At 70.2% G+C, this 55684-nt stretch carries 55 protein-coding genes and 1 pseudogene (1 of these 56 cut by a window edge); 22 read left to right on the forward strand and 34 right to left on the reverse strand.

The window, feature by feature from the left end; translation table 11 throughout:
* Positions 1-265 (forward strand): annotated as a pseudogene (locus ABGB12_RS32405) (IS3 family transposase); the annotation flags it as partial.
* A gap of 48 nt (positions 266-313) precedes the next feature.
* Positions 314-838, forward strand: a complete 525-nt coding sequence (locus ABGB12_RS32410; RefSeq protein ID WP_347683901.1) for a hypothetical protein — start codon at positions 314-316, stop codon at positions 836-838.
* 144 nt (positions 839-982) lie between these two features.
* On the opposite strand, the gene ABGB12_RS32415 is transcribed toward ABGB12_RS32410, so the two are convergent.
* The 5 genes from ABGB12_RS32415 to ABGB12_RS32435 all read right to left on the reverse strand — a co-directional run bounded on the left by ABGB12_RS32415 (position 983) and on the right by ABGB12_RS32435 (position 8470).
* On the reverse strand, positions 983-2650 hold the full coding sequence (locus ABGB12_RS32415) for a protein kinase (protein WP_347683903.1): 1668 nt from the start codon (positions 2648-2650) through the stop codon (positions 983-985).
* A 149-nt stretch (positions 2651-2799) separates the two neighbouring features.
* The gene (locus tag ABGB12_RS32420; RefSeq protein ID WP_347683905.1) at positions 2800-4026 is read right to left on the reverse strand and encodes an acyl-CoA dehydrogenase family protein; all 1227 of its coding nucleotides are present in this window, start codon (positions 4024-4026) and stop codon (positions 2800-2802) included.
* A 262-nt stretch (positions 4027-4288) separates the two neighbouring features.
* Positions 4289-5254, reverse strand: a complete 966-nt coding sequence (locus tag ABGB12_RS32425) for a glucosyl-3-phosphoglycerate synthase (RefSeq protein WP_347683907.1) — start codon at positions 5252-5254, stop codon at positions 4289-4291.
* A gap of 778 nt (positions 5255-6032) precedes the next feature.
* Positions 6033-7001 (reverse strand): glucosyl-3-phosphoglycerate synthase, encoded by a 969-nt coding sequence (locus ABGB12_RS32430; RefSeq protein ID WP_347683909.1) that lies wholly within the window; start codon positions 6999-7001, stop codon positions 6033-6035.
* A gap of 32 nt (positions 7002-7033) precedes the next feature.
* Positions 7034-8470, reverse strand: a complete 1437-nt coding sequence (locus ABGB12_RS32435; RefSeq protein ID WP_347683911.1) for a helix-turn-helix domain-containing protein — start codon at positions 8468-8470, stop codon at positions 7034-7036.
* A 153-nt stretch (positions 8471-8623) separates the two neighbouring features.
* Between ABGB12_RS32435 and aceA the strand changes: the two genes are divergently transcribed.
* The 4 genes from aceA (at position 8624) to ABGB12_RS32455 (ending at position 12601) form a co-directional block, all read left to right on the forward strand.
* Entirely contained in the window at positions 8624-9910 is a 1287-nt protein-coding gene (gene aceA, locus ABGB12_RS32440) for an isocitrate lyase (protein ID WP_347683913.1), read from the forward strand.
* 147 nt (positions 9911-10057) lie between these two features.
* The gene (locus ABGB12_RS32445) at positions 10058-10843 is read left to right on the forward strand and encodes an ABC-2 family transporter protein (RefSeq protein WP_347683915.1); all 786 of its coding nucleotides are present in this window, start codon (positions 10058-10060) and stop codon (positions 10841-10843) included.
* Positions 10836-11639: an ABC-2 family transporter protein gene (locus tag ABGB12_RS32450; protein ID WP_347683917.1), complete on the forward strand. Its 804-nt coding sequence runs from the start codon at positions 10836-10838 to the stop codon at positions 11637-11639. Before ABGB12_RS32445 ends, ABGB12_RS32450 begins: the two co-directional genes overlap by 8 nt.
* 5 nt (positions 11640-11644) lie before the next feature.
* Positions 11645-12601, forward strand: coding sequence for an ATP-binding cassette domain-containing protein (locus tag ABGB12_RS32455; protein WP_347683919.1), 957 nt, complete (start codon positions 11645-11647; stop codon positions 12599-12601).
* A 3-nt stretch (positions 12602-12604) separates the two neighbouring features.
* On the opposite strand, the gene ABGB12_RS32460 is transcribed toward ABGB12_RS32455, so the two are convergent.
* From ABGB12_RS32460 to ABGB12_RS32475, 4 genes are all read right to left on the reverse strand, one after another.
* Positions 12605-13078: a hypothetical protein gene (locus ABGB12_RS32460; protein ID WP_347683921.1), complete on the reverse strand. Its 474-nt coding sequence runs from the start codon at positions 13076-13078 to the stop codon at positions 12605-12607.
* A gap of 135 nt (positions 13079-13213) precedes the next feature.
* Positions 13214-13426: a DUF3099 domain-containing protein gene (locus ABGB12_RS32465; RefSeq protein WP_347683923.1), complete on the reverse strand. Its 213-nt coding sequence runs from the start codon at positions 13424-13426 to the stop codon at positions 13214-13216.
* Between the two features lie 16 nt (positions 13427-13442).
* Positions 13443-13844, reverse strand: coding sequence for an MscL family protein (locus tag ABGB12_RS32470; protein ID WP_347683925.1), 402 nt, complete (start codon positions 13842-13844; stop codon positions 13443-13445).
* 160 nt (positions 13845-14004) lie between these two features.
* On the reverse strand, positions 14005-14148 hold the full coding sequence (locus tag ABGB12_RS32475; protein ID WP_347683927.1) for a hypothetical protein: 144 nt from the start codon (positions 14146-14148) through the stop codon (positions 14005-14007).
* A 183-nt stretch (positions 14149-14331) separates the two neighbouring features.
* Here ABGB12_RS32475 and ABGB12_RS32480 point away from each other — a divergent pair, with 183 nt between their 5' ends.
* The 4 genes from ABGB12_RS32480 to ABGB12_RS32495 all read left to right on the forward strand — a co-directional run bounded on the left by ABGB12_RS32480 (position 14332) and on the right by ABGB12_RS32495 (position 17148).
* Positions 14332-14490: a hypothetical protein gene (locus ABGB12_RS32480; protein WP_347683929.1), complete on the forward strand. Its 159-nt coding sequence runs from the start codon at positions 14332-14334 to the stop codon at positions 14488-14490.
* An 80-nt stretch (positions 14491-14570) separates the two neighbouring features.
* Positions 14571-15977 carry an aldehyde dehydrogenase family protein gene (locus tag ABGB12_RS32485; RefSeq protein WP_347683931.1) on the forward strand — a complete coding sequence of 469 codons (1407 nt, stop codon included), beginning with the start codon at positions 14571-14573 and terminating at the stop codon, positions 15975-15977.
* A gap of 23 nt (positions 15978-16000) precedes the next feature.
* The gene (locus ABGB12_RS32490; protein ID WP_347683933.1) at positions 16001-16711 is read left to right on the forward strand and encodes a hypothetical protein; all 711 of its coding nucleotides are present in this window, start codon (positions 16001-16003) and stop codon (positions 16709-16711) included.
* Positions 16712-16770: 59 nt separating this feature from the next.
* Entirely contained in the window at positions 16771-17148 is a 378-nt protein-coding gene (locus tag ABGB12_RS32495) for a VOC family protein (RefSeq protein WP_347683935.1), read from the forward strand.
* On the opposite strand, the gene ABGB12_RS32500 is transcribed toward ABGB12_RS32495, so the two are convergent.
* Both ABGB12_RS32500 and ABGB12_RS32505 read right to left on the reverse strand, forming a co-directional pair.
* A complete protein-coding gene (locus ABGB12_RS32500; protein WP_347683937.1) occupies positions 17145-18017 on the reverse strand; it encodes an LLM class flavin-dependent oxidoreductase in 873 nt (290 codons plus the stop codon). The genes ABGB12_RS32495 and ABGB12_RS32500 overlap by 4 nt on opposite strands.
* Positions 18014-19069 (reverse strand): helix-turn-helix domain-containing protein, encoded by a 1056-nt coding sequence (locus tag ABGB12_RS32505; RefSeq protein ID WP_347683938.1) that lies wholly within the window; start codon positions 19067-19069, stop codon positions 18014-18016. The genes ABGB12_RS32500 and ABGB12_RS32505 overlap by 4 nt, the downstream gene beginning before the upstream one ends.
* Before the next feature lie 129 nt (positions 19070-19198).
* Here ABGB12_RS32505 and ABGB12_RS32510 point away from each other — a divergent pair, with 129 nt between their 5' ends.
* Positions 19199-19993, forward strand: a complete 795-nt coding sequence (locus ABGB12_RS32510; protein ID WP_347683940.1) for a class II aldolase/adducin family protein — start codon at positions 19199-19201, stop codon at positions 19991-19993.
* Positions 19994-20040: 47 nt separating this feature from the next.
* Here ABGB12_RS32510 and ABGB12_RS32515 read toward each other — a convergent pair whose 3' ends face one another.
* From ABGB12_RS32515 to ABGB12_RS32565, 11 genes are all read right to left on the reverse strand, one after another.
* Positions 20041-20481 (reverse strand): HNH endonuclease, encoded by a 441-nt coding sequence (locus ABGB12_RS32515; RefSeq protein WP_347683942.1) that lies wholly within the window; start codon positions 20479-20481, stop codon positions 20041-20043.
* 70 nt (positions 20482-20551) lie between these two features.
* Positions 20552-21760 carry an ROK family transcriptional regulator gene (locus ABGB12_RS32520; RefSeq protein ID WP_347683944.1) on the reverse strand — a complete coding sequence of 403 codons (1209 nt, stop codon included), beginning with the start codon at positions 21758-21760 and terminating at the stop codon, positions 20552-20554.
* Positions 21761-21774: 14 nt separating this feature from the next.
* Positions 21775-23022, reverse strand: a complete 1248-nt coding sequence (locus ABGB12_RS32525) for an ABC transporter permease (RefSeq protein WP_347683946.1) — start codon at positions 23020-23022, stop codon at positions 21775-21777.
* The gene (locus ABGB12_RS32530) at positions 23019-23828 is read right to left on the reverse strand and encodes an ATP-binding cassette domain-containing protein (protein WP_347683948.1); all 810 of its coding nucleotides are present in this window, start codon (positions 23826-23828) and stop codon (positions 23019-23021) included. The genes ABGB12_RS32525 and ABGB12_RS32530 overlap by 4 nt, the downstream gene beginning before the upstream one ends.
* 62 nt (positions 23829-23890) lie before the next feature.
* Positions 23891-24976: a substrate-binding domain-containing protein gene (locus ABGB12_RS32535; protein ID WP_347683950.1), complete on the reverse strand. Its 1086-nt coding sequence runs from the start codon at positions 24974-24976 to the stop codon at positions 23891-23893.
* Positions 24977-25238: 262 nt separating this feature from the next.
* Entirely contained in the window at positions 25239-28535 is a 3297-nt protein-coding gene (locus tag ABGB12_RS32540; protein WP_347683952.1) for a PDZ domain-containing protein, read from the reverse strand.
* Positions 28536-28580: 45 nt separating this feature from the next.
* Entirely contained in the window at positions 28581-29534 is a 954-nt protein-coding gene (locus ABGB12_RS32545) for a GNAT family N-acetyltransferase (protein WP_347683954.1), read from the reverse strand.
* A 70-nt stretch (positions 29535-29604) separates the two neighbouring features.
* Positions 29605-30903, reverse strand: a complete 1299-nt coding sequence (locus ABGB12_RS32550; protein WP_347683956.1) for an Ig-like domain-containing protein — start codon at positions 30901-30903, stop codon at positions 29605-29607.
* On the reverse strand, positions 30900-32183 hold the full coding sequence (locus ABGB12_RS32555) for an Ig-like domain-containing protein (RefSeq protein ID WP_347683958.1): 1284 nt from the start codon (positions 32181-32183) through the stop codon (positions 30900-30902). The genes ABGB12_RS32550 and ABGB12_RS32555 overlap by 4 nt, the downstream gene beginning before the upstream one ends.
* A 168-nt stretch (positions 32184-32351) precedes the next feature.
* Positions 32352-33002 (reverse strand): VC0807 family protein, encoded by a 651-nt coding sequence (locus tag ABGB12_RS32560; protein WP_347683960.1) that lies wholly within the window; start codon positions 33000-33002, stop codon positions 32352-32354.
* Between the two features lie 194 nt (positions 33003-33196).
* Positions 33197-33478: a GlsB/YeaQ/YmgE family stress response membrane protein gene (locus tag ABGB12_RS32565; protein ID WP_347683962.1), complete on the reverse strand. Its 282-nt coding sequence runs from the start codon at positions 33476-33478 to the stop codon at positions 33197-33199.
* 200 nt (positions 33479-33678) lie between these two features.
* On the opposite strand from ABGB12_RS32565, the gene ABGB12_RS32570 reads away from it, so the two are divergent.
* Positions 33679-34185 (forward strand): DM13 domain-containing protein, encoded by a 507-nt coding sequence (locus tag ABGB12_RS32570; RefSeq protein ID WP_347683964.1) that lies wholly within the window; start codon positions 33679-33681, stop codon positions 34183-34185.
* 73 nt (positions 34186-34258) lie between these two features.
* Here ABGB12_RS32570 and ABGB12_RS32575 read toward each other — a convergent pair whose 3' ends face one another.
* Positions 34259-36091 (reverse strand): long-chain fatty acid--CoA ligase, encoded by a 1833-nt coding sequence (locus ABGB12_RS32575; protein ID WP_347683966.1) that lies wholly within the window; start codon positions 36089-36091, stop codon positions 34259-34261.
* Between the two features lie 398 nt (positions 36092-36489).
* Here ABGB12_RS32575 and ABGB12_RS32580 point away from each other — a divergent pair, with 398 nt between their 5' ends.
* Positions 36490-37398, forward strand: a complete 909-nt coding sequence (locus ABGB12_RS32580; RefSeq protein WP_347683968.1) for a metal-dependent hydrolase — start codon at positions 36490-36492, stop codon at positions 37396-37398.
* 47 nt (positions 37399-37445) lie between these two features.
* Here ABGB12_RS32580 and ABGB12_RS32585 read toward each other — a convergent pair whose 3' ends face one another.
* Together ABGB12_RS32585 and ABGB12_RS32590 are read right to left on the reverse strand one after the other, a co-directional pair.
* A complete protein-coding gene (locus ABGB12_RS32585; protein WP_347683970.1) occupies positions 37446-37874 on the reverse strand; it encodes a CBS domain-containing protein in 429 nt (142 codons plus the stop codon).
* 91 nt (positions 37875-37965) lie between these two features.
* Positions 37966-38859, reverse strand: coding sequence for a hypothetical protein (locus tag ABGB12_RS32590; protein WP_347683972.1), 894 nt, complete (start codon positions 38857-38859; stop codon positions 37966-37968).
* A gap of 133 nt (positions 38860-38992) precedes the next feature.
* On the opposite strand from ABGB12_RS32590, the gene ABGB12_RS32595 reads away from it, so the two are divergent.
* Entirely contained in the window at positions 38993-39958 is a 966-nt protein-coding gene (locus ABGB12_RS32595) for a sulfotransferase (RefSeq protein ID WP_347683974.1), read from the forward strand.
* Here ABGB12_RS32595 and ABGB12_RS32600 read toward each other — a convergent pair.
* From ABGB12_RS32600 to ABGB12_RS32625, 6 genes are all read right to left on the reverse strand, one after another.
* Positions 39934-40056 (reverse strand): hypothetical protein, encoded by a 123-nt coding sequence (locus ABGB12_RS32600; RefSeq protein ID WP_347683976.1) that lies wholly within the window; start codon positions 40054-40056, stop codon positions 39934-39936. The two genes, ABGB12_RS32595 and ABGB12_RS32600, sit on opposite strands and share 25 nt — an antisense overlap.
* A gap of 183 nt (positions 40057-40239) precedes the next feature.
* Complete coding sequence (locus ABGB12_RS32605) at positions 40240-40683, reverse strand: hypothetical protein (protein WP_347683978.1); 444 nt, start codon at positions 40681-40683, stop codon at positions 40240-40242.
* Between the two features lie 46 nt (positions 40684-40729).
* Complete coding sequence (locus ABGB12_RS32610) at positions 40730-42625, reverse strand: ABC transporter ATP-binding protein (protein ID WP_347684156.1); 1896 nt, start codon at positions 42623-42625, stop codon at positions 40730-40732.
* 82 nt (positions 42626-42707) lie between these two features.
* The gene (locus tag ABGB12_RS32615; RefSeq protein ID WP_347683980.1) at positions 42708-43478 is read right to left on the reverse strand and encodes an enoyl-CoA hydratase/isomerase family protein; all 771 of its coding nucleotides are present in this window, start codon (positions 43476-43478) and stop codon (positions 42708-42710) included.
* Positions 43479-43655: 177 nt separating this feature from the next.
* Entirely contained in the window at positions 43656-43874 is a 219-nt protein-coding gene (locus ABGB12_RS32620) for a helix-turn-helix domain-containing protein (RefSeq protein ID WP_347683982.1), read from the reverse strand.
* A gap of 115 nt (positions 43875-43989) precedes the next feature.
* The gene (locus ABGB12_RS32625; protein ID WP_347683984.1) at positions 43990-45588 is read right to left on the reverse strand and encodes an ABC-F family ATP-binding cassette domain-containing protein; all 1599 of its coding nucleotides are present in this window, start codon (positions 45586-45588) and stop codon (positions 43990-43992) included.
* 175 nt (positions 45589-45763) lie between these two features.
* Between ABGB12_RS32625 and ABGB12_RS32630 the strand changes: the two genes are divergently transcribed.
* A complete protein-coding gene (locus tag ABGB12_RS32630) occupies positions 45764-46543 on the forward strand; it encodes a VOC family protein (protein ID WP_347683986.1) in 780 nt (259 codons plus the stop codon).
* A gap of 10 nt (positions 46544-46553) precedes the next feature.
* Here the strand turns inward: ABGB12_RS32630 and ABGB12_RS32635 are convergent, their stop codons facing one another.
* Together ABGB12_RS32635 and ABGB12_RS32640 are read right to left on the reverse strand one after the other, a co-directional pair.
* The gene (locus tag ABGB12_RS32635) at positions 46554-47690 is read right to left on the reverse strand and encodes an EAL domain-containing protein (protein ID WP_347683988.1); all 1137 of its coding nucleotides are present in this window, start codon (positions 47688-47690) and stop codon (positions 46554-46556) included.
* Between the two features lie 82 nt (positions 47691-47772).
* Entirely contained in the window at positions 47773-48123 is a 351-nt protein-coding gene (locus tag ABGB12_RS32640) for an ABC transporter permease (RefSeq protein ID WP_347683990.1), read from the reverse strand.
* 260 nt (positions 48124-48383) lie between these two features.
* Between ABGB12_RS32640 and ABGB12_RS32645 the strand changes: the two genes are divergently transcribed.
* The 4 genes from ABGB12_RS32645 (at position 48384) to ABGB12_RS32660 (ending at position 51365) form a co-directional block, all read left to right on the forward strand.
* Entirely contained in the window at positions 48384-49028 is a 645-nt protein-coding gene (locus tag ABGB12_RS32645; protein ID WP_347683992.1) for an AIM24 family protein, read from the forward strand.
* Complete coding sequence (locus ABGB12_RS32650) at positions 49028-49678, forward strand: AIM24 family protein (RefSeq protein WP_347683993.1); 651 nt, start codon at positions 49028-49030, stop codon at positions 49676-49678. Before ABGB12_RS32645 ends, ABGB12_RS32650 begins: the two co-directional genes overlap by 1 nt.
* A gap of 1 nt (position 49679) precedes the next feature.
* Entirely contained in the window at positions 49680-50621 is a 942-nt protein-coding gene (locus tag ABGB12_RS32655; RefSeq protein ID WP_347683995.1) for an AIM24 family protein, read from the forward strand.
* 99 nt (positions 50622-50720) lie between these two features.
* A complete protein-coding gene (locus ABGB12_RS32660) occupies positions 50721-51365 on the forward strand; it encodes a DoxX family protein (protein WP_347683997.1) in 645 nt (214 codons plus the stop codon).
* Positions 51366-51375: 10 nt separating this feature from the next.
* Here ABGB12_RS32660 and ABGB12_RS32665 read toward each other — a convergent pair whose 3' ends face one another.
* Complete coding sequence (locus ABGB12_RS32665) at positions 51376-52230, reverse strand: NAD(P)-dependent oxidoreductase (protein ID WP_347683999.1); 855 nt, start codon at positions 52228-52230, stop codon at positions 51376-51378.
* A 273-nt stretch (positions 52231-52503) separates the two neighbouring features.
* Here ABGB12_RS32665 and nhaA point away from each other — a divergent pair, with 273 nt between their 5' ends.
* The 3 genes from nhaA to ABGB12_RS32680 form a co-directional block, all read left to right on the forward strand.
* A complete protein-coding gene (nhaA, locus tag ABGB12_RS32670) occupies positions 52504-53715 on the forward strand; it encodes a Na+/H+ antiporter NhaA (RefSeq protein WP_347684001.1) in 1212 nt (403 codons plus the stop codon).
* Between the two features lie 136 nt (positions 53716-53851).
* A complete protein-coding gene (locus ABGB12_RS32675) occupies positions 53852-55183 on the forward strand; it encodes a potassium transporter TrkG (protein WP_347684003.1) in 1332 nt (443 codons plus the stop codon).
* Positions 55176-55684 carry the 5' portion of a TrkA family potassium uptake protein gene (locus ABGB12_RS32680; protein ID WP_347684005.1) on the forward strand. It continues 151 nt past the right edge of the window, so only the first 509 of its 660 coding nucleotides appear in the window; the start codon lies at positions 55176-55178; the stop codon falls past the right edge of the window. The genes ABGB12_RS32675 and ABGB12_RS32680 overlap by 8 nt, the downstream gene beginning before the upstream one ends.

The raw sequence follows: 55684 nt of genomic DNA on the forward strand, positions 1-55684 counted from the left end.
TTGCGCCCAGTTCTTCGACTACTACAACAACGAACACCGCCATTCCGGCATCGGAATGCACACCCCCGCATCCGTCCACGACGGAACCGCAGCGAAGATCCACACCGCGCGGGTAGCCACGCTGAACAAGGCCTTCCTCGCCCGCCCCGAACGATTCCACGGACGCCGCCCCCGACCGCCGGAGCTGCCGGCCAACGCGTGGATCAACAAGCCACCCACCACCCACCGAACCAACACACCACCACAAACCACTCAAGCAAGCTGATGTCTCATTCGGTTTGACAGGTTCCGCCGAGAAGTGCGAGAGGTATCCATGAGTGCCGAATCGATCACAGCGGTCTGCGCGACCGTGATCGCTGTGCTCTCCCTGATGATCTCGCTGCAAGAATCTCACGCAGTGAGGCAACACAATAGACAGTCGATCAGACCCGCCCTGCAACTGTCGCATATCCGACGCCGAGGTGGTATAACCGGTATCGGACTCACCAACTGCGGCATCGGCCCTGCCGTCATCACTCAAACCATACTGAAGTTGGACGGCGTTCTCCTCGGGGCCTGGGATGAGTCCACAGTAAATACGTTCCGCGAACGGCTTCGGCCGGTACCCGGCGCTAGAACGTTCCTGCCCGGCCATACCCTTGCGGTGGGCTACAACGAACTTCTCCTATACCTGAACGAGTTCGATGTTGAACAGCACATGGATTTCTGGAACCTGATCAGGCATCAACTCGAACTCGAGATTCATTACGAATCACTCTATGGAGGAGAAAATTTCGTGGCCTTCCTTCCCAAGGGGCCGGGCAGAGAACTTTCAACGGAGGCACTCGGGCCTAGGTGAACTCGGCTTTCCACCGAGTAGGAGGCCGCGAGGCCCGCTTCGAACTCGGCCGATCCCGGCCCTTTCCCCGCCACGCTCCCGAGGTCTTCCCGTTCGCCGTCGTCCCGCGCTGCGACAGAGAGACCGGCCGGTCGATCGCCTGGGTCACCAGGATCCGAGGGCCTTGATCTCGCCGGGGGTCAGGGCGCGGCGGTAGACGGCGGCCTTGTCCAGAGCGCCGGGCCAGTGCCCGCCTTCCAGGCCCGCCCACAGATGCGCGCCCAGATGAAGGGGCTTCGTGGATTTCCAGGCCGTGACGTGTTGGGCGGCGGCTTGGAGCCTGCCGTCGACATAGAGGCTGATCCGCTTGGCGGCGGGATCGTGGACGCCGGCGACGAAATACCAGCGGCCCGGTTTGGGCGCGATGGTGGAGGCCACAGCGTCCACCGGCGGCTCGGGCGTGTCGGCGCGGGGCATGGTGAAGCGCCAGCCGTTGGCTCCCCAGGTGGACTTGTACTGGAGGAAGAAGGCCGAGCTGTTCTTGCCGGGGATGCTGGCGAGCGTGATGTCACGTCGCCGGGCGTCTCCGTAGCCGGAGAAGCGGGCCCAAACGGCGATGGTGAAGGCCTTTGTGGGGTCCAGGGCGGGGACTTCGGCCGTGACGTGGCCGGAAAGACCGTCCAGGGTGAGGATGCCGTCGCGTTCGGCGTCGGCCCCCAGCGTCGCGTTGCCCACGAGGTCGGGGGCGAGGGCATCGGTGGTGTTGAACTGCCACCAGGCCGCCGTGTCGGGTACGGGCGGCGGCGCGCTGGTGGCGGTGGTCGTCGTAGAGGCGGAGGCGGGGGCCGTCGCTGTGGAGGTGGAGGTCGAGATCGGAGCTGCCTGCGGCTGCTGAGATGTCTGGTTGCCGTCCGCGTCGGGGAGGACCCAGACGGTGATGGCGGCGACCGCGGCCAGGGTCATGACGCCCGCGATGAGCATCAGACGCTTGCGCCCTGAAGGCTTGGACGGTGCCGGCTGCGTGGAGGGAAGGGTGGCGGAGTCCTGGTCGGCCGCTTGGGCCATGGAGACGGCGTCGGGCCAGCGGTCGGCGGGGGCCTTGGCCAGGGCTCGCCCGACCAGGGAGGCCGCGGTCGCGGAAAAGCTCGAGGGGAGTTGCGGCGGCTCTTCGGTGAGGTGCTTGGAGACGACGGCCATCGGGGTCGGGCCGTCGAAGGGAGGGCGGCCTGTGAGGCATTCGTAGGCCACGACGCCGAGGGCGTAGAGGTCCGTGGCGGGAGTGATGGGACCGCCGTTGGCCTGTTCGGGCGCGAGATAGGACGGGGTGCCGACGAGCGCGCCCGACTGGGTGAGCTTGGGTCCGTCCTGGGCCACGGCGATGCCGAAGTCGACCAGGATGACGGTGCCGTCGGGGTTGAGCATGATGTTGGCCGGCTTCACGTCCCGGTGGACGATGCCGGCGGCGTGGACGGCGCTGAGGGATCGGGCTATCGAGGCGACCAGGGTGAGGGTTTCGGGTTCTGTCAGAGGTCCGGTGGCCAGTTTGCCGGCGAGGGTCAGGCCGGCCACGTATTCCATGACCATGAAGACGGTGCCGTCAGAGGCGGTACCGAAGTCGAGGACGCGGACTACGCCCGGGGATCGGACGGCGGCCAGGGTACGGGCTTCGCGGAGGAAGCGGGCGGAGGCACGGGGAGTCTCACCATGGAGGGTTTTGACCGCTACGAGGCGGCCCAGGAGGATGTCCAGGCCCAGCCAGACGGCTCCCATGCCGCCCTGTCCGAGCATCGAGTCCAAGCGGTACCGGTCGTTGAGGACTTGGCCAACGGCCACTCTTGCCTCCGCGCGCCTTTGGAATCAGCCGAAGGCATCATGTCAGACAAGAGGCGATGATCATGCTGAGAACCCGTCCCCTAAGACCAGCGAACAAGAGTGCCCCTGCCGTGGGGGGAGCGGCAGGGGCACGTTTCAGCTGGTCAGGACTACCGGACGGGGAGGCCCGTCACGGAGCGGCCGATCACCAGGCGCTGGATCTCCGAGGTGCCCTCGAAGATGGTGAAGATCTTGCTGTCGCGGTGCATGCGCTCGACCGGGTACTCGCGGGTGTAGCCGTTGCCGCCGAGGATCTGGATGGCCTCCTCCGTCACGCGGACGGCGGTCTCGGAGGCGTGGAGCTTGGCCATGGAGCCCTCGGCGTTCTCGAAGGGCTTGCCCTGGCGGGCCATCCACGAGGCGCGCCAGATGAGAAGGCGGCTGGCGTCGACGCGCATCTTCATGTCGGCGAGCTTGAAGGCGATGGCCTGGAAGTTGCCGATCTTCTGGCCGAACTGCTCGCGCTCGCGGGAGTACTCGAGGGCGTAGTCGTAGGCGGCGCGGGCGACGCCGAGGGCCATCGCGCCCACGGTCGGGCGGGTGGTCTCGAAGGTCTTCATCGCGGCCTGGCCGGCCGCCTTCTTGCCCTCGCGGACGCGGGCGATGCGTGCGTCGAACCGCTCCTTGCCGCCGATGAGCAGGCTGCCGGGGATGCGCACGTTGTCGAGGATGACCTCGGCGGTGTGCGAGGCGCGGATGCCGTGCTTCTTGAACTTCTGGCCCTGGGAGAAGCCCGGGGTGTTCGGCGGGATGATGAACGACGCCTGGCCGCGCGAGCCGAGGTCGGGGTGGACCGAGGCGACGACGATGTGGACGTTGGCGATGCCGCCGTTGGTCACCCAGGTCTTGGTGCCGTTGAGCACCCACTCGTCCTTGGCCTCGTCGTAGACGGCGCGGCAGCGGATCGAGCCGACGTCGGAGCCGGCGCCGGGCTCGGAGGCGCAGAACGCGCCGAGCTTGACGTCGTCGGCGGTGCCGAACATCTGCGGCGCCCACTCGGCGATCTGCTCGGGGGTGCCGGTGGCGGCGAGGGACGCGGCGGCCAGGCCGGTGCCGGTGATGGCCAGCGCGATGCCGGCGTCACCCCAGTACAGCTCCTCGAAGGTGACCGGGATGCCGAGGCCGGTGTCCTCCAGCGACTGGGTGGCGAAGAAGTCAAGCGAGTACAGGCCGATCTTGGCGGCCTCCTGGATGATCGGCCAGGGGGTCTCCTCCCGCTCGTCCCACTCCTCGGCCGCAGGCCGGATCACGTCCCGGGCGAACTCGCGGCACCAGGCCTGGGCTTCCCGAAGATCCTCCGTGAGCTCCAGCGAGAAGCTCTTGGCTGCGTCGGACATGGTGTGTAGACCCCTTACCGAATTTCCATCAAATAACGTGTTACCCACGGTAGCACCAGGAGGTTACCGGAGAGTAGCCCCTCGAGCGGGTGATCCAGATGCCGTGAGGAGTATCACAGTTTGCCCCTCCACCCGGTCTACTGTGCATACCCAAACAGATACCCGCAAAGCGCTCACTTACTTGAGTGGTCTTCCAGCTCGGCAACGCCGCGCGGCGGCCGGCGGCCTCAGGACCGCACCGGCCGCCGCGACGGGGACGGCTTCAGGGGCGGAGGGTCAGGGCGTACTCGGGGATCTCGATCATGGGGGGGCGCTCGTCGACGACGGCCTCACGATCGACGGGGACGTACCCGGACGGGCTCCGCTGGAACTGGGTCAGCTGGGGCGACGGGGAGGACAGGGGCATCATCAGCCCATGGCGGTCCATCCGGGACCAGGCGGTCTGCAGGATCTGGGAGGCCATGGCGGCCAGCGCCTCGGTGGACTGGTGGGAGTGCTCCCGCTCCCCCAGGTCCACCTGGGCCAGCCCGTTCAGGCCCACCACTTCCAGCGCGTCGAGGAGCAGGCCCATCTCGACGCCGTAACCGGTCATGAACGGGAGGCGTTCCAGCAGCGAACGGCGTCCGGCGTACTCGCCGCCCAGCGGCTGGACGATTCCGGCGAGCTGCGGCCAGTGCAGGTTGAGCAGGGGGCGGGCCACCAGTTCGGTGACACGGCCCCCTCCGGCGAAGGCCGCCTCCGTGCCGTTGTAGGGGCGGTCATAACAGGCCTTCACGTAGGAAACGTCCGGGCACGACAGCAGCGGGCCCATCAGCCCCGTCACGAAGGAGGACGAGAAGTTCACCAGGTCGGCGTCCACGAACACCACGATGTCCCCGGACGTCACCGCCAGGGATTTCCACAGCGCCTCCCCCTTGCCCGACAGGCAGGGCAGGCGCGGCAGGATCGCGTCCTGGGCGAACACCTTCGCTCCCGCCGCGGCGGCGACGGCCGCGGTCTCGTCCACCGAGCGCGAGTCGATCACGACGATCTCGTCCACCAGGGGCGTGCGTTCGACCAGTTCTCGTCTGATCGTCGAGACGATGCCCCCGATGGTGTCCTGTTCGTCCCGTGCGGGCAGCACGACGCTCACCCGGGTGGCGCCCTTCAGTCCCAGCAGCAGCTCGGCCGGCCAGTCCGCGGCGGAGCTGGACCGGCTGCGGAGCCAGTCCGCGGCTTCAGCGAGCACAGCACCCTCCTCTCCCAGAAAGGAACATCGCGGACATCCCCGATCATTCACCTACCTATACGAAGGCGGGCATACCGACCCAGGAACTTAACCGGACGTAACACCCCGTTCACATGCACATTCCAAGGGATCAAGCCGTCCATGGGGGACATATGGCGTCAAATAACGCGCGCCATGGAGCGATCTGGAGAGATTTATCGTAACGAGACTCTCTAAACCGGTGAAACGGCGTCGAATCATCACGATCAACGCCGGTTCTTGAGAGAATCCCCTTCGAAAGAATCTCCACGCAAGGACCCCGCCCATGATCCTCATCATTCTGGCAGCCGTCGCGGCCCTGGTGATCGCGCTCACCTACTGGTACTTCTCCAGGAACACCGACGACTGACCCCGGCCCGTAACGGCAAGCGGACGAGCGGTGCGGGATCCGCACCGCTCGCCTCCCGGAGAAAACGAAGCGGTCAGCGGGAAGCCTTCCGGCCCGCCACCTGGCGGCCGACGCGGGGGATCACTCGGCGAAGCCCTTCGCGTCGGTGACGAGCCGGAACTGCATCAGATAGTGCTCCACCCCGCGAACGTATCGATTCCGGCCTCGAATTCCGGGGATTCGGTGTCCAGACCCCGGGCCCACAGATCCTTCTCGGCCGTCTGGACGCGAGTTCTTCCCCGTTCCAGGCGCACTCCGGTCAGGAAGAGGTCGGAGGCGACGTGGACCAGGAATCCGGACTCCCCGGCGGACGGCCGGCCCTCACCCGGGACTCGGCCGCCGGAAGGACGCTCAGCGGCGGGAGGACGGGGCGTACTCGGGGACGCCGAACATCGGAGGGCGCTCGCCCAGCGAGGTGTCCCGGACGACCGGCACGTGGCCCGACCCGCCCCGGTGGAACTGGGTGAGCTCCACCCTGGGGGACGACAGGGGCATCATCAGCCCCTGGCGGTCCAGCCGGGACCAGGCGGTCCGCATGATCTGGGAGGCCATCACCGCCAGGGCCTCGGTGGACTGGTGGGTGTGCTCGCGCACCCCCAGGTCGACCTGCGCCATGCCGTCCAGCCCGGCCAGTTCCAGGGCGTCCACCAGCAGGGCCAGTTCGACGCCGTAGCCGGTGACGAAGGGCAGGCGCTCCAGCAGGGAGCGGCGTCCGGCGTACTCTCCGCCGAGCGGCTGGACGATTCCGGCGAGCAGGGGCCAGTGCATGTTGATCAGGGGGCGTGCCACCAGTTCGGTGACACGGCCTCCGCCGGCGGAGGCGCTCTCCTCGTCACCGGTGTAGGGGCGGTCGTAGCAGCCCTTGACATAGGCGACGTCCGGGTGCGCCAGAAGCGGTCCGAGCAGCCCCGTCACGAAAGAAGGGGAGAAGTTCACCAGGTCGGCGTCGATGAAGACCAGGAGGTCGCCGGTGGTGACGGCCAGGGACTTCCACAAGGCCTCGCCCTTGCCGGACAGGCAGGGCAGGCGCGGCAGGATCGAGTCCTGGGCGAAGACCTTGGCCCCCGCGGCGGCGGCCACGGCCGCGGTGTCGTCAGCGGAGCGGGAGTCGATCACGACGATCTCGTCGACCAGCGGGATCCGTTCGACCAGTTCCCGCCGGACGGCCGAGACGATCGTCCCGACCGTCTTCTCCTCGTTCCGCGCGGGCAGCACGACGCTCACCCGCGTCGCGCCCTTCAGCGACGCGAGGGTCTCGGCCGGCCAGTCCGCGGCGGCGCTGGACCGGCGGCGCAGCCAGTCCGAGACCTCAGCGAGCACGGCACCTTCCCTCTCCCTGAAGAAGACTACGGCTACTCCGCGCTGTGCTTGTCCAGGAAGGTGTAGACGTCTGCTTCGTCCACGCCGGGGAAGGCGCCGGGCGGCAGGACCGAGAGCACATGCGAATGCGCCCGCGCCGACGGCCAGGACTGGCCCTCCCAGCGGGCGGCGAGCTCGGCCGGGGGCAGCTGGCAGCAGTCGCCGTCGGGGCAGGCCGACTTCACCCGGTTGGCGGTCTCCCGGCCCCGGAACCATCGGGAGTCCTCGAACCGCACGCCCAGCGTGATCGCGAAGTCCCGCTCGTGGCTGGGGTCGATGTGCGACAGGCACCAGTACGTGCCCTTGGGGGTGTCGGTGTACTGGTAGAAGACCGAGAAGCGGTCGTTGCTGTTGAACACCCGGCGCCCGGCCCACTGCCGGCACATCCGCTGGCCCTCGATCGCGCCGTCCTCGTCGGCGGGGAAGACGAGCCCGTCGTTGGCGTACGCCTTGTAGATCGTGCCGCTCTCGTCGTTCTTGGAGAAGTGGCAGCGCAGGTCGAGGTGGTGGGTCGCGATGTTGGTGAAGCGGTGCGCGGCCATCTCGTAGGAGACGGAGAAGACGTCCGCGAGGTCCTCCACCGACAGTTCCCGGTTGGCCTTGGCCTCGCGCAGGTAGGGCACGACCGCGGCCTCGGGGATCAGCGTCGCCGCCGCGAAGTAGTTGGCCTCCACCCGCTGGCGCAGGAAGTCGGCGAAGTCGCGGGGCACCGAGTGGCCCAGCGCGATGTGGCCGAGGGTCTGCAGCAGGATCGTGCGGGGCGTGTGCATGCCGAGCTGCTCGCGCTCCAGGTAGATCCGGCGGTTGCGCTGGTCGGTGATCGACCGGACGGAGCGGGGCAGGTCCTGGACGTAGCGCAGGGTGTAGCCGAAGTGGTTCACCAGCGCCATGAGCATGCCCTGGGACAGCGCGCCGGCCTTGTAGCCGACGTTGTCGAGGGTCTTGCGGGCCACCTGCTCGATCTCGCCGAAGTGGTTGCCCCGGTCGTGCATCTTGCGCCGCAGCTCGGCGTTGGCGAGGCGGGCCTCCTCCGGGGAGGCGGTGGGCTTGGTCCGGGAGCGCTTGAGCTCGTCGTAGAGCCCGAGCAGGTGTTCGAGGACGTCGTTGGGCAGCCGTTTGGAGGCCTTCAGGTAGGGCAGCCCGAGGGTCCGGTAGATCGGGTCGCGCTGGGCCTCTTCCAGGGCGATCTCCAGTTGCGCGCGCCGCGAGGGCGCCTCTCTTTGCAGAAGTTCCTCGACGGGCACCGCGAGGGCGTTCGCCAGGGACTGCAGCAGTGAAAGCTTCGGTTCTCGTTTGCCGTTCTCCAGCAGGGAGAGCTGCGAGGGTGCCCTGCCGACACGTTCTCCCAGCTCAGAGAGGGTAAGACCACGTTGACGCCGAAGATGCCGAAGGCGCTGGCCGAAGACGGAAAGGTCTACACCACTCGACAAGTTCAGCGGTTCTTCACTTCGCAAGGTCGCCACGGGTTGATAGTAGCGCAAAAACAGCAGAAGTTTCTGTTACTCCCTGGTAGAACCTTGACGTCAAGAGATGCAGACTCATAGGCAAGCACCCAGGGGACGACATAACGAGGGAGCAAGACAATGACTGAGGGTCGCCTCAAGGGCGCAGCCGAAGCGCTGCAGAACGAGTGGAACACCAACCCGCGCTGGAAGGGCATCGAGCGGACCTACACGGCCGAGGATGTCATCAAGCTGCGCGGCTCGGTCCAGGTGGAGCACACCCTGGCCCGCCTCGGCGCCGAGCGCCTGTGGAACCTGGTGAACACCGAGGACTACGTCCACGCCCTCGGCGCGCTGACCGGCAACCAGGCCGTCCAGCAGGTCAAGGCCGGCCTCAAGGCCATCTACCTGTCCGGCTGGCAGGTCGCCGGTGACGCCAACCTCGCGGGCCAGACCTACCCCGACCAGTCGATCTACCCGGCCAACTCGGTCCCGGCCGTGGTCAAGCGCATCAACAACGCGCTGATCCGCGCCGACCAGATCACCTGGTCCGAAGGCCAGGAGGACGCTCCGCACTGGCTCGCGCCGATCGTCGCGGACGCCGAGGCCGGCTTCGGCGGCGTGCTCAACGCCTACGAGCTGATGAAGGGCATGATCGAGGCCGGCGCCGCGGGCGTGCACTGGGAGGACCAGCTGGCCTCCGAGAAGAAGTGCGGCCACCTGGGCGGCAAGGTCCTCATCCCGACCGGCCAGCACATCAAGACCCTGAACGCCGCCCGCCTCGCGGCCGACGTCTCCAACGTCCCGACCCTGGTGATCGCGCGGACCGACGCCGAGGCCGCGACCCTCATCACCACCGACGTGGACGAGCGCGACCGCCCGTTCATCACCGGTGAGCGCACCGCCGAGGGCTTCTACCGGGTCCGCAACGGCGTCGAGCCCTGCATCGCCCGCGCCCTGGCCTACGCGCCGTACTCCGACCTCATCTGGATGGAGACCGGCACCCCGGACCTGGAGCTGGCCCGCAAGTTCGCCGAGGCCGTCAAGGCCGAGTACCCGGACCAGATGCTGGCCTACAACTGCTCGCCTTCCTTCAATTGGAAGAAGCACCTGGACGACGCGACCATCGCCAAGTTCCAGCGCGAGCTCGGCCACATGGGCTTCAAGTTCCAGTTCATCACGCTGGCCGGCTTCCACGCCCTGAACTACTCCATGTTCGACCTGGCCTACGGCTACGCCCGCGAGGGCATGACCGCCTACGTCGACCTGCAGGAGCGCGAGTTCGCCAGCGAGGCCCGCGGCTACACCGCCACCAAGCACCAGCGCGAGGTCGGCACCGGCTACTTCGACGCCGTCTCCACCGCGATCAACCCGAACTCCTCGACCACCGCCTACAAGGGCTCCACCGAGGACGAGCAGTTCCACTAGGAACGGTCTGCTCCACTGAGAACCGATCGGCGCGGTGACCCCCCTCACACCGTGCGGTCCCCTTGAGAAAGACCCTCCCGGCCACTGCGGCCGGGAGGGTCTTTCGCCTAAGCTGGGTGATCTTGCCGTCTCGCGGGCGGGAGGTCCATGGCTTACGCACTGGTCTACTGGTTCTCGTTCCGACGCCACTCCACCTACCGGCTGGCCGCGCTCGGCGAGGCCGTCTCCAACACGATGTTCGGGTTCCTGCGGGCCTACGTCCTGATCGCCCTGTGGCAGAGCAGGCCGGGGCTCGGCGACTACACCGTCCTCGACGCGATCACCTTCTCCTTCCTCACCCAGGCGCTCATCGGCCCCGTCCAGATCTTCGGCGGGATGGACCTGACCGAGCGGGTGCGCACCGGAGACGTCTCCATCGACCTGCACCGGCCCGCCGACCTCCAGCTGTGGTGGCTGGCCGACGACCTCGGCAGGGCCTCCTTCACCCTGCTGGCCCGGGGATTCGTGCCGATGGCCGCGGGCTGGCTGGCGTTCGGGATCCTGATCCCCTCCCCCGGCCGCTGGGCTGCGTTCCTGCCGGCGCTCCTACTCGCCGTCGCCGTCAGCTTCGCGCTGCGCTACCTGGTGGCGCTCGCGGTGTTCTGGATCCACGACTCGCGCGGCGTGGAGGCGGTGATGATGGTCTGCTCGCTGTTCTTCTCCGGAATGATCCTGCCGCTGGTGGCCTTCCCCGGGCCGCTCGGCACGGTCGCGAACGCGCTTCCCTGGTCGGCGCTCGTCCAGATCCCGGCGGACGTCTACCTGGGCAAGCGGCAGGGCTGGGAACTGCTGGGCGCCTACGGGTTCCAGGCGGCCTGGGCGCTGGCCCTGATCCTCGCCGGCCGGCTCCTCACCCGGGCCGCCCACCGGAAGCTGGTGATCCAGGGTGGCTGAGGCCTCCGTGGTCAGAACGTGGCTGCTGCTCGCCCGGACGTGGACCCGCGCCGCCGCGCAGTATCCGATGGGGCTGACGATGATGACGGTCGGAGCGATGTTCAGCACCTCGCTGGACCTGCTGGGGATCATCGTCATCTTCACCCACGTCCCGGTCCTCGGCGGGTTCGGCCCGGCCGAGGCGGGCTTCCTGTACGGGGCCGCCCAGCTCTCGTTCGCGATCAGCGACCTGGCGATCGGCGCGGCCGACCGGCTCGGCCGGCACATCAAGGCGGGCACCCTCGACACGATGCTGATCCGGCCGGTGAGCCCGCTGGTTCAGCTGGCGACCGAGGACTTCACACCGCGCAAGGCGGGCCGGATCGTCCCGGCCGGGGCGGTGCTGGCTTGGAGCATGTCCCGGCTGTCGCTGAGCCCGGCCGACGTGGCGCTGACCGTCCTGATGATCGCCAACGGGGCGGTGCTGTTCTCCGCCCTGTGGGTGCTGAGCGCCTCCGCCCAGTTCGTGCTGGTGCACGGGCACGAGGCGACCAAGGCCGTCACCTGGGGCGGGGTGTTCATGACCCAGTACCCGATGTCTCTGTACGGCAGGGACTTCGTCCGGGCGGTGACGTTCGCGGTGCCGCTGGCCTTCGTGAACTGGCAGCCGTCCCTGTACATCCTGGGGAAGCCGGACCCGCTCGGGCTGCCGGTCTTCGTCCGGTTCCTCGGCCCCGTGCTGACCGCGCTGCTGTGCCTCGTCGCCGCGCTGGCCTGGCGGACGGGGCTTCGCCACTACCGATCGACGGGGAGTTGACGGCGATGATCCGACTGTCCCGGGTGACCAAGACCTTCCCGGTGTACCGCAAGGCCGGACCGCTGCGCCGGACCCGTTCGCTGGTCACGGCCGTGTCCGAGATGACCTTCGAGGTGCAGCGGGGGGAGTTCGTCGGTTATCTCGGCCCGAACGGGGCGGGGAAGTCGACGACGATCAAGATGCTGACGGGGATCCTGACCGCCTCGAGCGGCGAGATCCGGGTGGCCGGGCTCGACCCGTCCCGCAGGCGGACGGAGCTGGCCCGCCGGATCGGCGTGGTGTTCGGCCAGCGGACCACCCTGTGGTGGGATCTGCCGCTGCGCGACAGTTTCACACTGATCCGGCACCTTTACAAAGTAGATCACAGGCGGTTCACCTCCAGGCTGGACGAGCTGACCGAGCTGCTGGAGCTGGCCCCGTTCCTGCGGACCCCGGTCCGCCAGCTCAGCCTGGGCCAGCGGATGCGCGGCGATCTGACCGCCGCCCTGCTGCACTCCCCCGAACTGCTGGTCCTGGACGAGCCCACGATCGGGCTGGACGTGGTCAGCAAGGCGGCCGTCCGGGAGTTCCTCGCCGGGATCAACGCCGAGGAGGGCACCACCATCCTCCTCACCACCCATGACCTGGGCGACATCGAACGGCTCTGCCGCCGGGTGATGGTGATCGACCACGGGCGGCTGACGTTCGACGGGGCTCTGGATGAACTGCGCGCCACCGCCTCGGCCGACCGGGTCCTGATCGTCGACCTGGCCTCCCCCGGACCGCTCACCCCGCCGCGGGGGACCCGGCTGATCCGCCGGGACGGTCCCCGGGTGTGGCTGGCCGTCCCCGCTGACGTCAGCGCCGCCTCCGCGGTGGCCGAGGTCGCCGGCGCCCACGAGGTGCGGGACATCGCGCTGCGCGAACCCGATATCGAGGACGTCGTCACCCGGCTGTACCGGAGGCCGCCCGTGGAGGCGTAGCGGTCACCTCCGCGAGCGGGGCGGCCGGTAGTCGTAGTGCTCCTCGATGACGTCCTGCGGGTGGGGCCAGCGGTAGGGTGCCCAGGTCGGGACGAACAGCACGAACCCGACGAGCGCCAGCAGCCCGCTGGAGAGCAGGACTTGCAGCGCGGTGTCGATCTCCCCGGCGGGCGGGAACCTGTCCACCAGGTCGGCGGCCTTGACGGGGTCGGCGAGGTACCAGCCGCTCCAGCTCAGCAGGCCCAGCGCCGGGAGCATCGAGACGAACGGCGAGATCCACCGGGCGATCACCAGGATCCCGATGAGCAGGCCCACCGCGGCCATCGTCGCGTAGGCGCCGTAGAACTGGGTTCGGTCGGTGATCGTCAGGTCCATCGCGTTGACCGAGTCCCGGGAGCGGGCGAACCCCCAGCCCATGCCGTAGGCGAGCGCCGGAGTGAGTATGAGGCCGAGCAGAAACCCGAAGGCGTGCCGCAAGGAGAATCACCGTCCCTGTCCGAGGTGCCGAAGATCGCGCGCACCGTCGCCATTTCATAACAGGTCGATCACCACAAGGCTATGGGTTCCTCTACATTCACTGCTTTTTATCGACGAACCTGACGTTTCAGACTTTCATCCGAGGTCGTCGTGGCCCCGGCCCTCCGCTCCGTCCTCGTCTCCCGGCCGGTTGGCCAGGATCACCGCGACCGGAGGGATCACCGAGGCCACCACGGCCATGGCGACCGCCAGCGGCGTCGACCAGAAGCGCACCACCGCTCCGGCCAGCACGTACAGGGTCAGGCACGTGCCCATCATGATCAGGTAGCGGCGCTTCCTGGGCTCCACCCCTTCACGCTATGCCTCAGACGCCGACCGGCACCTCCTGGGTGCAGTGGGCGCAACGGCTCGCCTTGATCGGGATCTGGCTCAGGCAGTGCGGGCAGTCCTTCTCGGTGGCGGCCTGGTCCCGGTCGAGGTAGGAGATGAGCTTCGCCATCGGAGCCACCAGCACGAAGTAGACGACGAGGGACGAGATCAAAAACGTCAGGGCCACCGAGAGGAAATCCCCGTAGAGGAACTTGCCCTCTCCAATCGTGAACTTGAGGTGGCTCAGGTTCGGGTTACCGCCCACCAGCGCCAGCAGCGGGTCGATGAACGACTTCACGAACTGGGTCACCAGCGCGCTGAACTGCGCGCCGACCACCACGGCGACCGCCAGCTGCACAAGGTTCCCTCGGAAGAGGAACTTCTTGAGCCCTTCCACACCATCCTCCAGACACCGGGCGGGCCCTGCCTTTCAGAGCCTCTGTTCTCCGGCGCCGCCCGATCGGGCGGCGCCGTGCGATCCCGGTATCCTCCCAGGCCAGAAACGCCCGGAATGCCAGATCGGTGCAGGTTCCTCGCGGGACGCCCCGGGCCGGCGGTCAGCCGTCGGCGCCTTCGCGGTCGTGGTGGGCGTCGACGGGCCGCCGGGCGGTGAGCAGGACCCACTCCGCCGGACGGGACGGCGCGGGCGGGGTGTCGGCGGGCACGGGACGCACCGCGTCCTGCCGCTCGTGTGCGGTCATACCTGCCCCCTTCCTGGCGGTTCGCCCTCGCCCGGAGCGACCCCGGGCGAAGAGGACGGTTCCCCCGTCCGATGACACCTTGCCGGATCGACCGTCTCCGGGGCAAATACTTTCCGCCCAGCTCACCACGGTTGTCTCCTCCCGGTTACCTTGTTCACACGACGGACAGGACGGAGTGCGCCGATGACACCAGAAGCACAGGAACCGGAGTTCGAGGCCGGGGAGTTCGTCAGGGACGTGTGCTGGCTCGGTGAGGACGGCCCCGAGTTCCGGGACGACTATCCGCTCGCCTTTCCTCCCGATCCGCCGGAGTCCCCCGACCCGGCCGGGCCCGCCGAATAAACCCGGCGCCCCGGACTTCCCTTCGACCGGCCGACCAAGCAGACTAGAATCCCATTCGGTAATCCGAGAGAAGGGCGCGCATGAGCGAATACGGTATGACGATCGGCGGCGAGAGCGTCGACGCCAAGGAGACGTTCGACGTCCTCAACCCCGCCACCGGCGAGGTCTACGCCCAGGTTCCGGACGCCTCCGTCGAGCAGCTCGACGCCGCGTTCGACGCCGCCCAGCAGGCCTACAAGACCTGGAAGCGCGACGAGGCGGCCCGCCGCCAGGCGCTCCACGCGGCCGGCGACCTGCTCATGGCCAAGGCCGGCGAGCTGGCCCCGATCCTCACCAGCGAGCAGGGCAAGCCGCTGCAGGAGGCCATGATCGAGATCATGGGCTCCGGCTGGTGGCTGAAGCACTTCGCCGACCTGCAGATGCCGCGCGAGGTGCTCCAGGACGACGACAACGCGTTCGTCGAGGTCGTGCGCAGGCCCATGGGCGTGGTCGCGGCCATCACCCCGTGGAACTTCCCGTGGCTCCTGGCCTGCTGGAAGATCGCCCCGGCGCTGCTGGCGGGCAACACGATGGTGCTCAAGCCCTCCCCCTACACCCCGGTCACCACGCTGGCGGCCGGACGGCTGCTGCAGGAGGTGCTGCCCGCGGGCGTGCTGAACGTGGTCAGCGGGCGCGACCCTCTCGGCGCGCACATGACCTCCCACCCCGTCCCCCGCAAGATCAGCTTCACCGGCAGCGTGGCCACCGGCAAGCGGGTCGCCGCCGCGGCGGCCGACGACCTCAAGCGCGTCACCCTGGAACTGGGCGGCAACGACCCCGCGATCGTCCTGGACGACGCTGACATCGCCGCGGTCGCGCCGAAGCTGTACGGCTCGGCGTTCCAGAACAACGGCCAGATCTGCTCGGCCATCAAGCGCGTCTACGTGCCCGAGTCCCTGCACGACGACCTCGTCGACGCCATCGCCGACATCGCCCGCTCCGCCAAGGTCGGCAACGGCCTGGAGGAGGGCGTGCAGCTCGGCCCGCTGAACAACCGGCCGCAGCTGGAGCGGGTCTCGGAGCTGGTCTCCGACGCCGTCTCCCGGGGCGCGCGGGCGGTCGCCGGCGGCAAGGCCGTCGACGGCCCGGGCTACTTCCACGAGCCGACCATCCTGGCCGGCGTCGAGGACGGCTTCCGCATCGTGGACGAGGAGCAGTTCGGCCCCGCCCTTCCGATCGTGAAGTACCGCTCGGTGGACGAGGCGATCGAGCGGGCCAACGGCACCCTTTTCGGCCTGGGCGGCTCAGTCTGGGGCGGCGACGCCGAGCGCGCCGCCGCGGTGGCCGACGAGCTGGAGTGCGGTTCCGTCTGGGTCAACACCCACCTGGCGCTGAGCCCGGGCCAGCCCTTCGGCGGCTTCAAGTGGAGCGGTGTGGGCACCGAGAACGGGCACTGGGGTGTCGAGGGGTTCACCGAGGTGCAGGTGCGGCACCAGGCCAAGGGGTAAGTTCTGTCCCTATGTGGGACGTTATGTTGCAGGATGACGGTGGCAGGGTGAAGATCGCCGGCCATCCGACGCGGATCTCCGCGCTCGCCCAGACGCTGACGCTCGAGAGTGCCGCCGCGCAGCAGCAGCACTACCTGGTCGACGGGCCCGACGCACCGGAGCTCGTCACCAACCGCGACCTGTACCTGCACGTCCTGAAGACCGGCCGGGACGCCCGAGCGGCGTCCTGGTCGCTCTCGGCCTTCCTGCGCTCGTTGTGGAAGGTCAGCGCGGGGCTGCGCGGGCGCTCCTCGCTCACCCCCGACGAGGTCGGCGCGCTGTTCGCCGCCGCGGGCAGCACTCCCCCGCCGCCCTTCGACCCCGCCTGGAGCGGCAAGGACCTCAGCCTGGCCGGCGACCCGGCGACCTACTCCGACTGGGAGCGGGTGCTGCTCGCCCAGATCGCCGACCTGGAGGACTTCGTCACCCATCCCTCCTCGCGGTCCGGGCAGGGCGTCCAGGCGCCCCGCCCGACGGGCTCCGGAGCCCGTCCCACCCCCGCGCTCTGGCGCAACTTCGACCCCGCCGCCTACGCCGAGTGCGCGGTCGCCGGATCCTTCGGCGGCTGGCACCGCGACGACGGCGCCAGGGTGCCGCGTCCCGGTGCGCCCGACCACTCACCCGTCCGGGAAATGCCCGATATCACCTGGCGTGAACTCAGCCGACTCATCGTGTGCGGACAGATTTTCGAGTAATCCGGGACGAAGAGATCGGCGTCCCCTACCCTCGCGGGTGAACGAAAGGAGGCCGGTCCATGAGCAGGCCCTCGATCTACCCGATCGTGCCCTACCGGGATCTGCGCGGTGCCCTCACCTTCCTGTGCGACGCCTTCGGGTTCACCTCCCACGCCCAGATCGAGGACTCCGCCGGCGTCATCCAGCACGCCGAACTCGCCTTGGACGGCGGCATCATCATGCCGACCAGCGCCGTCGACCCCGCCGCGATGTGGCTGTGCGTCCGGGTCGACGACCTCGAGGCCCACTACGACCGGGCGGTGGAGGCCGGCGCCCGCATCGTCGAAGAGCTCCACGACACCCCGTACGGCTCGCGTGACTACAGCGCCCTGGACCCGGCCGGCCACCGCTGGACGTTCACCACCTACGACCCCTACGCCCAGGCCGCCGGAAGTTAGCGGAGGTTCCGGCAGAAGTCGGCGACCGCCTCGAAGACCTCCATGTCGGCGTCCCAGGCGGAGTCCGGGCGGGGCCAGTGCACGGCCAGGTCGGTGATGCCGGCCTCGGCGTACTCGCCGTGCAGGTCCTCGAAGGCCGCCACCGAGGAGAGCCAGGGGTCGGAGGTGAAACCGGTGAGCAGGAGCTTGGGCACGGACGCCGGGTCGCGGCCCTCCGCGTGGCAGATCTCCTCGAACCGGGCGAGGCTCTCCTTCAACCGCGGCAGGGCGGGGGCGTCGGGGCTCTGGGGATTGGCGATCCAGCCCTGGCCGAGCCTGGCCGCCAGGCGCATGCCGCGGGGGCCCTCCCCCGCGATGAGGAACGGCGGACGGGGCAGCTGGACCAGGCCCGGGGACACCGTGACCCCGCGGGCCGACCAGTGCTCGCCGTCCGAGGAGACGTCGGTGCCGGTGAGTAGGGCGTCGAGGAGGGTCACCCATTCGGCGAACCTGTCGGCGCGCTGCCTGGGCGTCCACTCCGCGCCGAGCACGTCGCCGTCGGAGCCGTGGGACGTGCCTCCCGCGCCGACGCCCAGGGTGATCCGGCCGCCGCTGATCCGGTCGAGGGTCTTCACCGCCTGCGCGGTGGGGACGGGATGGCGGAAGTTCGGCGACGTGACCAGCGTGCCCAGCCGCATCGTCGACGTCAGGGCCGCCGCGGCGGCCAGGGAGGTGTAGGCGTCGTCCCAGGGGGTGTGCCCACGCCAGGCCAGATGGTCGTAGATCCAGCCCGTGTGGAAGCCCAGCTCCTCCGCCCGCTGCCACAGCCGCCCCATCTGCGGCCAGGGGGAGATCGGCCACATCACCACGCCCACGTTCATGAGCCTCATCGTGCCAGGAAAGTCCGCAAAGCCCACCACCTATGCGTGGACTCGGGCACGCTCAGCCGGTCCAGCCGCCCTCCGGTGAGCTGCTGGAAGCGGCGCAGCCGGTACTTCACCGTGTTGGGGTGGACGTGCAGGTCCGCCGCCGCGGGCTCGATCCGGCCCGCGTGGTCGAGGAAGGCCAGGGCCGTCTCCGCCAGCGCCCGGTGGAAGGGGTCGGCCGCGTCCAGGCCCGGCAGCAGCTCCCCGGCCAGCAGGCCGCCCAGCTCCGGTTCGGCCGACAGCGCGGTGAGCAGGGCGAGTTCCGTCAGCGGCCGCAGGCCCGGCTCCCCCGGCCGCAGGGCGCGCCCGCACAGCCGGTACATCCCCGGGATCCGCTCGGGCGGCACCAGCGGGGAGACCACCCCGCGCAGTTCCGGCAGCTCCGGAACCGCGGAGACCAGCGCGACCAGCCGCCCGTCGACCAGGCCCACCAGCCCGGAGGGGCCGCCCAGCGCGGGCTCCAGCCGCCGGGCCTCGGCCGGGTCGCTGACGTCGGTGACGACCACCCGCCGGGGCCGCTCATCCGCCAGCTCGCCGTGCAGCAGCCGGCGCAGCCGCTGGACCTGGATGTCGCGGGCGGTCCCGGCCAGCTCCAGCTCGGCGATCCGGTGGGCGTGCACCATCCGGTGCTCCAGCGCGGTGGCGACGACGTCGATCCGGGTGACGGCCTCCAGCAGTTCGTCCGCCGGGACCCCCCTGCGCCTGCCGCGGTCCACGACCGTCCGCACGAGAAGGGAGCGGCCGGCCTGGAAGCCGTCCAGCAGCGCCGCCACCGGGACGCCCTGCCGGGCCCTGGCCGCGCCCAGCTCCTCGGCCGCACGCAGGTCCGTCAGCTCCGGATCGCCCGCCGCCAGGGCGGTGAGCGCCGCCTCGACGATCGCCCTCACATGCCGCCGCACCTCGCCCTCGGGCAGCGCGGCGACCAGCGGCGAGCGGGCCCTGGCGGCCCGGACCGCGGCCTCGACCACCACCGGGTCGGGGCCGTCCTCCCCCAGCAGCCCCAGAAGACGTTCCACGGGAGGCTCCTTTGTCCGGTACCGACAACCGGCCGGTCCCCGGTTGGACACCCGGGGCCTAGCCAAGCAGCCCTGCATAGGCTTCAGTAGCACCATAGTTTGACGCCCCAGGACAAAGGAGCCCAGGAGATGTCGCAGGAAGAGGAGTTCCTGAACAAGCTGGCGACGGACCTGATCTACCGGTTCCCGCCCACCTTCGAGACCCTCGAGGAGGAACGGCGGCACCGCAAGGAGCGGCTGGCCGTCGCCCTGCGGGTCTTCGGCAAGTTCGGGTTCGAGGAGGGCGTGGCCGGGCACATCACCGCCCGCGACCCCGAGCACACCGACCACTTCTGGGTGAACCCGTTCGGGATGTCCTTCAAGCACATCAAGGTCAGCGACCTCATCCTGGTCAACCACGCCGGGCAGGTCGTCCAGGGCCGCTACCCGGTCAACGAGGCGGCCTTCGCGATCCACTCCCAGCTCCACCAGGCCCGGCCCGATGTGATCGCCGCCGCGCACAGCCACTCCACCCACGGGCGGGCCCTGTCGGCCCTCGGCCAGAAGCTCGCGCCCATCACCCAGGACGCCTGCGCCTTCTACGAGGACCACGGCCTGTTCGACGACTACACCGGGGTCGTCACCGACCTGGAGGAGGGCAAGCGCATCGCCGCCGCCCTCGGCGGCCACAAGGCCGTCATCCTGCGCAACCACGGCCTGCTGACCGTCGGCGACAGCGTCGACGCCGCCGCCTGGTGGTTCGTCACCATGGAGCGCTCCTGCCAGGTCCAGCTCCTGGCCCAGGCCGCCGGCACCCCCGTGCCGATCGAGCACGACAACGCCGTCCTCACCCGCGGCCAGCTCGGCAACGACCTGGTGGCGTGGGTGAACTACCAGCCCATCGCCGACCAGGTCATCCGGGAGCAGCCCGACCTGTTCGACTGAGCTCCGGCGCGCCGGGCACGGGGTCCCCCGCCGGGGATCCCCGTGCCTCACACCATCAGCTGGTCCCAGGTGGGGACGTACGGGGTGAACGCCAGGCGCATCCCGCACTCCTGGAGCAGCGAGTCGGCCTTGCGGTGGTTGCAGCGGGTGCAGGCCAGAACGGTGTTCTCCCAGCTCGACGCCCCGCCCCGGGACACCGGGACGATGTGGTCGATGGTGTCTCCCGGCCTGCCGCAGTAGCCGCACCGGCCCCGGTCCCGCTTGCGCACCCCGGCCTTGCTCCAGCCGGGCCGCCGCGAGTGCCGCCACCTCAGCGTGACATACCGGACCAGCCGCAGGACCTTCGGCTCGGGGAACACCCCGAAGCTCCGGCCGTCCACGGCCTCCTCGATGACCGCCACACCGCGCACCAGCATCCGGATCGCGTGCCTCAGATCCACGCGCTGTAAAGGCTCATACGAGGCGTTGAGCACGAGCACGCCCGCCATCGCCTGCACCCCCTTCCTGTCGGATTCCCCTTCGGGGAAGCCCTGAAGCAGAGTGCCGACCGGCAGGGGGTCAGGGCAACGGGTTTTTGCCCCGGGCGAGGGTCTCCAGGGGGGCGGCGAACACGTCGGCGAAGGCGAGCTCCGCGGCCCCCATGAGGGTCGCCTCGTCCCCCAGCTCCGAGGTGCGCAGCCTGACCCGCTCCCGGGCCGCCCCCAGCCCGGACAGGGCCAGCCTGCTGCGGATCTGGGCGGCGGAGCCCAGGTAGATCTCCCGCAGCACCCCGCCGAAGACGACCATGGCGGGGTTGAAGATGTTCACCAGGTTGGCCACCCCGTAGCCGAGCCAGCCGCCCACCCGGTGCAGGGCGTCCCTGGCCGTGACGTCGCCGCGGTCGGCGGCGTCCACGATCGCGGCGACCGCCTCCCGCCCGGTCAGGCCGTCCCGGCCCGCCGCGGCGATCAGCGCGAGTTCCCCGGCCTCGGCCTCCAGGCAGCCGCGGGAGCCGCAGCCGCAGAGCCGCCCGCCGGGGTTGACGACCATGTGGCCGACCTCGCCGCCGTAGCCGCCCTCGCCGCCCAGCAGCCTGCCGCCGACGATGACGCCGCCGCCGATGCCGACGTCGCCGTGCAGGTAGATGAGGTCGTCCAGGCCCACGCCCGCGCCGCGTTCCCGCTCGGCCAGCGCCCCGAGGTTGGCGTCGTTGCCGACCGAGACGCGCAGGCCCAGCCCCAGCCGGCGGCCCAGTTCCGCGCCGAAGGGCACGTCCTTCCAGCCGAGGTTGGGGCTGAACCGCACGACGCCGTCCTCCTGCCGGACGATGCCGGAGAAGGCCACCCCGATCCCCACGCACACCGTGTCGGGGCGGGCTCTGCGCACGAGCCCGCGGGCCAGGTCCGCCAGCACCGAGACGACCTCCTCGGGATCGAACGGGTCGGGCGGCCGTGGAGCGTTCCGCCGGTCCAGGACCACCCCGCCCAGCCCGACCCTGGCGACGGTCAGCCGGTCGGCTCCCACGTCCAGGGCCAGGACGTAGACCCGGTCGGACTCCGGGCGCACCACCAGGGAGGGCCGCCCGGCCCTGCCCGTCGTCCGCGGCAGCTCCTCGCTCACCAGCCCCGCGGCGGTGAGGTCGGAGGTCAGCGCCATGATGGTGCTGCGGTTCAACCCCATCCGCTCGGCCAGTTCCGCGCGCGAGGCCGGGCCCGACAGGTGCACGTGGCGGAGCAGGGTGCCCAGATTGTGCCGACGGATCTCCTCGGGCGAGGGCGCGGCTTTCACGGGCGGGGTCCTTTCTATCTTCCCGGCAGCGCGCGTTTACGCGACAGGGCGTCCACGCCGGCCGCCAGAAGCAGGACCAATCCTGTCACGATGAACTTGGTCCCCGCGCTGTAACCCATGAGGCCCATGCCGTTGTCGATCACCGCGATGACCATGCCTCCCAGGACCGCGTCGAGCATCCTGCCGCGCCCGCCGAACAGGCTGGTGCCGCCGATGACCGCCGCGCCGACCGCCTTGAGCAGCACGTCGCTGCCGCCGGTGTTGGGGTCGACGGAGTTGGCGCGGGAGGCGGCGATGAGCCCGCCGACCGCGGCCATCGCCGAGCACAGCACGAACGCGGTGACGCGGATGCGGTCGACGTCGATGCCCGCGCGCCGGGCCGCCTCCTGGCTGCCGCCGACGGCGTAGACGTGCCGCCCGAAGGACGTCCGGTTGAGCACGAACGTCCACAGCACCAGCAGCACCGCGATGAGCGGGACCACGATCGGCATGCCCTTGAGCGAGTGGAACGCCGGGTTGTAGCTGCGCTCCAGGCTGAGGACGAACACCGCCGCGCCCAGCAGCAGCGCCAGCCCGGCGACCTTCAGCCCGAGCACCGCCATGCTCTCGGGCGCCAGCCCGCGCGCCGCCCTGCCGCGGTACCGCAGCAGCAGCACGGCGGCGTAGCCGAGCACCGCGACGGCGCACAGCGCCCAGCCGAGGAGGACCGGGACGTTGTCGTTGGCGATCGCCAGCACCGTCTTGTCATGGATGGAGATGTTGGTCCCGTTGTCCATGATCTTCAGGGCAACGCCCTGCAGCGCCAGGAACGCCGCGAGCGTCACCACGAACGACGGGATGCCGATCCGCACCACGACCACGCCCAGGGTCAGGCCGATGAGCACGCCGACGGCCAGGGAGACCCCGATCGCCGCGTACCAGGGCCAGTCCTGCCGGGTGAGGGCGACCGCCAGCACCGCGGCGCAGACCCCGCTGGTGAAGCCGGCCGACAGGTCGATCTCGCCGAGCAGCAGCACGAACACCAGGCCCATCGCGATGACGATGCCCGCACCGCCCTGGGTGAGGAGGTTGGCGAAGTTGCCCTGGGTCATGAAGGTCGGCTGCGCCGCCCAGAAGAACAGGCACAGGACGACCAGCGCGGTGACGGCGGGCAGCGCGCCCATGTCCCCGCCCCTGATCCTGGCGAGGTAGCCGCCGGTCAGGCCCGACAGCGTGCCGGCGGAGCCCGCTTCGGGCTTCCGCTCGTGGACGACGGCGCTCATGCCCGCGCTCCGTTCCCGTTGCCGTTCGCGCCGGTGAGACCGAGGTCCCCGCTGCGGCCGGAGGTGATCAGTTCGACGACCTGCGCGTGCGTCACGTCGCAGGTCCGGACCTGGGCCGCCGTCCGGCCCAGGTAGAGGGCGGCGATCCGGTCGGACACCGCGAAGACGTCGTTCATGTTGTGCGAGATGAGGACGACCGCCAGCCCCTTGTCGGCCAGGCGCCGCACCAGCTCCAGCACCTGCTGGGTCTGCGCCACGCCCAGGGCCGCGGTCGGCTCGTCCAGGATGACGACCTTGCTGTTCCACAACACGGCCTTGGCGATCGCGACGGTCTGCCGCTGCCCGCCCGACAGGCTCGACACCTGCTGGCGGACGGACTTGACGGTGCGGACGGACAGCCCGGCCAGCGTCTTGGCGGCCAGTTCCTCCATCGTGTACTCGTCCAGGACGAGCCCGTTCCGCTTCTCCCGGCCGAGGAACATGTTCTGGACGATGTCGAGGTTGTCGCACAGGGCCAGGTCCTGGTAGACGATCTCGACGCCCAGCGCGGCGGCGTCGCGCGGGCTGTTCACCTGCACGGGCGCGCCTTCGAAGAGGTACTCGCCGGCATCTATCGGGTGGATGCCGCCGACGCACTTCACCAGGGTGGACTTGCCCGCGCCGTTGTCCCCGACGAGGGCCGTCACCTCCCCCGGGTAGGCGGAGAAGGCGACGTCGTGCAGCACCTGCACGGGGCCGAAGCTCTTGTCGAGGCCACGCAGTTCGATCACCGGGGTGCGCGGATCCGGGGGCGCGGACGCGGTCATGGGTCTCCTCAAGGGGGTGGCCCCGGCCGCCGGGGAAGGCGGCCGGGGCACGGGGGATGGTCCTACTGGATGCCCGCTTCGGCGCACTTCTGTGCGAAGTCGCCGGTGCACAGCTCCGCCTTGGTGACGTAGCCGTCGGCGACGACGTCCTTGACGTTCTCCTTGAAGATCGCCTGGGGCTCGAGCAGCACGGAGGGCACCTCGGCGCCGGTCTCGGGGTCCTTGACCGTGCCGTTGGTCTCGCCCTTCTCGCCCGTCGCCAGCGCGACGGCGAGCTCGGCGGCGGCGTCCGCCTCCTTCTTGATGGCCTTGTAGACGGTCATGCACTGGTCGCCCGCGAGGATGTTCTGCAGGCCCTGGACGGTGGCGTCCTGGCCGGTGACGGGCACTTGCCCGTTGAGCTTCTGCTTCTTCAGCACCGCGATGGCGGCGTTGCCCAGGCCGTCGTTGGCGGCGAGCACGCCCGCGATCTTCGGCTGGCCGGTGAGCATCTGCTCGAAGATGGTCCCGGCCTTGGTGTTGTCCCAGTCGGGCACCGACTGGTCCGGGCCCTTCACGTACTCGCCCGCGTCGTACTTGGGCTTCAGCACGCCGTCGTAGCCGTTCTTGAACAGGGTGGCGTTGTTGTCGGTCGGCGAGCCGTTCAGCTCCGCGACGATCGGCTTCTGCGCGCCCTTGTCGGTCAGGCACTTGACCAGGCCCTCGCCCTGCAGGGTGCCGACCTTGACGTTGTCGAAGGAGACGTAGTATTCCGCGCCTCCGCCGAGGGTGAGCCGGTCGTAGTCGATGACGGCCACGCCCCGGGACCTGGCCTTGGCGATGACGGCCTTACCGGTTCCGCTGTCGAGGTTCACGATGAGCAGGACGGTGGCCCCGTTCGTGATCATCTGGTCGGCGATGGTCTGGAAGGAGGTCTTGTCCCCCTGCGCGTTCTGGATGTCGGACTCGATGCCCACGGCGTCGAACGCCTCCTTGAGGTACTTGCGGTCGGCGTTCTCCCAGCGGGCGGAGGACTTGCTGTCGGGCAGGATCACCCCGATCCGGCCCTTCTTCTCGGGGGCGGCGGTCTCGGTCTCGTCGCCGCACGCGGCGACGGTGGAGGCGAGGAGGGCGGTGCAGGTGGTCAGCGTGAGGATCCCTTTGCGCATGTTGCGTGGGTCCTTTCGGGAGACTGCCGCCGGAGGGACGGCGGCGGGGGGGTGGGGGGGGGATCGTCTGAATGTTGTTTGCTGCAACTTATGTCAGCGTGACCTGAGACACAACGGCTGGCCTCCCCTAATTTGTTGCCTCAGATAACAATCAAACAACGCGCCGCCTCCCCGCCTCCGTCCGATGCCGGAAACCGGCTCGTTCACATGCGAAAAGGCCGCCATCCCGAAGGACGACGGCCGGTGACGCGGACGCGGAGCGTCAGTAGCGCTCGGGCGGAGCCGCCGCCCTGCGGTCGGCCAGGGACGCCAGAGCCAGGGAGACCGCCGTGTCGAGCTGGGGGTCGCGGCCGTTGACCCAGTCCTCGGGGGTCATGACGACCTCAAGGTCCGGGTCCACGCCGTGGTTCTCCAGGCCCCAGCCGTAGGCGTCGAACCAGGTGGCGTACTTGGGCACGGTGATGGAGGTGCCGTCGGCCAGGCGGTGCCAGCCGTCGATGCCGATGACGCCGCCCCAGGTGCGGGTGCCGACGACCTTGCCCAGGCCCATGACCTTGATCGCGGCCGAGATGATGTCTCCGTCCGAGCCGGCGCGCTCGTCCACCACCGCCACGATCGGGCCGCGCGGGGCGTTCTCCGGGTAGGACGAGGGCATGCCGACGCGCGGCAGGTCCCAGCCGATGATCTTGCGGACGAGCTTCTCCAGCACCAGCTGGGAGGTGTGGCCGCCGCGGTTGCCGCGCAGGTCCAGGACCAGGCCCTCCAGCGCCATCTCGACCCGCAGGTCGCGGTGCAGCTGCGCCCAGCCGAAACCCACCATGTCCGGGATGTGCAGGTACCCCAGGCGGCCCCCGCCGGCCTCGCGGACGTGCCTGCGGCGTTCGGACACCCAGTCCTGGTAGCGCAGCCGCTCCTCGTCCAGCAGCGGCACCACCGCCACCCTGCGCGGCGTCCCGCCATCGCGGGGACCGACGGTCAGCTCGATCGGGGTGTCGGCCATGCCCGCCAGCAGCGGTCCCGGCCCGGTCACCGGGTCGACCCGCCGCCCGTCCACCTCCAGCAGGACGTCGCCGGGACGCACCACGATGCCCGGCCCCGCCAGCGGGGCGCGGGCGCGCGGGTCGGAGGACTCGCCGGGCAGGATGCGCGTGATCCGCCAGACGTCGCCGTCCCGGCGCAGGTCCGCGCCGAGCATGCCCAGCCACTCCCCCTCCCGGTCGTAGCGGGCGCGGGCGGCGTAGGCGTGGGAGGTGCCCAGCTCGCCGAGCAGCTCCCACATGAGGTCGGCGAAGTCGTCGGGGGTGGCCACCCGGTCCAGGACGGGGCGGTAGCGCTCCAGCGCGGCGTCCCATCCCGCCTCCTCCAGAGCCCGCTCGCTCCAGAACTCGTGGCGCGTCACACGGCCCGCCTCCGCGTAGGCCAGCCTCCAGCGGGCCACCGGATCGATGCCGGTCCTGGCCCGGGAGAGATCGACCTTGACGGTGTCGTCGTCGGAGCCCGAGCCGTTCGACGCCACCACCTGCAGCCTGCCCCGGTTGCGGACCACCAGCCGCTCCCCGTCGCCGCTGACGGCATAGCCGTCGAGCGGATCGACGATCTCCTCGCACTTGCGGGTGCCGAAGTCGAAGCGCTCCAGGGACGGCCGCAGCGGGGCGGTGTCGGGCTGGGGGCCGCTCTCGCCCAGCGAGCCGGACAGCGGCAGCTTCATCCACACCACCCCGCCCTTGACCGGGCTCATCGCGGCATAGCGGGATGCCTCCACCGGGAAGGGCACGACCCGGGCTGACAAACCCTCCAGATCGACCCTGGTGCGGTCTTTCTTCTCCTCCTCGCCCTTCTCCTCCTCGTCCTTGTCGCTCTCGTCGCTCCCGTCTCCTTCATCGCCTTTGTCGTTCTTGCCGTTGCCGTTGTCCTCGGAGCCCACCGGACGGCCCTCGACCGAAGGGGCGAAGGGCGACGGCGTCGAGGCGGCCAGCGGCACGAGGTACGGGCGGCAACCGAACGGGAACGAGAGGTCGAACACGTGCTGGTCGTAGACGGGGTCGAACCCGCGCCACGACAGGAAGGCCAGGAACTTGCCGTCCAGCGTGAAACAGGGCGAGCTGTCCTCGAACCTGCCGTCGGTGACGTCCACGACGAGACGGTCCGCCAGGCGGGCCAGCCGGATCCGGCGCAGCGGCGGGGCCTCCGGCTCCGACCAGGTGATCCAGGCCGAGTCCGGTGAGAACGCCACGTCCTCGATCCGGCCCTTGTCCGTCGCCGCCAACTCCCCGGTCTCCCCCGACTCCAGGTTCACCAGCAGCAGCCCGCCGTCCTTGGTGGTGACCGCGACGGCCTTGCCGTCGGGGGCGGGCGCCAGGTCGTCGACCCAGCCCAGCCGTCCCGCGGCCAGCCTGCGCGGGGACGTCCCCGGCTCCAGGCCCGCCGCGGGGGCCACCTCCAGGGCGTCGCCGGGCAGGTCGGTGCCCGCGTCGACGACCCAGGCGACGTTCCCGTCGCCCAGGACCCGGGGCAGGCGGGCCCGGGAACGGGGATCGGTGGCCAGGGTGCGGGCGGGGCCGTCGCGGTGGGTGAGCCAGTGCACGGTCCCGGCGACCTCCACCGCGCTGGCCCGGCCGGTACGGTCGCAGGAGAAGCCGCCGAGCATGTCCTCGCCGGTCACCTGGAAGGGGCGGCGGGCCGTGCCCGAGCCGCCCAGCCGGACCTCCAGCGGCCTCGGCTCGTCCTCCAGGCTCTCCAGCAGCCAGATCCGCCCGGCCGAGCAGTAGACGATCCTGGAGCCGTCGGTGGCCGCCTGCCTGGCGTAGAACTCGGGCCTCTCGCCGTGGCGGCGCAGGTCGGAGCCGTCGAAGTCGCAGGAGTACAGGGCGCCGACGCCCTCGTGGTCGGACAGGAAGGCCACCCTGCCGTCCACGATCATGACGCTGTCCAGATGGCCGCCCAGGTCCGCCAGGATCCGGGTGAAGTGGTGCTCGTCGATCGACAGCGGCCCGTCGGCCTCGGTGCGGTACTCGGCGGGCTCGACCGCCGCGCCCGTCCACAGCCTGCCCATGCCGCCGCCCCGGTACCGCTTCCAACGGGCCGGTTCGCTCGCCCCTCCGGTCAGCAGCGCCGCCCGCTCCGAGCGGTGCGCCCCCGACAGCGCCAGGTCCTCCACCGGCCCGTACGGCAGGCGCGCGGCGGTGCTGCCGTCGACCGGGACCGCGTAGGCCCAGGTGAAGTGGGAGAACGGCTGGCCGGTGGAACTGGTGGCCAGCACCCTGCCGCCGGGCGTCCAACCGCGCACCCGGGTGGAGGCGGCGCCCCAGTGGGTGAGGCGTTCGCTCGGGCCGCCGTCCACCGGCGCCAGATGCACCTCGGGATCACCGTCCCGCCAGCTGGTCCAGGCGACCTTGCTCCCGTCCGCGGACAGCCGCGGATGGCTCACCGGAGTGCGGTCGGCCGACAGCCGCCAGGCCCGCCCCCCGTCCAGTGGAGCCAGCCACACGTCGTCCTCGGCGGTGAAGGCCAGCAGCTCGCCCCTCAGATGGGGATACCGCAGATACTCACCCGAAGTCACCACTCCATCGTAGGGTTCCCCTGCCTCCCGCGTCGCGGGGATGATCTACCGAGGTAGATCCGAGGCCGTGGCCTGGTACTCCCGGTACTCGCGCAGGGGACGGAAGCCCAGCGCCTCGTTGACCGCGAGCATGTGCTCGTTGTCGTCGGCGTTGTCGGTCTCGATCTCGGCGATCTCGGGGCGCTCCTCGGCCAGCCAGCGCAGCATGGCCGCCTTCACCCACAGGCCCAGCCTGAGGCCCCGGTGCTCGGGGACGACGGCGGTGTCGTACTGGAAGGCCCGGTCGGAGGCGTCCCCGGGCACGACGATCTCCGTGAACCCGGCCAGCCGGGTGCCGTACAGGGCGGCCACGGTGTAGAGCTCGTCGCCGCGCTTGGCCACCTGCTCGGCCGTCTCCCTGATCCGCTCGGGGGTCCAGGCCGACTCGCCCTCTTCGTGGTCGGCCATGGCCCGCTTGGCCTTGGCGAAGTCGGCGGCGAGCCGGTCGGGCACCGCGCCCGTCCAGCGGATCAACCGGTATCCGGAGGGATTCAGCGCGGCGTAGGGCGCCGTGTCGGTCTCGGCCGTGCGCAGCACCAGGCTCCGGGTGGTGAGCACGCAGCCGAACCCGCGGGACTCCAGGAACGGCACCGCGGGGGTGCCCGCCAGCGCCTGGGCGATCGCGGTGGCCCGCTGGTCGGCGCGCAGCGCCCCGGCCGCCGACCGCAGCAGCCGGGTGCCCACCCCGCGGCGGCGCAGCCCCGGATGCACGTGGATCTCGATCTCCCCGGCCCGCAGAGCCGCGTCCCCGGGCAGCCGCAGGCTCGCCACCGCCCCGAACCCGTCCTCGTGGGGCACCGCCCACAGGCGTCGGCGCTCCCCTCCCAGCAGCAGGCCGACGGTCTGCGACGGCTCGGGAGGCGGCTCGTCCGGGTGGTCGTGGGTGTGCGCCGAGGACACCAGCGCGTGCCAGGCGTCCAGTTCCCCGTCCGCCGGATCCCTCACCTCGATGACGTCCATCTTCGGAGTTCTACCCGAAGCCGGGCCCGCACGGGCGGCCAATCACGATCTCGGTCGAGATCGACTGGGCTCAGGGGGTCGCGGCCGTCGTCGCCGGGGCCGCGGGAGGCGTCGACGGAGCCGCCGCGGCGGGCGCCTGCCGGGGCTCCTCCACCGGCCCGGTGGTGATCTCCTGATCCAGGGCACCGCCCTTGACCCACTGCTTCCACGGCATCTCGTAGTACGACCAGCCGTTGTTCCACTCGACCCGGCGCTTGGTCCCGGTGACGTCGACGATGTCGCCGCGCTGGAAGTTGTTGTAGAACCACTGGGCGAACTCCGGCGGCGCGTTCACGCAGCCGTGGCTGAGGTTGTAGCGGCCCATCGCCCACACTCGGCTGGCCATGGAGTGCACGTACTCGCCGGAGTTGGAGATGCGGACGGCGAAGGGGATGACCTCCTTGTATCCGCCGTTGGCCTTGTCCTTCGGGTCGACGCCCATCCATTCCGACGTCATGATCTCAACGCGGTGCCGGGACATGGTCAGGTGGGTACCGCTGGTGGTCAGGTAGGTGTCGATGCCGTTGACGACCCGGCCGCCCTTGCCCGCGCTGATCGGGACGCGCTTGACCTTCTTGCCGTTGCGGACGACGGTGATGTACTTCTTCTTGGTGTCGACGGTGCTGATCTGCGAGTCGCCGATCTTGAACTGGTGGGTCCTGTCCGCCGCCCCGTAGACGCCCTTGGCGCCCCGCACCCCGGCCAGGTGCGCGGTCAGCTTCACCTTCTGGTGGGCGTCCCAGTACTGCTTGTTCTTGGTCCGGAAGATCACCTGGTTGTCGGCGGTCCAGTACCAGGCACCGATCGCGGGCTTCTCCGAGCGCACCACCAGGGCTTGCTCGACCGCCTTCTTGTTCGAGATGTCCCGGTCGAAGGTGATCGTGATGGGCATGCCCACGCCGACGGTCTCCCCCGACTGGGGGACGATGTCGGCGATCCGGAAGGTGCTCGCGGGCTTCAGCGTGGTGAAGGTGCTGGCGGCCGTGGCCGTCTGGACGTTGTTGGCCGCGGTCGCCGACACCTGGTAGGTGGCGCCGGGCCGGAGCGTCCAGGTGGAGGTCCACGAGGTGCCGTCGTCCGACATCTCGCCCGCGACGTCCTTCTTGCCGGCCTTCACGGTGACGTTCTGCAGCTTGCCGTCGGTGACGGCGACCTTGATCTTGCTGTCCGGCTTGACCTTGCCGGTGCCGTCGGCGGGGGTGATGGTCAGCTGGGGCGCCGCCGGTTCGGTCTGCGCCTGCTCGGTGACCTCCGTGGAGTTGCCGGAGCAGGCCGTGACGAGGAGGAGCGCCGCCGTGCCGGACAGCGCGAAGGAGGTGCGACGGATCATGGAGTGGTGCTCTCAGCGGGGGTCGAGGGGGCGGCGGGGGTGGTGCTGCCGGGGGTTCCGGCCTGGGGCTGGGTCTCGGCCTGGGGCTGGCCGGGGGTGGTGGAGACGGACTTGTCGAAGGCGCTGCCCACCACCCAGTCCTTCCACGACTTCTGCCAGTAACCGTAGCCGTTGTCGAACTCCAGCTCCCGGTCGGTGCCCGTCACGGTGACGATGTCGCCCCACTTGGACTGGTTGTAGTACCACTGGGCGAACTCCGGCGGCGCGTTCACGCAGCCGTGGCTCACGTTGGCGCGGCCCTGGGAGCCGACGGACCATGGCGCCGAGTGCACGTACTCGCCGCTGTAGGAGATGCGGACCGCGTAGGGGACGACCTCCCGGTAGTAGCCGGGCTCGCCCTTCTCGATCCCCGGCGAGATCATGATCTCGGGGTTCTTCTTCTCCATCGTGACGTGGATGCCGTTGGTCGTCGTGTACTTGCGCTCGGTGGCCTTGCCCGCGCTGATGCCGACGTCCCGCACCTTCTTGCCGTCGATCTTGACGACCATCCGGTGGGTCCTGGCGTTGACGGTGCTGATGTTCGAAGAGCCGACCTTGAATTTGAAGGTGAAGTCCTTCATGCCGTAGACGCCCTTGGCCGCCTTGACGCCGGAGAACCGGCCGGTGACCTTGATGTCCTGGTGGGCGTCCCAGTACTCCTTGGTCCGGAAGATCACCTGCTCGTCGGTGTACCAGTACCAGGCGCCCTCGTTCGGCTTCTCGGACTCGACGCTCAGCGCGCTCTCGACCGCCTTCCTGTCCTTCACCGGCTGGTCGAAGTTCAGGACGATCGGCATTCCGACGCCGACCGTCTGGCCGGACCAGGGGATGTTGGACTCCAGCCCGAAGGTCGCGGACGGCTTGAGGGTCTTGAAGCTGCTGGTGGTCGTGGCGGTCTGGCCGTCGTTCTCGGCGACCGCCTCGACGGTGTAGGAGGCGTTGGGCTGCAGGTTTCCGGCCGACTTCCAGACCTTCTTGTCCGCGGACAGCGCGCCCGGCACCTCCTGGCCCTTGAGCTGGACCTTCACGGCGGTGAGCTCGCCGAGGGTGGCCTGCACCGTGACGCCCTGCTCGGGCTTGGCCTTGCCCGTCCCGTCGGCCGGGGTGATCGCGACGGCGGGGGGCTGGGCCTTGTCCTTTCCCGGCCCCGTCCCGTCGCCGCTCCCGCCACTGCAGGCGGCGACCAGTGCCGCCACGCTGACCAGCCCGATAAGCCGCAACCCCCGCAAGTCCCGCCGCACCGTAAAACCTCCGTTAAGAACCCCGTACAGATCAGTGGCCCCTTCCCGGCCAAAGACCCGTATGAGAGACATTAACGGCTAAGACGGGTGATGATGCCATATAGTTCGGAACCCGCAAGGCTTCGATAAACAATCGTTGCCGCTCGCCACGCAGGTGTGGCGCGGAGGTCAGACGGGCACCGCGATCTCTCCGCCGACCCGGTCCACGATCCGCCGGAACCCCAGGAGCGAGACCGCGCCGGCGGCCACCCAGGCGAGGCCGACCGCCGAGGTCCGCAGCCACAGGAACGTCTCCAGCGACTCGTGCCACAGCAGCCACAGGCTGAACACCGCGTTGGCGAAGAAGACCAGCGCCCACAGCAGCGAGACGCGCAGGAAGAACCGGCGCACCCGGTCGTGCGCGAGGAAGGCGTCGGGCAGGGGCACCAGGTCCGTGGCGACCTTCTGCGCCATCGGGCGGCCCAGCGGCACCGAGGCCAGGAACACCGCGCCGACCAGCAGGGTGCCGAGCGTCGGCTGGAGGAAGAACAGCTTGGGGTTGCCGGTGCCCAGGGCCAGCACCGCGCGGGCGCTCACCCCCAGGGCCGCCAGCAGCAGCGTGCCGGGCACCGGACCGCGCCGCACCAGCCGGTAGGCGATGCCGCCGAAGACCCACAGCACCGCGACGGCCACCGCGCCGGTCTGCCCGAGCACCAGCAGCGCCAGGTAGAAGACGGCGACCGGGGCGACCACCCCTTCGACGAACCGGGGCAGGGCGTGCCGCAGCAGCACCCGGAACTCGGGCAGCTCGAAGGTGTGGCCGGTGACGTGCAGTTCCATCCGAGCGCCCCCGAGACCCCGCGAGAAGAAGGAGAAAGGAGGTCCCCACGTTACGTGAAGATCTGATGTGGGTTATGCCGATTCATGAAGGCGAACGGAAGCGGAGAGCACCCACCTCCGGACGCCCTCCGCTTTCGTTCACCACTGGATCGGGCACGACCGTCCACCGGGACGTCGCCACCCGGCAACCGCGGTCAATAACCGCTGGTGCCCCCCCGGCCCTTGGGCCACAGCCCCACCACGATGAACACGGCGACGGCCGCGAGGACCACCTGGAAGAGGATCTCCCAGAAGTTGAGACCACCGGTGCTCAGATTGAACAGCCGGGCCAGCGCGGTACCCGCGAAGGCCGCGACGATGCCCACCAGCACCGTGAGCCAGATCGGCATGTTCTGCTTGCCGGGGACCAGGAGGCGTCCCACCGCCCCGATGATGGCGCCGAAGATCAGGGCGCTGATGATACCCGTGATGGTCATGTCCTGCGCCTCCCTTCCATGGCGACGTCCATGCATGGTCCGTACCCCTGGATTCCCGGCGAACACGAGAGGTCCGAATTACTTAACAAATCCATACTTCAGGGGATGTCACAGGCTCGTAAGCAGAATCTCCGTGGAAAGGCGGCCGCCCCACCGGTGGAATGGTTCCGGGACGAACCGAGCCGGAACGAGGGATGAGCATGGCGCGTAAGAGGTGGGCGGCGGTCGTCGCCGTCGTGGGGGTACTGGGACTCGCGGCGGCCCTGGCCGCGTTCCAGCCGTGGAAACTCTGGGTGGACCAGCAGGCCCAGGAGGCCGACCTCTCCGTCGCCCCCGGCCCCGCTCTGCCGGGGCAGCGGGAGAGCGGCCCCGAGAAGGTCTTCGAGGGTTCCGTCTGGCGCTCCTACTCCCACGGGGAGACCACCGGGAAGGTGAAGGTCTACCGGCTCCCGGACGGCTCCTACACGGTGCGGCTGGAGGACCTCAGCACCTCCAACGGGCCGGACGTGAAGGTGGTCCTCTCCCCCAAGCCCTTCGACCAGGTCGGCGAACTGGGCTCGGACCGCCTCACGCTGGCCGCCCTCAAGGGCAACGAGGGCAGCTCCAACTACGAGGTCCCGGCCGGGACCGACCTGTCGAGGTACCGGTCGGCCGTCATCTGGTGCGAACGTTTCGACGCGGTGTTCGCCGCGTCGGCGATCTCCTGACGCCTGCGAGGACGGCTCCGGCCGGCCCCGTCCCGAAGGACGGCGGACCGGCCGGATCCCGCGTTGGGACGCGTCAGGCGTAGAGCCCCTCGATCACGTCGTTGTACTTGGTGTGGACGACCTTGCGCTTGAGCTTGAGGGTCGGGGTGAGCTCCTCGGTCTCGGCGGTCCACTCCGCGGTCAGCAGCGCGAACTTCTTCACCTGCTGGACCCGGGCGAGCCGGGCGTTGGCGTCGGCCACCGCCTTCTCGATCTCCTCGAGCACCAGCGGGTGCCGGGCCAGCGAGGCCAGGTCGGTCTGCTCGATGCCGCGGGTGGCCGCCCACACCGGGGCGACCTCGCCGTCCAGGGTGATGAGGGCGGTGACGAAGGGCCGCTTGTCGCCGTAGGCCAGGGCCTGGCCGACCAGCGGGTGCTCCTTGAGCAGGTTCTCGATCATCGACGGGGCGATGTTCTCGCCGCCCGCGGTGATGATGATCTCCTTCTTGCGGTCGACGATCTTGAGGTACCCGTCCTCGTCCACCTCGCCGATGTCGCCGGTGTGCACCCAGCCCTCGTCGTCCAGCAGTTCGGCCGTGGCCTCGGGCCGGTTGAGGTAGCCGGGGGTGCAGGTGGTCGCGCGGAAGAGGATCTCGCCGTCCTCGGCGATCCGCATCTCGACGCCGGGGAACGGACGTCCGACCGTGCCCAGTTTGAAGGCGTCGTTGGTGTTGGCGGTGGCGGCGCCGGTGGTCTCGGTCATGCCGTAGACGTCCAGGATGGCGATGCCCAGGCCGGAGAAGAAGCGGGCGACCTCGATCGGCAGCGGGGCGGCGGCGCTCATCGCGTGCACCACCCGGTCCAGGCCGAGCAGGCCGCGGATCTTCGACAGCACCGCCTCGTCCATCGCGGCGAACTTCGCGGCCAGCTCCTGTGACGGGCTGCCGCCGGCCTCGCGGGCGGCGACGTACTCGCGGCCCACCGCCATGGCCGCCTCGATGCCGGCCTTCTTGGCCTGGTCGCTCTCCTGGGAGAGGAAGGCCTGGATGCCGGCCATGACCTTCTCCCAGATCCGGGGGACGCCGAAGAACGCGTTCGGGCGGACCTCGCGCAGCATCGCGGTCAGCTGCGTCGGGTCCGGGCAGAAGTAGATGTGGGAGGCCCGGCCGATCGCCAGGTAGTAGGAGACCACGCGGTCGGCGATGTGCGCGAACGGCAGGTAGGAGACGCCGACGTTGTGGTCGGGCAGGCCGGAGGTCGCCGAGGAGCACTCCCCCTCGTACATGGCCATCTGGTGGGTGATGATCACGCCCTTGGGGTTGCCCGTGGTCCCGGAGGTGTACAGGATCGTCAGCGCGTCGGTCGGCTTGATCGCCTCATGGCGCGCCTCGACCTCGGCCGCCCGCTCCGTGATGGCCTTGCGGCCCAGGGCGAGGAAGTCGTCCCAGGAGAGGTAGAGGTCGCCCTCGGGAACGTCGTTGATGACGATGACCTTGCGGAGCCGGGGCAGCTGGTCGAGGATCGGCTGCCAGCGCCCGAGCTGGTCCTTGCCCTCGAGGACCGCGATGACCGCGCCGGAGTTGTCGGCGATGTACTGCACCTGGTCCGGCGCGAGAGTGGCGTAGACGGTGCTGGGCACACCGCCGGCGTGCATCGCGCCGAGGTCGGCCAGGATGTGCTCGGAGCGGTTGGAGATCATCAGCGAGACGACCTCGCCGGGCTCCAGGCCCAGGGCGATGTAGCCGGCCGCGATCTCCAGCGCGCGCTCTCGGACCTCGCTCCAGGTGAGGGTGGGCCCGTTGAGGTCGGTGTAGGCGGGGAGGTCGCCATAGGTCTCAGCGGTGTCGCGCAGGACTCCACAGATGGTCCGGCCCGCGATCTTCGCGTCGAACCTGGCCCGTTCCTCCAGGGTGGCCGTGGTGCTCATGGGTGCGCGCCTCCATGTAAACGTTCACTTATCCGGGGGGCCCATAGGACCATGCTCTCGTTGCCGGAGACAAGGTCCGCTGACGGAAATCTCAGCATCGTAAGTAACCGGTTACTTTGTGACAGGGCCCACATAACCGCACATTACTCATTACTGGCGAGTATGTAACTCTCTGTGCGGTTTTTCCTGGACATCGGCAGACCGCGGCACCGACCCGGCCTCCCCGCCCCCACCGCGCCGTGTGCGCACTCTTGACACACGGCGGAATTTGTCAGGCCCGGACAGGACGCCTCCCGGTCGTTTGTCATGAACCGCAGTGGCACCACGAGGGCTTCTCCGGCATAGTGCGGGTCTGTCGTCGCAGGCGACGCACCCGATAACGCGCCGTAGGAGGATCCATGGGGCTGCCCTCATTCGAGGTGGACGAACGGCATCCGCCGATCAGGCCCAGGCGCGTGAGCTTCGACTGGGAGAACACCCCGCTGCACTGGATCCCCGGCAATCCGGTCGCGACCCACATGATCAATTCCTTCCACCTGGTGCTACCCGAGGGCGAGCGCTGGTTCATCCAGTGCGTCCAGGACGCCAGGCCGCAGATCACCGACGAGCGGCTGCTGGAAGAGATCAAGGGCTTCATCGGCCAGGAGATGGTGCACGCCAGGGCGCACAACTCCTTCCTCGCCGACCTGCTGGAACGGCACGGCATCGACCACACGCCCATCACCGAGATGGGCCGCCAGGGCAACGAGAACCGTCCGGCGGACCGGGCGAAGCTCAAGCCCAGGGCCCGCCGCCGCATGCTCAGGTTCGAACTGGCCGCCGTCTCGGCGATCGAGCACTACACCGCGGTCCTCGGCCAGTGGATCCTCGACAACGACAGGCTGGACGCGGCCGGGGTCGACCCGATGATGCTGGACCTGCTGCGCTGGCACGGCGCCGAGGAGGTCGAGCACCGCTCCGTGGTCTTCGACGTCTACAAGAAGGTCGGCGGCGGCTACTTCACGCGGGTCGCCGGCTGGCTCGTCTCGCTGTCCTTCCTCTACTGGGCGCTCATCGGCGGCGCCCGCTTCCTGCTCAAGCAGGACCCGACACTCGGCCGCAAGCCGACCCTGCGCTGGATGTACCGCGAGTACCGCCGGGCCGCCAAGGCGGGCCTGGTCCCGGGGCTCTTCCGGCTGCTCATCGTCGAGGGCGTCGTCTACCTCAAGCCGAACCACCACCCGTCGCAGATCGGCAGCACCCCCCAGGCCCTGGAGTACCTGCTGAAGTCGCCCGCCGCCCGGGCCGCCGGCTACGACCCGTACTGAAGACGCCGGGGCCGGGTGCCCCGCCCGCGGGAGGGGCACCCGGACGGTCAGCCGTGGATGTAGCCCACGAGCTGCTCCCGTTCGGTCTCCAACTGGTCGATGGCGCTCTTGACGACGTCGCCGATGCTGACGATCCCGGCCAGCCCTCCCTCGGCGAGCACCGGGAGATGCCGGATGCGGTGTTCGGTCATGATCTTGCGCAGACCCTCCACCGAGTCGCCCGGAGCGCAGGTGCGAACGGGGCTGGTCATGATCGTGGACACCGGGGCGTCCAGCAGCCCGGCGCCCCGCTCGTGGAGATGGCGCACCACGTCGCGCTCTGACGCGATGCCCTCGATCGCGGCCCCGTCGGACGAGACCACGACGGCACCGATGTTGTGGCCCGCCAGCGCTCCGAGCAGGTCCCGTACGGTGGCCTCCGGCGGCAGAGTCACCACCGGATCACCCTTGACGCGGAGAATATCGGCTATACGCATGCATCACCCTTCCCTCACTGTGGACCGGGTCTTTGCGCACACCGTCGCATGTCAGGAGGCTTCCGGGAAGGGCCCCTTGCAGGGGTTTTGCCTAATCTCGAATAGTCCGTTCCCCCGCCACAGCGGGCAGCAGACCGTCGGGCAGCGCCGGGCCGACGCCGTCCGGACCCGGCCCCAGCGGGGTGAGCACGCCGTGCCGCCACCAGTACAGCTCCCTGCTCAGCGAGCCCGGCCCCTCCTCATACCCCCTGCCCGTCCGCTCGTACAGGCACGCGGCGGCACGGGTCAGCGTCTCCTCGTCCTGCCCCGGATGCAGCGGGAAGGCCAGGAGCAGCCCGCGGCTGGGCAGCGCGACCAGCGCGCCGAGCGGGCCGATCGGCAGGTACTCCCCCAGCCAGGCCAGATGGGTGGCCGCGTAGAAGGTCCAGCCGTGCAGCACCGTGACGACCGGCGCCCCCACCGCTTCCCGGCCGGGCCCGTCCAGGCTCCGCTCCGCCCGCTGGAGAGGCCCGTCGGCGTGCACGTTGGCCCGCCCCAGCGCGAACAGCTCCTCCTCGGAGACCTTCCAGGGAGCCACCTGGGCCCGGGTGAGGGCGCGCACCGTGGTCGGAGTGTCGAGCACGACCACCTCGATGAGGCCCGGCGCGAACGGCCGGGCGGCCAGCACGCCCCGGTCGGCCTCCGCCGGATGGACGCGGGTGCGCAGCAGATGCAGGATCCGCCCGAAGTCCTCCAGGTCCAGGGGCTCCTCGACCGCGGCGACGACCGTGGTGACATGGTCGGAGACCAGGGCGGGCCAGTGGGCGCGCGGCATCAACCGGGCCAGCTGCCACAGGTCGCGCAGGCCGACGTGCAGCCTGTCCCGCCCCTCCAGGGCCATCACGTCCCCCGGCAGACGGGTGCAGGAGTAACCGAGGCTCTCGGCCGCCAGGACGACCAGTGAGTCCAGCGCGGCCTCGTCGCCCTCCCGCCGGTCCCCGCTCATGGGCCCTCCTCCCACTGACGGCTTCGCAGGCAGCTTGACAGGAGAAGAGCATGATGGGGAAGACCCGGTCCTGTCGCTCCATCCGGCCGCATAGCTGGATCTCAGGCCTTTCAGTGGGACACTGGGAGGAATCATGAGGCAGACCCCGCACATTCTCGTGGTCAACGGGACCAAGGTCCACCGGCCGGTGTTCCTGCTGGCCGCCCCGCACTCCGGCACCGGCCTGGTCGCGCGGGCGCTCCGGCAGTCCGCGGGCATCCACGTGACCCGGGGCCGGCCCGCCGTCACCAAGCTGGTCTACGCGTTCGCCCGCCGGCCGTCCATCGCGACCGAGCGGGGCCGCGGAGCGGCGCGCGTGCTGCGCGACGCCTACGCCGAGTCCTGGCAGTTGTCCGCGCGCAGCTGCATGGACTGCCCCGCCGAGTGCTGGGAGCTGTCCGGATACACCCCGGCCGACCTGCGCCCCGACGGGCCCTGCGTCAACCCCTCCGGACCGCTGCGCTTCGCCGACGCCTCCCCCGACCTGCTCTACAGCGTCGACGTGCTGCTGGACGCCTTCCCCGACGCGCAGCTCGTCCAGGTGATCAGGGACGGCCGGGACGTGGTGGCCGACATGCTCGGCGACGAGCGGTCGATGGCCTGGTTCAAACCCGGCATCCTCAACCTCGAAGAGGTCTTCCCCCACCCGTTCCTGGGCGTGGACGAGCCGGCCTGGCGGGCCCGCTGGCCCGAGGCGGCCCCCGCGATCAAATGCGCGCTGCGCTGGCGCGGCGCGGTGCGGCTCAGCGCCAGGCTGCGCGCCCAGGTCCCCGCCGAGCAGCTGCTGACCCTGCGCTACGAGGACCTGCTGGCCGATCCCGAGGCCGGCGCCGACCTGCTCTCGGGCTATCTGGACGCGCGGGTGTCCCGGGCGGCGCTGGCCGTCGCGGCCGAACCGCACCGGGACGACTCCTGGCGGCCGCTGCCCGTGCGGTCCGGCGAGGCCGAGCCCCCCGGGGGCAGGCGCAAGCCGCTCACCGCCAGGCAGCTCACCCAGGTGGAGAGGGTGGCCGGACGGGAACTGCTGGCGCTCGGCTATCTGCCGGGCACCGAGACCTGAACGGCGGGACGCAGGTCGTCGGCGATCCAGCCGATGGCGACGCCCGCGGCGCCCAGGGCGACGAGGATCGTGGTGTAGCGGAACATGAACTGACGCATCGCGCCTCACTCAAGACGAAGGATGACGAGGTCGGATCGGGGTCGATGGTCGCGCGCCCCGGTGACCTGAGGGTTGCCGTGGCCGCACCGTCCAGCAAAGCCCCGCCCAAGGCCGGGCGCGACGACGGCTACGTGATCGTCATCGTCGCGGGACCCGACCGTGATCGGCGGACGCCGGACGGCTCACCCGGCCGTCCAGACGAGGTTGCCGCCGCCGCGCGGATCGGGCAGGCACTGGTAGGGGCGGTAGCCGTCGGTGCCGCGCGCCCCCTGCGCGGGGCACGGCCGTCCGGGCTTGACCGTGCCGTCCGGCTGGGAGCCGACGTCCAGGACCCAGCGCGCGGTGTCCTCCCCGGTGCGCTTCACGCAGCGGGCCATCCGGCCGGTCATCGTCCGGCCGAGCTCGCCCTCGAGCGAGCACTCGCCGTCCACCCGCACGTCCTGGCGCACCGGCGGGTTCACGGTCACCGTCCCGGCCGCCACGGTGACCGTGTGCGTGGGGTCGGCCGGCTCCACCGGGCCGGTGAAGTTGGGACGCGGATCTCGTGCGCTCGGGATGTTGTTCCCCTCACCGCAACCCGCCAGCGTGAGGAACAGGCACACCACCGCCCCCGTCGACTTGATCATCGCTCCCCCGAACGATAGCCCTCCGTGATCACTTAACAGCACTATGTCACTTCAGGGCGGTGGGGTCCAGCGCCTCTTCCTGCCGGGCGAACTGGGTGCGGTAGAGCTCGGCGTACAGGCCTCCGCGGGCGAGCAGCTCCTCGTGGCGGCCTCGGTCGGCGATCCGGCCGCCCTCGATCACCAGGATCTGGTCGGCCTCCCGGATGGTGGACAGCCGGTGGGCGATCACCAGCGAGGTGCGTCCGGCCAGCGCGGTGCGCAGCGCCCGCTGTACCGCGGCCTCGGACTCGGAGTCCAGGTGCGCGGTGGCCTCGTCCAGCACCACCACGGCCGGGGCCTTGAGCAGCAGCCTGGCCAGGGCCATGCGCTGCTTCTCCCCGCCGGACAGCCGGTAGCCGCGGTCGCCGACCACGGTGTCCAGGCCGTCGGGCATGGCCTCGACCAGGGGACGGACCTGGGCGCCCTCCAGCGCCTCCCAGAGCTCCTCGTCGGTGGCGTCGGGGCGGGCGTAGAGGAGATTGCTGCGGATGCTGTCGTGGAACAGGTGGGCGTCCTGGGTGACGACGCCGACCGTCTCGCTCAGCGAGGCCAGCGTCAGGTCCCGGACGTCCTGGCCGCCGATCCGCACCGCGCCCTCGTTCACGTCGTACAGGCGCGAGACCAGATGGGTCATCGTGCTCTTCCCCGCGCCCGAGGGGCCCACCAGCGCCACCAGCTGCCCCGGTTCCGCGGTGAAACTGACGTCGTGCAGCACCTCCTTGGCCGGGGCCGAGTCGGCGCGGGCGATCGACTCCAGCGAGGCCAGCGAGACCTCCTCGGCGGCCGGGTAGCGGAAGGTCACGTGGTCGAAGACGACGCCGGGGGCCCCGGCGGCCTTCAGCGGACGGGCTCCGGGTCGTTCGGCGACCATCGGCTCGAGGTCGAGCACCTCGAAGACCCGGTCGAAGCTCACCAGCGCGGTCATCACGTCCACCTGCACGTTGGACAACGCGGTGAGCGGCCCGTACATGCGGCTCAGCAGCGCGGCCAGCGCCACCAGGGTGCCGATCTCCATGGCGCCGTCGACCGACAGCACTCCGCCCACCCCGTAGACCATCGCGGTGGCCAGCGAGGCCACCAGGGTCAGCGCGGTGAAGAAGACCCGGCCGTACATGGCCGAGACGATGCCGATGTCGCGGACCCGGCCGGCCCGCCGGGAGAAGCGCCCGGACTCCTCCTCGGGGCGGCCGTAGAGCTTGGCCAGCATCGCGCCCGAGACGTTGAAGCGTTCGGTCATCAGCGAGCTCATCTCGGCGTCCAGCACCATCTGCTCGCGACTGATCTTCTGCAGCCTGCGGCCCACCAGCTTGGCCGGGATGATGAACACCGGCAGCAGCAGCAGCGCGATGAGGGTGACCAGCCACGACAGGAAGAGCATCGTGACCAGCACCAGCACCAGGCTGATCACGTTGGAGACGACCGAGGACAGGGTGGTGGTCAGCGCCCGCTGCGCGCCGATCACGTCGCTGTTGAGGCGGGAGACGAGGGACCCGGTCTGCGCGCGCATGAAGAACGCCACCGGCATCCGCTGCACATGGTCGAAGACCTGGCTGCGCAGGTCGTAGATCAGACCCTCGCCGATCTTCGCCGAGTACCAGCGCTGGGCCAGCGAGAGCACGGCGTCCACCACCGCCAGCCCGGCCAGCCCGAGCGCCAGCCCGATGACCAGGGCCCGGTTCCCCGGGGTCACCCCCTGGTCGATGATCAACCGGATCAGCAGGGGGCCCGCCACCACGCTCACCGCCGCCAGGGAGTTGAGCAGCAGGAAGAGCACGAGATCGCGCTTGTAGGGGCGGGCGTAGCCCATGATCCGCCGGACCGTGCCGGGCTTCAGCTTCTCGTGCTTGACCGACGGGTCCCTGCGGAAGGACGCCATCATCGAGAAACCGTTGTTGCCCGGCATGTTCATACGGCTCGACTCCTTTGTCGCGTGGGACTGCCCCGCTGCTGGACAAGCGGATGATCCAGCCGAATATTCCTTGTTCTCAGCTGTTTCGCAGCAAGCGTCCCACCTGTGCCCGCCGCTCGGCCAGGCACTGCTCCTCCAGGGTGTTGCCGGGGGCCTTCTGCAGCAGCTCCTTGGTGGCGCGGGCGGCGCCCACCTCGATCCGCAGCAGCGCGTTGACCAGCTCCTCGACAGCGTCGTCCAGTTCGTCGGCCTTGACGACCCGCTCCACCAGGCGCAGTTCGCGCGCCTCGTCGGCGTCGATCACCCGGGCGGTCAGGCACAGCTCCAGCGCCCGGGGCAGCCCGACGATGTCCACGAGCGGCTTGGTGCCGGTCAGGTCGGGGACCAGCCCGAGGGCCGGCTCCTTCATGCAGAACTGCACGTCCTCGGCGGCGATGCGGATGTCGCAGGACAGCGCCAGCTGGAAGGCCGCGCCGATGGCGTGGCCGTGCACCGCCGCGATGGTGGTGAACCGCGGGTCGCGCAGCCAGCGGAAGCCCTCCTGGTACTCGCCGATCTTCTCGACGAGCTCCTCGGGGCCGACGCCGGCGGACAGCACGGCCGGCTCGCCCGGCATGCCCTCCGGAGTGAAGAGCCGGAGGTCGATGCCGGCGGAGAAGGACGGTCCGGCGCCCTTGAGCACCACGATGCGCACGGTCTCGGGCAGCTCCCTGCCCAGGTCCTCCAGGCCCTTCCACATCGTCGGCGACTGCGCGTTGCGCCGTTCGGGACGATTCAGGGTGATGGTGGCCACCGTGTTCTCGTGGTCGAGTTCGAGCAGCAGGCCGGCCTTCGCCAGATCCGTCATATCGCGCCTTCCTCCGGGCTGCCGATCCCCCTCCGGGACCGGACGCACGGACACGGTGCGGACCTTCGGCCCGCCGCCGCGACCGTGACCGAATATTACTCGGTAGTAGTCGGGACAGCGGGCCCAGGGCGTCGTGCTCGTCTCGCGCCGAGGGGGCCGGGCCCCCTCCTCACACGGTCATGGCGTCGTCTTCTTGCCCCGGGTGGCCCCACCGCGCCCGCGCAGGTTCACACCCGACTCGGTGAGGATGCGGTGGATGAAGCCGTAGGAGCGGCCGGTGGCGGCAGCCAGGGCGCGGATGCTCTCGCCGGAGTCGTACCTCTTCTTGAGCTCCTGCGCCAGCCTGTCGCGCTCGGCACCGGTCACGCGGGTGCCCTTCTTCAGGGTCTCTGCCACGAGTACCTCCCGTAGTGATGTGGTGACCGCTGCGTTATCTCCTGCCATGATCAGACATCTTCGTCGTCTCGGCTACCCACTACGCCAGAAAAGATCTGCTTCCTTGCTCAGAAGGTCAAGCCAGAGCCACCAGATCGGCGAATTCATCGCTCCAGATGTCTTCTACGCCATCGGGGAGCAAAATCACGCGTTCCGGTTGGAGTGCCTGCACCGCGCCTTCGTCGTGGGTGACCAGGACTATGGCACCGGAGAAGGTGTTGATGGCCCCCAGGATCTCCTCGCGGCTGGCCGGATCGAGGTTGTTGGTCGGTTCGTCGAGCAGCAGCACGTTGGCCCGGGAGACCACCAGGGTGGCCAGTGCCAGACGGGTCTTCTCACCGCCGGAGAGCACGCCCGCGGGCTTGTCCACGTCGTCCCCGACGAACAGGAAGGAGCCCAGGACCTTGCGGGCCTCGACCTCCGGGAGGTCCGGCGCGGCGGACTTCATGTTCTCCAGCACGGTGCGGTCGTGGTCGAGCGTCTCGTGCTCCTGCGCGTAGTAGCCCAGCCGGAGTCCGTGACCGGCTATGACCCCTCCCGTGTCGGGCTTCTCGACGCCCCCGAGCAGCCGGAGCAGGGTCGTCTTCCCCGCTCCGTTCAGTCCAAGCACGACCACCCGGCTGCCCCGGTCGATCGCGAGGTCGACATCTGTGAAGATCTCCAAGGATCCGTACGATTTCGACAAACCCTCCGCGAGTAGGGGGGTTTTGCCACAAGGCGCCGGTTCCGGGAAGCGGAGTTTGGCCACCCGGTCGGCCCGCCGCTCTCCCTCGACCCCCGACATCAGCCGGTCGGCCCGCTTGAGCATCTGCTGGGCCGCCTTGGCCTTGGTGGCCTTGGCCCGCATCTTGTCGGCCTGGGCCGTCAGCTGGCTCGCCTGCCGCTGGGCGTTGGCGAACTCCCGCTTGCGGCGCTTCTCGTCGGCCTCGCGGGTGTCCAGGTACTTCTTCCAGCCCACGTTGTACATGTCGATGACGCAGCGGTTGGCGTCCAGGTGGAAGACCCGGTTGACCACGGCCTCCAGCAGGCCCACGTCGTGGCTGATGATGACCAGGCCGCCCTGGTGGTTCTTCAGGAAGTCCCGCAGCCAGACGATCGAGTCGGCGTCCAGGTGGTTGGTCGGCTCGTCCAGCAGCAGGGTGTCGGCGTCGGAGAACAGGATCCGGGCCAGTTCCACCCGGCGGCGCTGGCCGCCGGACAGGGTGCTCAGCGGCTGGCCCAGCACCCGGTCGGGCAGGCCCAGGCTGGAGGCGATCGCGGCGGCCTCCGACTCGGCCGCGTAGCCGCCCAGGACGTGCAGCCTGTCCTCGGCCCGGCCGTAGCGCCGCACCGCCTTGTCGCGGGCGGCGCCCTCCTGGGTGGACATGGCCTGCTCGGCCGCGCGCAACTGGCGGAAGACCTCGTCCAGGCCGCGCGCCGCCAGGATCCGGTCGCGGGCCAGCACCTCCAGGTCGCCGCTGCGCGGGTCCTGCGGCAGGTAGCCCAGGGTGCCCGAACGGGTCACCGTCCCGGCCGCCGGCAGGGTCTCGCCCGCCAGCACCTTGGTGAGGGTGGTCTTGCCCGCGCCGTTGCGGCCGACCAGGCCCACCCGGTCTCCGGGATTGACGCGGAATGTCGTCTTCTCGATGAGGAGCCGGGAGCCGGCGCGCAGTTCGAGGTCATTGGCGATGATCACTGTGGTGGGTTCTCCCCCGGGGACACGGAAGCGCTCCGCTCGACGCCCTTGGCGGAGGCACGGGAGCACCGGCCAGTGTACGGCTCGCCGCTCACCGCTCGCGAACAGGTTTTCGGCGGTCGTCGCGCGGCGAAGCTCACAGCGGAGAGCGACGATCCGAGACCGAGGAGTGCCCATGCCCGAGATCATGAGCAACCCCGCCTCCGGCACCCCCTGCTGGGTGGATCTCGGGGTGCCGGACGCCGTGCTCGCCCGGCGCTTCTACCACGCGCTCTTCGGCTGGGACTACCGGGAGGGCGGCGAGGAGTTCGCCCAGTACCTCACCGCCATGAAGAACGGCAGGAAGGTCGCAGGGATCATGGGCGGGCAGGAGCTGCACAACTCCTGGTGGTGCCTGTACTTCGCCGTCGACGACTGCGACCGGGCCGTCCTCAGGTCGGTCGAGGCCGGGGCCGAGATCATCGCGCCCACCGTGGACGTCGGGCCGCTCGGCCGCACCGCCCTGCTCTCCGACCCGCAGGGCGCCTGGTTCGGCTTCTGGGAGGGGCACCGGCACGTCGGCTCCGAACTGGTCAACGAACCCGGCTCCTTCATCTGGAACGAACTCATCACCACCGACACCGCGAAGGCCGCCGACTTCTACTCCGCCGCGCTGCGGGCCGCCGTCACGCCCATGAAGGAAGGCTTCGACCACCTGACCGTCGACATCGAGGGGCACCCGGTCTGCGGGCTCTACGGGGCCTCTCCCGAGCAGGTGAAGGCGGCCCAGGGCGGCAAGGCCGCGTGGAAGACCTACTTCGCGGTCGAGAACGCCGAGGACGCCGCACGGACCGCGGAGGCCGAGGGCGGCCGGGTCGTCCAGGGCGTCACCGGCTCACCCTATGGGCGGTTCGTGGTGATCCTCGACCCGTTCGGCGCGGAGTTCGCCGCACTCGAGCCGCCCTCGGCGCAGTGAGGGCCGGGACTCAGCGGGACATGCCGCGGATCAGGTCGGAGACCTTCACGATGCCCAGGCAGCGTCCGATCTCGTCGGTCACCACGAGGTCGTCGTAGACGCGGTCCTCCTCCCGCCCCGCCGCGCGCAGGGCGGCGATCGCCGGGACGCTCCGCGGCACCAGCCGGGGCTCGTCGGCGAGCCTGGCCGCGGGTTTGCGGGCGTGCAGGGCATGGCCGTACGCGCCGGAGAAGGCCAGCAGGAACCGCGCCCGGTCCACGGTGTAGCGGGGGCGCTGCCGGGCGTCGACCAGCACGATGCTCGACGGGCTCCGCTCGGTGGACAGGACCTCCAGCACCTGGGCGGCGCTGACGTCGTCCTGCATGGTCACGGCGGGCAGGACGTACTCCGACACCCGGGGGCCGAGGTCCGCGGCCGGGTCGTGCCGCGGCGGCTCCCCCACGGGGACGAGCGCCTTGACGGGCTGCCCGGGCCGCCAGTCCGGCGGGGTCAGCAGCGGTCCCTGAGCCAGCCGCACGCCCAGGGAGTGCAGCCGGGCGAGCTGCTCCTCGCTCTCCACGCCCGGGGCCAGCACACGGGTGCCGAGCCGGTGGGCGACGGTGACGAGCGCCTCGACCAGAGCGGTCTTGCGGCTGCCGGAGGCGGCGTGGCGGGCCAGATCGGGGTCCAGGCGCACCAGATAGGGGGTGCCCTCGACCAGGACGTCCAGCGGCGCGTGGGTGGTGCCCAGGCCGCCGAAGCCGACCAGGTAGCCCACTTGGCGCAGGTCGGCGATCCCGGCGCTCACCGCGCCGCGCAGGGCCGGGGCGAACCCGCCGGTGACGCAGACGATCACCTCCTGCGGCCGGCGCCCGGTCTCGTGCAGTCCCTGGTGGAGCCGGGTCAGCATGCTCCTGCCGAGGGCGACCGTCTCGGCCCGCACGGTGATCTGGAGGGGCAGCCTGGTGGACTGGCCGGAAAGGGCCCTGGCCCCCTCGAGTGCCCTGCGGACGTCCTCGGAGGCGGGGTCGACGGACCCGGGGGCCCCGGGGGACGGGCCCACCCGGGTCTCGACGGCGACGACGTTGCCCGAGCCGAGGTCGACCACGGGCTGGAAGAGCGCGTTCTCGGCGACTCCTACAGGAGGCCGGATGTCAAGAACTGCCACATGAGCCATGATGCCGCCCGGAACCAGCGAAAACCGGACCGGTAAAAGGACGTTCATTGAGAATTCGCCGAAACGGCTGCGCTCACATGTCGCTGGTGAGGAAGATCGACACGAGATAGGTGACGGCCGCCAGACCGGCCAGCCAGGGCAGCGGGCCCAGCGGCTGCTCACGCAGCGCCTGCACGACGATGGCCGCCACCACGCCGGCCACCAGCACGTCGCCGGTCATCGCGGCGGAGCGCAGGTGGCTGCGCCCGTTGCGGCCCCGGCCGAACGCCTCGCTGATCACCAGCGCCGACTCCTCCCTGCGGTAGGCCAGCTGCAGCCCGTAGGCCACCAGCACCAGGCCGGCGACCACGCCGGCGGCCGTCGCCTCCCGCGTGTAGAGCAGCGCCGCCACCCCGACGCCCGCGAGCATCGCGAATCCCGGCACCAGCCACCCTTGACGTCCACGTCGTTCCGGAGCAAGCCACATGCCCCCCATCCTCCCGCAGATCGGCGCCTGATGTGGATCTTTCCCGCGCGCCGAAAATCGTGGCGCGGACCGGCCGAAGTGCTCCTCGGCGTTTTCGGGCGGTCCATCCGTATCTCTTCCGGCACCCCTCCGGCTCCGGCCCTCCTCCTCTGGAGTGAGCCGGAGGTCGCTCCACAGGCCGGTGCGACCACGGCGGTCCAATGGTTAGGGTGCTGGACGTGGCGCAGTTTCGAATGAACGGCTCTCGCATGCTGGCCGTCGACCTCATGGGCGAGACGATCCGCGCCCTCAACGGGTCGATGGTCGCCTACGAGGGCCAGATGCAGTTCAAACGACAGGGCATGACCGGCGGCGAGGGGCTCATGGGCGCGGTGCGCCGCCGGGTCGCGGGCGAGTCGGTCACCCTGATGGAGATCTCCGGCCAGGGCACCGTCTACCTGGCCCACGAGGCGACCGAGGTCAACCTGGTGCCGCTGCAGGGCGACACCCTGCTGGTGGAGTCCGAGAGCCTGCTGGCGTTCGACGGCCAGCTGCGCACCGGCGTGCAGTTCACCGGACTGCGCGGCATGACCACCGGACAGGGCCTGGCCACCACCAAGGTCGAGGGGCACGGCATGGTCGCGATCCTCTCGGACGGCCCGGCGATCGCCCTGGAGGTGACCCAGGGCCAGCCGCTGAGCGTCGACCCGCAGGCCTACGTCGCCCACCGCGGGCAGCTCCAGCAGGACTTCGTCACCGACGTCAACTGGCGGACGATGCTGGGCCAGGGCTCGGGCGAGAGCTTCCAGCTCAGGTTCAGCGGCCACGGCCTGGTCTACATCCAGCCTGCCGAACGCGGAGAAGGACTGGGGGCGGAGGTCTGATGCCCGGTTACAGCCCCATCAACGGCAAGATGCTCCAGGTCCCGGTCGGTCCGGGCCAGGAGGTCTACAGCAAGCGCGGCGCGATGCTCGCCTACACCGGGGCGGTGCGGTTCGCGCCGACGGCCACCGCGGGGGCCGGGATCGCCGGCACCCTCGGGCGGGCCATGGCCGGCGAGAGCACGCCGCTCATGCACGTCACCGGGCAGGGCAGCGTGATGCTCGGCCACCACGGACTGCACGTCGAGGTCGTCGACCTGCGGGGCGACACCCTGTACGTCGAGGCCGACCGGCTGCTGGTCTACGACGCCTCGCTGCAGAGCGGCACCATGTTCCTCGGCGAGCAGGGCGGGCTGTCCGGCGTGATCCGCGGCCAGATGACCGGTCAGGGCCTGTTCACCACCACGCTCACCGGGCACGGCTCGTGCGCGCTGCTCTCGCACGGCGGGGTGGTCCAGCTGCCCGTCCAGCCGAACCGGCCGGTCTACGTCGACCCGCAGGCCTATGTCGCCCACCGCGGGCAGATCCAGAACAAGCTGCACACCGCGCTGGGGCTGCGCGACCTCATCGGGCGCGGCTCGGGCGAGGGGTTCCAGCTGGAGCTGACCGGCCAGGGTGTGGTGTACGTCCAGGCCAGCGAGAGGAAGATCTGAGATGGGTTACCCGCCGCAGCCTCCCTACGGCCAGCCCGGATACCCCCAGCAGGGCGGCTACCCGCAGCAGCCCGGTTACCCGCCCCAGCAGGGCGGCTACCCCCCGCCCGAAGCTCTGGGCGGTTACGGCGCCCCGCCCGCGCCGACGCCGGTGGCCACGTTCAACGCCTCGACGCTGCCGGAGAACGACAACGTCAACCCCTACGCCTTCTCGGTGAGCCTCAACGGGCAGTGGTTCATCCAGAAGGGCAAGATGATCGCCTACTACGGGCAGATCGGGTTCGAGGCGTTGTCGGCCGGACCGCTGGACTCGCTGGTGGCCGGGCACTTCCACTCCCCGCTGTACGCCCACGACTGGGTGGTGGCGCAGGGACAGGGCAGGCTGCTGCTGGGCGACCGGGGCTTCGATCTGAACTCCTTCGACCTGGAGGACGGCAACCTCACCATCCGGGCGAGCAACCTCCTGGCGTTCGAGCCCCGGCTGACGCTCAAGCAGTCGATCATCCCCGGGTTCCTCACCCTGCTGGGCTCCGGCAAGTTCATCGCCTCGTCCAACGGCCCGGTGCACTTCGTCGAGCCGCCGATCCGGGTCGACCCGCAGGCACTGCTCGGCTGGGCCGACCTGCCCTCCCCCTGCCACCACTACGACCACTCCCACATGCGGGGGGTGCTGGGCATGGCCCGCGGCATGTTCGGCATCGGCGGCACCTCGGGCGAGGAGCACCAGTTCGAGTTCACCGGCCGGGGAACCGTGCTGATGCAGTCCTCCGAGCAGGTCAGGGAGTCCCCCGCCATGCTCAGGGAACTGGAGGGCCAGGTGGGCATGCTCGGGGTGAGCGGCCTGCAGCGGCTCAACCAGGTGATCTCCCAGCGGCTCTCCGCCGAGCAGCAGCAGGGCCGGTCTTCCGGCGGCTCGGGATTCATCGGCGGTTTGCTGGATTAGCCCGGCTTGCCGCGGAGTTGACGTTTCGGCGGTCCTTTCCGAGCATCGGACTGTGCGTTCGCGATCGACGCGCCTCCGTGACTCGGGAAGGACCCCGCCATGCGCACCCGCCCGGCCTATGACGCCATCGCCCTGTTCGCCCGGTGCGCCGTAGGGGTCGTCTTCCTCGTCCACGGCTGGCAGAAGGTCGAGAACGGCGTCAACGCCACCTCCGCGGCGTTCGACCTGACCGGCGTGCCACTGGCCAAGGCCGCGGCCGTCTACTCCACCTTCGTGGAACTGCTGGGCGGCGTCGCCCTCATCGCCGGCCTCGGCCTCCCCCTCGTCGGTGCCCTGCTCTTCCTCAACATGGCCGGCGCCTTCGCCTTCGTCCACTACGACCGAGGCCTGACCGGCCCCGAGGGCTCCGAACTGGTCCTCGTCCTGGCCGCGGCCTCCCTGCTCTTCGCGGCGGGCGCGGGCGGGCGCCTCACCGTCGACAACGCCCTCTCCGTCCACCGGCGCCGCACCGCCGAACTCGCCGCGGACTTCCCGCCGCCGCCCGAGACCGAGGACATCCCGGGCTCCGACCGGCACCCCGCCTCCCCCAGCACCGCTCCGGACACGGGACCGGACGGCGTCGCCGCCCCGGAGCCGCCCGGTTCCGGCTCCCCGAAGCCGCCCGGTTCCGGCGATGTCCCGGTCGCCGGTCCCGCCCCCGGTGACGTCCCGGTCGCCGGAGCACGGGGCAGGAAGGCGAAGTAGAGGGCCTTCCTCAGGAGAAGGAGGCGAAATAGGAGGCGGCCATGTCCTCGCCCGCGTGGCCTTCGGCCATGGCGCGGCGGAAGCGTTCGGCACCCGCGGCGGTGACGTACAGGTGGACGCCCGCCTCCTTGGCCGCGGCGAGGATCAGTTCGGTGTCCTTCTCCGCGGTGGCCACCGCGAAGCTGGGAGTGAAGTCCCGGGAGCGGATCGCCTCCGCCTTCATCCGAAGGTAACCGGCGTCCAGTCCTCCGCCCGCCACGAGGTCCAGGAAGTCTCCGGGGTCGACGTCCAGTGCCTCGGCCAGGGAGATCGTCTCGGCCACTCCGTGGGTGAGGGCGAGCACCCAGTTGTTGACGACCAGCTTGAGACGGGTGGCGCGGCCCGGCTCGGAGCCGACCCAGACCGTCCTGCTGCCGACCGCCTCGAAGATCGGGGCCAGCGGCACCCGGACCTGCTCGGGCCCCGAGGCCAGCACGGTCAGCTCGCCGCGCTCGGCCGGGACGCGGGTGCCCAGGACGGGGGCGTCGACGTAGACGATCCCGTTCTCCGCGGCGAACCCGGCCAGGCGCGGGGCGTCGTCGAGCGCGGCGGTGGACGACTGCGCCCACAACGCCCCCGGGCGCAGTTCCGGCGCGGCCTCCCGCATGGTCTCCAGCGCCGCCCTGCCGTCGAACAGGACGGTCAGCACGACCTCGGCCCCGGCCACCGCCCCCGCGGGGGTGTCCATGACCAGCGCGCCGTCCGCGGCGAGCGGCGCCGCCTTGTCCCTGGTGCGGTTCCAGACCCTGACCCGGTGCCCCGCCCGCAGCAGGCTGCGTGCCATCGCCGCGCCCATGATCCCCGTGCCCAGCACCGCCACGTCCATGGCCCGCTCCCCTCTCGACGCCGTTTCCCTCGATCTTCGCATCCGGCCGCAGCCCCCCGGGCCCAGGAACTGAGAGCGAGTCAGGGAACACGGCTGTTGCCGGTCCGCGGACCAGGCGTCCGCCGGTCCTCAGGTGACAGGGAAGAAGAGTGACCGTTACCCTGGGGAGGAACGTGCTCTTATGAGCGAACTCTTACTGATGAACACGGGTGTGCCGGGAAGTCTGGTCGGCGATGTTCTTGTCGTACTCGCCGCCAGATCAGGAGCCTCTCTGTGCGCCTTCCCTTCTCGAAGGACTCCCAGACCGCCTCGGACCGTAACGGCAACCGCCGGATGGAGAACCTGGCGGAGTTCCTCCGAGAGGAGACCACCGGCGGGCGGCTGCTGCTCGCCGCGACCCTGGTGGCCCTGCTGTGGGCCAACCTCGCACCCGGCACGTATGAACGCCTCTGGGGCCTGGAGTTCGGCCCCTCATGGGCGCACCTGCACCTCTCGCTCTCCCACTGGGTCGCCGACGGGCTGCTCGCGATCTTCTTCTTCGTCGCCGGCATGGAGGTCAAGCGCGAGCTGACCGTCGGCGAGCTCGCGGGCTGGAGGGCCGCCGCGCTTCCGCTCCTGGCCGCGGCCGGAGGCATGATCATGCCCGCGCTGATCGCGCTGGGCGTCTCCCGGGGAGCCGCGGCCGAAGGCGGCGCGTGGGCGGTCCCGGTCGCCACCGACATCGCCTTCGCGCTGGGGGTGCTGGCGCTGGTCGGCTCGGCGCTGCCGAGCGGGGTGCGCGTCCTGCTGCTGTCCATGGCCGTGATCGACGACCTGGGCGCGATCGCGCTCATCGCCGTCCTGTTCACCAAGGGTTTCAGCCTGCTGTGGTTCCTGGCGGGGCTCGTGCTGTGCGGCCTCTACTGGCTGGCCCAGAACCGGCGGTGGACTCCCCTCCCGCTGATGATCCCGCTGGTCGTGGCGGCCTGGGTCTGCATCCACGCCAGCGGCGTCCACGCCACCGTCACCGGCATCATCCTGGGCCTGCTGACCCCGGTCGTCGCCCGGCCGGGCGAGGAGGAGTCTCCCGCGTCCCGGCTGGAACACCGGCTGCACCCCTTCTCCGCCGGGTTCATCGTGCCGCTCTTCGCCCTGGCGGCCGCCGGGATCGGCCTGGGCGCCATCGGCGACACCCTGCGCGACCCGATCGCCCAGGGCGTCTTCTTCGGCCTCCTGGTCGGCAAGGTGATCGGCGTGTTCGGCGGGGCCTGGCTGGCCGTGCGGCTGCGCCTGGGCGAGCTGCCCGGTGGCATCGGCTGGGCCGACGTGTTCCCGGTGGCGGTCCTGGCCGGCATCGGGTACACCGTCTCGCTGCTGGTCGCCCAGCTGACGACCGACGACCCGGACGCCGTCGCCCGCACGTCCACCGCGGTGCTGGCCGCCTCGCTGCTCGCCTCGCTGCTGGCGCTGGGCCTGCTGAAGGTCCGGGCCAGAGCCCATCGATGAGATACGGGTATGACGGATCCGGGAGGGAGCCTCCCCGGCGCGGAGTGTCGGTCATCGTTGGTACCTTCTTCGCCGGTAGTCCAAAGGGGGGACCGGTGACACCGGTGATGGCCAAGACTCACGGGCCCGGCTGACGATGCCGGTACTCAGACACCCCGCGCAGGTGATCGTCGGCGGCTTCGGGTTCGCGATCCTCATCGGGACGCTCCTGCTGCTGCTGCCGGCGGCCACGAGCTCCCCGGGCTCGGCCACGCCGCTGGCCGCGCTGTTCACCGCCACCTCGGCGATCTGCGTGACCGGGCTGATCGTGGTGGACACCGAGACCCACTGGTCCACCTTCGGCGAAGTCGTGATCATGGCGCTGATCCAGGCGGGCGGGCTCGGCATCATGACGCTGGCCACCGTGTTCGCGCTGCTGGTCTCCGGCCGGGTCGGGCTGCGCGCCCGGATGCTCGTCCAGACCGAGACCAAGACCCTCTCGGCCTCCGACGTCCGGCGCGTGGTGCGCAATGTGGTGATCTTCAGCCTGGTGTCCGAACTCCTGCTCACCGTGGTCCTCACGCTGCGGTTCGCCCTGGGCTACGGCGAGGGCCTCGGCCGCGCCTCCTACATGGGGGTGTTCCACGCTGTCTCGGCGTTCAACAACGCCGGTTTCGTCCTGTGGCCCGACAGCGTGGTGCGGTTCGCCACCGACCCCTGGATCTGCCTGCCCATCGCGTTCGCCGTGGTGGTGGGCGGGCTGGGCTTCCCCGTCGTGTTCGAACTGGCCCGCTCCTGGCGGCGTCCGAGCCGCTGGTCGGTGCTGACCAGGATCACCCTGGCGGTGACGGTCCCCCTGCTGGTGCTGGGCACCGCGGCGTTCACGATCTTCGAGTGGAGCAACCCCGCCACCTTCGGCGCCCTCCCCGAGTCCCGGCGGGTCATGGCGGGCTTCTTCACCGGCGTCATGCCGCGCTCGGGCGGGTTCAGCCTCATCGACATCGCCGAGATGCGCTCGGAGAGCTGGCTGGTCACCGACATCCTCATGTTCATCGGCGGTGGCAGCGCCGGCACCGCGGGCGGCATCAAGGTCACCACCTTCGGGCTGCTGGCCTTCGTCATCTGGGCCGAGCTGCGCGGCGAGGACCAGGTGAACGTCGGTCACCGCAGGCTGCCCAGCGCGGTGCAGCGCCAGGCCCTGACGATCGCGCTGCTGGGCGTCGGGCTGGTGGCCCTGGGCACCTTCGTCCTGCTGTCCCTGTCCCGGCAGAGCCTGGACGAGGTGATCTTCGAGGCGATCTCGGCCTTCGGCACCGTCGGGCTGTCCATCGGGGCCACCACCACCTCGATGCCCGTCCCGGGGCAGGTCCTGATCGTCGTGCTGATGTTCATCGGCCGGATCGGACCCGTCACACTCTTTTCCGCGCTCGCCATGCGGGAACGTACCCGTCATTACGAACTACCCGAGGAGCGACCGATCGTTGGCTGACAGAGACAATCTCCCCGTCGTGGTCGTCGGCCTCGGCCGGTTCGGCAGCTCACTGGCCCTGGAGCTCACCCGGCTGGGCACCGAGGTCCTCGCCATCGACCACCGGCCCAAGATCGTGCAGGCGCTGGCCGGCGAGATCACCCAGATCGTCACCGCCGACGCCACCGACCTGCAGGCGCTGCACCAGCTGGGCATACCCGACTTCCAGCGGGCCGTGGTGGCCATCGGAAGCGACATCGAGGCCAGCATCCTCACCACCTCCCTGCTGGTGGAGGTGGGCATCGAGGACATCTGGGCCAAGGCCATCAGCCGCCAGCACGGCCGGATCCTGGAACGCATCGGCGCCACCCACGTGGTGCTGCCCGAGCACGACATGGGCGAGCGCGTGGCCCACCTGGTCAGCGGCCGGATGCTGGACTACGTCCAGATCGACCCCGACTTCGTCCTGATCAAGACCCACCCGCCCCGGGACCTGGTGGGCGTCCCCCTGGGCGAGGCGAA

It is taken from the genome of Actinocorallia sp. B10E7 (assembly GCF_039871655.1).
Lineage (GTDB): Bacteria > Actinomycetota > Actinomycetes > Streptosporangiales > Streptosporangiaceae > Actinocorallia.

Coding starts and splice junctions, on each gene's coding strand:
- ABGB12_RS32410 (WP_347683901.1), top strand. CDS start 314: ATGAGTGCCGAATCGATCACAGCGGTCTGCGCGACCGTGATCGCTGTG.
- ABGB12_RS32420 (WP_347683905.1), bottom strand. CDS start 4,026: ATGTCCGACGCAGCCAAGAGCTTCTCGCTGGAGCTCACGGAGGATCTT.
- aceA (WP_347683913.1), top strand. CDS start 8,624: ATGACTGAGGGTCGCCTCAAGGGCGCAGCCGAAGCGCTGCAGAACGAG.
- ABGB12_RS32445 (WP_347683915.1), top strand. CDS start 10,058: ATGGCTTACGCACTGGTCTACTGGTTCTCGTTCCGACGCCACTCCACC.
- ABGB12_RS32455 (WP_347683919.1), top strand. CDS start 11,645: ATGATCCGACTGTCCCGGGTGACCAAGACCTTCCCGGTGTACCGCAAG.
- ABGB12_RS32475 (WP_347683927.1), bottom strand. CDS start 14,148: ATGACCGCACACGAGCGGCAGGACGCGGTGCGTCCCGTGCCCGCCGAC.
- ABGB12_RS32480 (WP_347683929.1), top strand. CDS start 14,332: ATGACACCAGAAGCACAGGAACCGGAGTTCGAGGCCGGGGAGTTCGTC.
- ABGB12_RS32485 (WP_347683931.1), top strand. CDS start 14,571: ATGAGCGAATACGGTATGACGATCGGCGGCGAGAGCGTCGACGCCAAG.
- ABGB12_RS32490 (WP_347683933.1), top strand. CDS start 16,001: ATGTTGCAGGATGACGGTGGCAGGGTGAAGATCGCCGGCCATCCGACG.
- ABGB12_RS32495 (WP_347683935.1), top strand. CDS start 16,771: ATGAGCAGGCCCTCGATCTACCCGATCGTGCCCTACCGGGATCTGCGC.
- ABGB12_RS32500 (WP_347683937.1), bottom strand. CDS start 18,017: ATGAGGCTCATGAACGTGGGCGTGGTGATGTGGCCGATCTCCCCCTGG.
- ABGB12_RS32510 (WP_347683940.1), top strand. CDS start 19,199: ATGTCGCAGGAAGAGGAGTTCCTGAACAAGCTGGCGACGGACCTGATC.
- ABGB12_RS32515 (WP_347683942.1), bottom strand. CDS start 20,481: ATGGCGGGCGTGCTCGTGCTCAACGCCTCGTATGAGCCTTTACAGCGC.
- ABGB12_RS32525 (WP_347683946.1), bottom strand. CDS start 23,022: ATGAGCGCCGTCGTCCACGAGCGGAAGCCCGAAGCGGGCTCCGCCGGC.
- ABGB12_RS32530 (WP_347683948.1), bottom strand. CDS start 23,828: ATGACCGCGTCCGCGCCCCCGGATCCGCGCACCCCGGTGATCGAACTG.
- ABGB12_RS32535 (WP_347683950.1), bottom strand. CDS start 24,976: ATGCGCAAAGGGATCCTCACGCTGACCACCTGCACCGCCCTCCTCGCC.
- ABGB12_RS32545 (WP_347683954.1), bottom strand. CDS start 29,534: ATGGACGTCATCGAGGTGAGGGATCCGGCGGACGGGGAACTGGACGCC.
- ABGB12_RS32550 (WP_347683956.1), bottom strand. CDS start 30,903: ATGATCCGTCGCACCTCCTTCGCGCTGTCCGGCACGGCGGCGCTCCTC.
- ABGB12_RS32560 (WP_347683960.1), bottom strand. CDS start 33,002: ATGGAACTGCACGTCACCGGCCACACCTTCGAGCTGCCCGAGTTCCGG.
- ABGB12_RS32565 (WP_347683962.1), bottom strand. CDS start 33,478: ATGACCATCACGGGTATCATCAGCGCCCTGATCTTCGGCGCCATCATC.
- ABGB12_RS32570 (WP_347683964.1), top strand. CDS start 33,679: ATGGCGCGTAAGAGGTGGGCGGCGGTCGTCGCCGTCGTGGGGGTACTG.
- ABGB12_RS32575 (WP_347683966.1), bottom strand. CDS start 36,091: ATGAGCACCACGGCCACCCTGGAGGAACGGGCCAGGTTCGACGCGAAG.
- ABGB12_RS32580 (WP_347683968.1), top strand. CDS start 36,490: ATGGGGCTGCCCTCATTCGAGGTGGACGAACGGCATCCGCCGATCAGG.
- ABGB12_RS32585 (WP_347683970.1), bottom strand. CDS start 37,874: ATGCGTATAGCCGATATTCTCCGCGTCAAGGGTGATCCGGTGGTGACT.
- ABGB12_RS32590 (WP_347683972.1), bottom strand. CDS start 38,859: ATGAGCGGGGACCGGCGGGAGGGCGACGAGGCCGCGCTGGACTCACTG.
- ABGB12_RS32595 (WP_347683974.1), top strand. CDS start 38,993: ATGAGGCAGACCCCGCACATTCTCGTGGTCAACGGGACCAAGGTCCAC.
- ABGB12_RS32600 (WP_347683976.1), bottom strand. CDS start 40,056: ATGCGTCAGTTCATGTTCCGCTACACCACGATCCTCGTCGCCCTGGGC.
- ABGB12_RS32605 (WP_347683978.1), bottom strand. CDS start 40,683: ATGATCAAGTCGACGGGGGCGGTGGTGTGCCTGTTCCTCACGCTGGCG.
- ABGB12_RS32610 (WP_347684156.1), bottom strand. CDS start 42,625: ATGCCGGGCAACAACGGTTTCTCGATGATGGCGTCCTTCCGCAGGGAC.
- ABGB12_RS32615 (WP_347683980.1), bottom strand. CDS start 43,478: ATGACGGATCTGGCGAAGGCCGGCCTGCTGCTCGAACTCGACCACGAG.
- ABGB12_RS32630 (WP_347683986.1), top strand. CDS start 45,764: ATGCCCGAGATCATGAGCAACCCCGCCTCCGGCACCCCCTGCTGGGTG.
- ABGB12_RS32650 (WP_347683993.1), top strand. CDS start 49,028: ATGCCCGGTTACAGCCCCATCAACGGCAAGATGCTCCAGGTCCCGGTC.
- ABGB12_RS32655 (WP_347683995.1), top strand. CDS start 49,680: ATGGGTTACCCGCCGCAGCCTCCCTACGGCCAGCCCGGATACCCCCAG.
- ABGB12_RS32660 (WP_347683997.1), top strand. CDS start 50,721: ATGCGCACCCGCCCGGCCTATGACGCCATCGCCCTGTTCGCCCGGTGC.
- ABGB12_RS32665 (WP_347683999.1), bottom strand. CDS start 52,230: ATGGACGTGGCGGTGCTGGGCACGGGGATCATGGGCGCGGCGATGGCA.
- ABGB12_RS32675 (WP_347684003.1), top strand. CDS start 53,852: ATGCCGGTACTCAGACACCCCGCGCAGGTGATCGTCGGCGGCTTCGGG.